47 protein-coding genes are annotated in these 47,600 nt (G+C 62.8%); 19 read left to right on the top strand and 28 right to left on the bottom strand.

Going from position 1 to position 47,600, the window contains the following annotated elements; all coding sequences use genetic code 11:
* Both PLN84_RS06040 and PLN84_RS06035 read right to left on the bottom strand, forming a co-directional pair.
* The coding region (locus PLN84_RS06040) for a DUF255 domain-containing protein (protein ID WP_348531970.1) at nt 1–337 on the bottom strand (337 nt) is incomplete at its 3' end.
* Between the two features lie 199 nt (nt 338–536).
* Nucleotides 537–839 carry an Hsp20/alpha crystallin family protein gene (locus tag PLN84_RS06035; protein ID WP_292384243.1) on the bottom strand — a complete coding sequence of 101 codons (303 nt, stop codon included), beginning with the start codon at nt 837–839 and terminating at the stop codon, nt 537–539.
* A 159-nt stretch (nt 840–998) separates the two neighbouring features.
* Between PLN84_RS06035 and PLN84_RS06030 the strand changes: the two genes are divergently transcribed.
* Nucleotides 999–1,394: a hypothetical protein gene (locus PLN84_RS06030; RefSeq protein ID WP_292384245.1), complete on the top strand. Its 396-nt coding sequence runs from the start codon at nt 999–1,001 to the stop codon at nt 1,392–1,394.
* On the opposite strand, the gene PLN84_RS06025 is transcribed toward PLN84_RS06030, so the two are convergent.
* From PLN84_RS06025 to PLN84_RS05995, 7 genes are all read right to left on the bottom strand, one after another.
* Nucleotides 1,369–1,614 carry a 4Fe-4S binding protein gene (locus tag PLN84_RS06025; RefSeq protein ID WP_292384247.1) on the bottom strand — a complete coding sequence of 82 codons (246 nt, stop codon included), beginning with the start codon at nt 1,612–1,614 and terminating at the stop codon, nt 1,369–1,371. The two genes, PLN84_RS06030 and PLN84_RS06025, sit on opposite strands and share 26 nt — an antisense overlap.
* Nucleotides 1,611–2,138 carry a 2-oxoacid:acceptor oxidoreductase family protein gene (locus tag PLN84_RS06020; protein WP_292384248.1) on the bottom strand — a complete coding sequence of 176 codons (528 nt, stop codon included), beginning with the start codon at nt 2,136–2,138 and terminating at the stop codon, nt 1,611–1,613. The genes PLN84_RS06025 and PLN84_RS06020 overlap by 4 nt, the downstream gene beginning before the upstream one ends.
* Nucleotides 2,131–3,243 (bottom strand): transketolase C-terminal domain-containing protein, encoded by a 1,113-nt coding sequence (locus PLN84_RS06015; protein ID WP_292384250.1) that lies wholly within the window; start codon nt 3,241–3,243, stop codon nt 2,131–2,133. Before PLN84_RS06015 ends, PLN84_RS06020 begins: the two co-directional genes overlap by 8 nt.
* Nucleotides 3,237–4,118 (bottom strand): thiamine pyrophosphate-dependent enzyme, encoded by an 882-nt coding sequence (locus PLN84_RS06010; protein ID WP_292384252.1) that lies wholly within the window; start codon nt 4,116–4,118, stop codon nt 3,237–3,239. The genes PLN84_RS06015 and PLN84_RS06010 overlap by 7 nt, the downstream gene beginning before the upstream one ends.
* A 182-nt stretch (nt 4,119–4,300) precedes the next feature.
* Nucleotides 4,301–5,413: a CapA family protein gene (locus PLN84_RS06005; protein ID WP_292384253.1), complete on the bottom strand. Its 1,113-nt coding sequence runs from the start codon at nt 5,411–5,413 to the stop codon at nt 4,301–4,303.
* Nucleotides 5,392–6,828 carry an AMP-binding protein gene (locus PLN84_RS06000; protein WP_299952493.1) on the bottom strand — a complete coding sequence of 479 codons (1,437 nt, stop codon included), beginning with the start codon at nt 6,826–6,828 and terminating at the stop codon, nt 5,392–5,394. Before PLN84_RS06000 ends, PLN84_RS06005 begins: the two co-directional genes overlap by 22 nt.
* Nucleotides 6,829–6,924: 96 nt before the next feature.
* Nucleotides 6,925–7,116: a hypothetical protein gene (locus tag PLN84_RS05995; RefSeq protein ID WP_292558521.1), complete on the bottom strand. Its 192-nt coding sequence runs from the start codon at nt 7,114–7,116 to the stop codon at nt 6,925–6,927.
* Between the two features lie 183 nt (nt 7,117–7,299).
* Here PLN84_RS05995 and PLN84_RS05990 point away from each other — a divergent pair, with 183 nt between their 5' ends.
* Entirely contained in the window at nt 7,300–8,316 is a 1,017-nt protein-coding gene (locus tag PLN84_RS05990) for a GNAT family N-acetyltransferase (RefSeq protein ID WP_292558522.1), read from the top strand.
* A 306-nt stretch (nt 8,317–8,622) separates the two neighbouring features.
* Nucleotides 8,623–9,651: a GNAT family N-acetyltransferase gene (locus PLN84_RS05985; protein ID WP_292558523.1), complete on the top strand. Its 1,029-nt coding sequence runs from the start codon at nt 8,623–8,625 to the stop codon at nt 9,649–9,651.
* Nucleotides 9,652–9,655: 4 nt separating this feature from the next.
* Here the strand turns inward: PLN84_RS05985 and PLN84_RS05980 are convergent, their stop codons facing one another.
* Entirely contained in the window at nt 9,656–11,044 is a 1,389-nt protein-coding gene (locus tag PLN84_RS05980) for an AMP-binding protein (RefSeq protein WP_348531969.1), read from the bottom strand.
* 16 nt (nt 11,045–11,060) lie between these two features.
* Nucleotides 11,061–12,488, bottom strand: a complete 1,428-nt coding sequence (locus PLN84_RS05975) for an AMP-binding protein (protein ID WP_299952492.1) — start codon at nt 12,486–12,488, stop codon at nt 11,061–11,063.
* A 493-nt stretch (nt 12,489–12,981) separates the two neighbouring features.
* Between PLN84_RS05975 and PLN84_RS05970 the strand changes: the two genes are divergently transcribed.
* Entirely contained in the window at nt 12,982–14,193 is a 1,212-nt protein-coding gene (locus PLN84_RS05970; protein WP_292383760.1) for an archaeosine biosynthesis radical SAM protein RaSEA, read from the top strand.
* A gap of 320 nt (nt 14,194–14,513) precedes the next feature.
* Here PLN84_RS05970 and PLN84_RS05965 read toward each other — a convergent pair whose 3' ends face one another.
* The 8 genes from PLN84_RS05965 to PLN84_RS05930 all read right to left on the bottom strand — a co-directional run bounded on the left by PLN84_RS05965 (nt 14,514) and on the right by PLN84_RS05930 (nt 24,990).
* The gene (locus tag PLN84_RS05965; protein WP_292383762.1) at nt 14,514–16,661 is read right to left on the bottom strand and encodes a bi-domain-containing oxidoreductase; all 2,148 of its coding nucleotides are present in this window, start codon (nt 16,659–16,661) and stop codon (nt 14,514–14,516) included.
* Nucleotides 16,662–16,924: 263 nt separating this feature from the next.
* Nucleotides 16,925–18,175, bottom strand: coding sequence for a prenyltransferase/squalene oxidase repeat-containing protein (locus tag PLN84_RS05960; protein ID WP_292383763.1), 1,251 nt, complete (start codon nt 18,173–18,175; stop codon nt 16,925–16,927).
* The gene (locus PLN84_RS05955; RefSeq protein WP_292383765.1) at nt 18,160–19,368 is read right to left on the bottom strand and encodes a glycosyltransferase family 4 protein; all 1,209 of its coding nucleotides are present in this window, start codon (nt 19,366–19,368) and stop codon (nt 18,160–18,162) included. Before PLN84_RS05955 ends, PLN84_RS05960 begins: the two co-directional genes overlap by 16 nt.
* 61 nt (nt 19,369–19,429) lie before the next feature.
* Nucleotides 19,430–20,803, bottom strand: coding sequence for a nucleotide sugar dehydrogenase (locus PLN84_RS05950; protein WP_292383766.1), 1,374 nt, complete (start codon nt 20,801–20,803; stop codon nt 19,430–19,432).
* Between the two features lie 18 nt (nt 20,804–20,821).
* A complete protein-coding gene (gene wecB / locus PLN84_RS05945; protein WP_292383768.1) occupies nt 20,822–21,901 on the bottom strand; it encodes a UDP-N-acetylglucosamine 2-epimerase (non-hydrolyzing) in 1,080 nt (359 codons plus the stop codon).
* A gap of 37 nt (nt 21,902–21,938) precedes the next feature.
* Nucleotides 21,939–23,027: a glycosyltransferase family 2 protein gene (locus PLN84_RS05940; protein ID WP_292383770.1), complete on the bottom strand. Its 1,089-nt coding sequence runs from the start codon at nt 23,025–23,027 to the stop codon at nt 21,939–21,941.
* Nucleotides 23,028–23,518: 491 nt separating this feature from the next.
* Nucleotides 23,519–24,328 (bottom strand): tRNA pseudouridine(38-40) synthase TruA, encoded by an 810-nt coding sequence (gene truA / locus PLN84_RS05935; RefSeq protein WP_292383772.1) that lies wholly within the window; start codon nt 24,326–24,328, stop codon nt 23,519–23,521.
* A complete protein-coding gene (locus tag PLN84_RS05930) occupies nt 24,328–24,990 on the bottom strand; it encodes a PHP domain-containing protein (protein ID WP_292383774.1) in 663 nt (220 codons plus the stop codon). The genes truA and PLN84_RS05930 overlap by 1 nt, the downstream gene beginning before the upstream one ends.
* A gap of 43 nt (nt 24,991–25,033) precedes the next feature.
* On the opposite strand from PLN84_RS05930, the gene PLN84_RS05925 reads away from it, so the two are divergent.
* The 6 genes from PLN84_RS05925 (at nt 25,034) to PLN84_RS05900 (ending at nt 31,438) form a co-directional block, all read left to right on the top strand.
* Nucleotides 25,034–26,458 (top strand): dihydropteroate synthase-like protein, encoded by a 1,425-nt coding sequence (locus tag PLN84_RS05925; RefSeq protein WP_292383777.1) that lies wholly within the window; start codon nt 25,034–25,036, stop codon nt 26,456–26,458.
* A 250-nt stretch (nt 26,459–26,708) separates the two neighbouring features.
* On the top strand, nt 26,709–28,013 hold the full coding sequence (locus PLN84_RS05920; protein WP_292383779.1) for a fasciclin domain-containing protein: 1,305 nt from the start codon (nt 26,709–26,711) through the stop codon (nt 28,011–28,013).
* Between the two features lie 106 nt (nt 28,014–28,119).
* Nucleotides 28,120–28,491, top strand: a complete 372-nt coding sequence (locus PLN84_RS05915; protein ID WP_292383781.1) for a Mov34/MPN/PAD-1 family protein — start codon at nt 28,120–28,122, stop codon at nt 28,489–28,491.
* Complete coding sequence (locus PLN84_RS05910; protein WP_292383783.1) at nt 28,488–28,931, top strand: FAD synthase; 444 nt, start codon at nt 28,488–28,490, stop codon at nt 28,929–28,931. The genes PLN84_RS05915 and PLN84_RS05910 overlap by 4 nt, the downstream gene beginning before the upstream one ends.
* Nucleotides 28,932–28,975: 44 nt before the next feature.
* Nucleotides 28,976–29,650 carry a small multi-drug export protein gene (locus tag PLN84_RS05905; protein WP_292558527.1) on the top strand — a complete coding sequence of 225 codons (675 nt, stop codon included), beginning with the start codon at nt 28,976–28,978 and terminating at the stop codon, nt 29,648–29,650.
* Between the two features lie 186 nt (nt 29,651–29,836).
* Nucleotides 29,837–31,438 (top strand): PAS domain-containing protein, encoded by a 1,602-nt coding sequence (locus tag PLN84_RS05900; protein WP_292383787.1) that lies wholly within the window; start codon nt 29,837–29,839, stop codon nt 31,436–31,438.
* Nucleotides 31,439–31,449: 11 nt separating this feature from the next.
* Here the strand turns inward: PLN84_RS05900 and PLN84_RS05895 are convergent, their stop codons facing one another.
* Nucleotides 31,450–32,130: a SprT family zinc-dependent metalloprotease gene (locus PLN84_RS05895; RefSeq protein WP_292558529.1), complete on the bottom strand. Its 681-nt coding sequence runs from the start codon at nt 32,128–32,130 to the stop codon at nt 31,450–31,452.
* A 345-nt stretch (nt 32,131–32,475) separates the two neighbouring features.
* On the opposite strand from PLN84_RS05895, the gene PLN84_RS05890 reads away from it, so the two are divergent.
* Both PLN84_RS05890 and PLN84_RS05885 read left to right on the top strand, forming a co-directional pair.
* On the top strand, nt 32,476–33,063 hold the full coding sequence (locus PLN84_RS05890; protein ID WP_292383790.1) for a hypothetical protein: 588 nt from the start codon (nt 32,476–32,478) through the stop codon (nt 33,061–33,063).
* Between the two features lie 180 nt (nt 33,064–33,243).
* The gene (locus PLN84_RS05885) at nt 33,244–33,504 is read left to right on the top strand and encodes a hypothetical protein (RefSeq protein ID WP_292383791.1); all 261 of its coding nucleotides are present in this window, start codon (nt 33,244–33,246) and stop codon (nt 33,502–33,504) included.
* Nucleotides 33,505–33,519: 15 nt separating this feature from the next.
* On the opposite strand, the gene PLN84_RS05880 is transcribed toward PLN84_RS05885, so the two are convergent.
* The gene (locus PLN84_RS05880) at nt 33,520–33,951 is read right to left on the bottom strand and encodes a DUF61 family protein (RefSeq protein WP_292383792.1); all 432 of its coding nucleotides are present in this window, start codon (nt 33,949–33,951) and stop codon (nt 33,520–33,522) included.
* A 168-nt stretch (nt 33,952–34,119) separates the two neighbouring features.
* On the opposite strand from PLN84_RS05880, the gene PLN84_RS05875 reads away from it, so the two are divergent.
* The 3 genes from PLN84_RS05875 to PLN84_RS05865 all read left to right on the top strand — a co-directional run bounded on the left by PLN84_RS05875 (nt 34,120) and on the right by PLN84_RS05865 (nt 37,471).
* A complete protein-coding gene (locus PLN84_RS05875; protein ID WP_292383794.1) occupies nt 34,120–35,154 on the top strand; it encodes a M28 family metallopeptidase in 1,035 nt (344 codons plus the stop codon).
* A 225-nt stretch (nt 35,155–35,379) separates the two neighbouring features.
* Nucleotides 35,380–36,885: a glutamine synthetase family protein gene (locus PLN84_RS05870; RefSeq protein ID WP_292383796.1), complete on the top strand. Its 1,506-nt coding sequence runs from the start codon at nt 35,380–35,382 to the stop codon at nt 36,883–36,885.
* Nucleotides 36,886–37,159: 274 nt separating this feature from the next.
* The gene (locus PLN84_RS05865) at nt 37,160–37,471 is read left to right on the top strand and encodes a hypothetical protein (RefSeq protein WP_292383797.1); all 312 of its coding nucleotides are present in this window, start codon (nt 37,160–37,162) and stop codon (nt 37,469–37,471) included.
* A gap of 27 nt (nt 37,472–37,498) precedes the next feature.
* On the opposite strand, the gene PLN84_RS05860 is transcribed toward PLN84_RS05865, so the two are convergent.
* On the bottom strand, nt 37,499–38,233 hold the full coding sequence (locus PLN84_RS05860) for a flavodoxin family protein (RefSeq protein ID WP_292558531.1): 735 nt from the start codon (nt 38,231–38,233) through the stop codon (nt 37,499–37,501).
* Nucleotides 38,234–38,462: 229 nt separating this feature from the next.
* Here PLN84_RS05860 and PLN84_RS05855 point away from each other — a divergent pair, with 229 nt between their 5' ends.
* Entirely contained in the window at nt 38,463–38,849 is a 387-nt protein-coding gene (locus tag PLN84_RS05855) for a DUF4440 domain-containing protein (RefSeq protein ID WP_292383801.1), read from the top strand.
* 160 nt (nt 38,850–39,009) lie between these two features.
* Here the strand turns inward: PLN84_RS05855 and PLN84_RS05850 are convergent, their stop codons facing one another.
* On the bottom strand, nt 39,010–39,984 hold the full coding sequence (locus PLN84_RS05850; RefSeq protein WP_292383803.1) for a cache domain-containing protein: 975 nt from the start codon (nt 39,982–39,984) through the stop codon (nt 39,010–39,012).
* A 40-nt stretch (nt 39,985–40,024) separates the two neighbouring features.
* A complete protein-coding gene (locus PLN84_RS05845) occupies nt 40,025–40,750 on the bottom strand; it encodes a VTT domain-containing protein (protein ID WP_292383805.1) in 726 nt (241 codons plus the stop codon).
* 198 nt (nt 40,751–40,948) lie between these two features.
* On the opposite strand from PLN84_RS05845, the gene PLN84_RS05840 reads away from it, so the two are divergent.
* The 3 genes from PLN84_RS05840 (at nt 40,949) to PLN84_RS05830 (ending at nt 43,354) form a co-directional block, all read left to right on the top strand.
* Complete coding sequence (locus tag PLN84_RS05840) at nt 40,949–41,521, top strand: MGMT family protein (protein ID WP_292383807.1); 573 nt, start codon at nt 40,949–40,951, stop codon at nt 41,519–41,521.
* A 121-nt stretch (nt 41,522–41,642) separates the two neighbouring features.
* Nucleotides 41,643–42,338: a lactate utilization protein gene (locus PLN84_RS05835; protein ID WP_292383808.1), complete on the top strand. Its 696-nt coding sequence runs from the start codon at nt 41,643–41,645 to the stop codon at nt 42,336–42,338.
* 191 nt (nt 42,339–42,529) lie between these two features.
* Nucleotides 42,530–43,354 carry a mechanosensitive ion channel family protein gene (locus tag PLN84_RS05830; RefSeq protein ID WP_292383810.1) on the top strand — a complete coding sequence of 275 codons (825 nt, stop codon included), beginning with the start codon at nt 42,530–42,532 and terminating at the stop codon, nt 43,352–43,354.
* Here PLN84_RS05830 and PLN84_RS05825 read toward each other — a convergent pair.
* The 4 genes from PLN84_RS05825 to pstA form a co-directional block, all read right to left on the bottom strand.
* Complete coding sequence (locus PLN84_RS05825; protein ID WP_292383812.1) at nt 43,290–44,834, bottom strand: RNB domain-containing ribonuclease; 1,545 nt, start codon at nt 44,832–44,834, stop codon at nt 43,290–43,292. The genes PLN84_RS05830 and PLN84_RS05825 overlap by 65 nt on opposite strands.
* 114 nt (nt 44,835–44,948) lie before the next feature.
* Nucleotides 44,949–45,599, bottom strand: coding sequence for a phosphate signaling complex protein PhoU (phoU, locus tag PLN84_RS05820; RefSeq protein ID WP_292383814.1), 651 nt, complete (start codon nt 45,597–45,599; stop codon nt 44,949–44,951).
* A 9-nt stretch (nt 45,600–45,608) separates the two neighbouring features.
* Nucleotides 45,609–46,370 (bottom strand): phosphate ABC transporter ATP-binding protein PstB, encoded by a 762-nt coding sequence (pstB, locus tag PLN84_RS05815; protein ID WP_292383815.1) that lies wholly within the window; start codon nt 46,368–46,370, stop codon nt 45,609–45,611.
* The coding region (pstA, locus tag PLN84_RS05810) for a phosphate ABC transporter permease PstA (RefSeq protein ID WP_348531968.1) at nt 46,371–47,600 on the bottom strand (1,230 nt) is incomplete at its 5' end.

Below are 47,600 nucleotides of genomic sequence, written 5' to 3'. Positions count from 1 at the left end.
CCATGTAGACCTGGTCGATATCCGGCCGCTCCTCGCGGTCCACCTTGATGCAGACAAAGACGTCGTTTAAGAGTTTTGCGACCTGAGGGTCGCGAAACGACTCCTCTTCCATGACGTGGCACCAGTGGCAGGCCGAGTAGCCGATGGAGAGGAAGATCGGTCTGCCCTCCTCCTGCGCCCGCGAAAAAGCCTCTTCACCCCAGGGATACCAGTCGACGGGATTATGGGCATGCTGGAGCAGGTATGGGCTCTGTTCGTGGATCAGCCGGTTGGGAGGCGACTCCTCCCGCACCGGGGCTTCTGGCGCTTCCGGGTCGTGTCCGCGTGCCGGGTTCATACTCCTGACGTGCGGATGCAGCCTAATAAAGGTGACTCTTCCCGGTAGAAATGACGCTCCGCGCGGGACCGCCGGGACCCCCCTTCGCGGATTCGCGAATCGCACCCTTCGCCCCGTCATCGATTGAGATCGGTAGCGCGGCTTCAGATGGGGCTGGTATGGGGTCAAAAAAAGAAGAGATCTCGGTCACAGGCCCCGCTCACTCCGCGATGGGGATCTCCTTCGTCTCCTCAGCGACCGGCTGGACATAGGGGACGTCCACGGCCAGGAGGCCGTTTCGGAACGTTGCCTTCGCCGCGTTGGGATCGACGGGGCAACCGATCGCATAGGTCCCGACGTAGCGGACGTCGCCGCGGGAGGCGTCGATCGAGAAGCTCGTCTCCTGCATCTTGAAGGTGATATCCTTCTTATCAACGCCGGGGAGTTCGATCTCGATGTGAAGGTTCTCTTCGTTCTCATCCGAGTAAGCACAGACATAGGGTGCGACTCTTAACGCTGCCATCTCATACCCTCCTATTCGGCAACAGAGGAGTGAGTGTGCTATTTAACGTTTAGCATTGTTCGGCCTTCTCGCACCCGCGCTTCCGGGCGGCGGATCCCGGGCTGTGCAGCACGTGGACGGTAGAGGGAGGTTTTATCAGGAGGGCGTCAAGTATCATGCATGAGCGAGCGGTTCATCTTCACCCGGCACCGCACCCGCTGCTACCACTGCGGCGAGGACGCCCCCCAGGTCATAAAAGCGGTCTCCACGCAGGCGCAGGTGATCTGCTCTGCATGTGGCGCGACCCGGATCTTCATCCCCCGGTTTGAGAACAGCAGGGCTTTCGGCATCTGCACGCCCCTCGGCCGGCACGACCTCTGGGAGATCGAGGCCGACGGGCGGTGCAAACATTGCGGGGTGACCGGCCTCCACGACCTCGCGATCGGGTCCGGCCACTTCACGACCCGGTGCCGCAACTGCGGCTACACGCACTTCTACCGGTTCAACCTGGAATATATGGCGAAATGCCCTGTCGACGGAGCCGACGAGGTCAGCGCTCCTCGCGGACCATCGTGATGGCCTGTTTTGGGCACTCGTTTGCGCAGATGCCGCACCCCTTGCAGTAGTCAAGGTCAACGTTGAGCTCCTCGTCGATGACTCCATCCGGGCAGTACTGGGCGCAGAGCCCGCAGGCGTTGCACGCCTCCTTGTCGACTACGGGCCGGAACGTCCGCCAGGACCCTGTCTTTCCCGAAGAGGCCTCTCTTGGCCTGCTGAGCGCAAGTCTCTCTCTCATACCTTCAGCTCCTCGTACGCCGCCTCAGCGGCTTTCACGTTCCTCTCGTCGGAGAACATCTCCTGGATTGCCGCCCGCGCCGAAGGGAGGCTGACGACGCCCATCTTCGCGAGCGCCCCGATCACCGGGGTGTTCAGGATCGGGCTTCCGGCAACGACCAGGTTCGTTGCGAGCGCGATCCCGGTCAGGTCGACGTGACGGCAGATCCCGTTGCACCCGGAGATCGGGTGGGCGCTGTTTAAGAGGACCGTTCCATTCTTCTTCAAGCCCTGCAGGACATCCACCACGTCCATGATGCTCGCATCGAGGACGATCACGAGGTCGGGCTCGTGGATCTGGCTGTAGATCTTGATCGGTTCGTCATCGATCCTGACGAACGAGACGACCGGCGCTCCACGCCGTTCCGCCCCGTAAAACGGACAGGCGGTTGCGTATTTGCCGTCCCTGAACGCCGCGAGGGCGAGGAGCTTTGCGGCGGTGACGCCGCCCTGCCCGCCCCGGGAGTGGATCCGTATCTCATACATGCTCGCTCACCCCAAACCACATCTCTTCACCGGGACGCCGGTCCCGGACAAACCCTGCGATATCGTTGTAGGTGACCTCCTGGCCGCCGAGCCCGGCGATCACGCTGTAGGGCTCGATGCCGGTCTTCGACCGGATCGCGTGGGCCACCACGCCCCCAAAGCCGAAGGAGTAGTCGCGGTCGATGACGACGACCTCCCGGCCGGCAAGGTCGAGGTCCGGGAAGGGGCGGAACCAGCGCAGGCGCATGGACCCGGCCTTGATCCCCTCGTCGCGGAGGAGATCGACGGCCACCTCGGCCTCTTTGCCGAGCGTTCCCATTGCGACGACGACGACATCGGCATCCTCGCACCGGTAGTCCTCCGTGGGACCGTATGAGCGGCCGAACCGCTCCGCGAACTCGCGCTCCACATCGGCGATGACGCCCTTTGCGTCGCGCATCGAGCGCTCGATATCCCAGCGGAACTTGAAGTAGTCGTTTGAGAAGGTCATGGGGCCGTAGACGCAGGGGTTCTCCGTATCGACGGCGTGCGGGAGGTGGTAGGGAGGCAGGAAGTCGCCGATATCGACCGTCTCCAGCGCCTGCGTGATGTGGCTCAAGGAGAACCCGTCCAGGTTGACCATCACCGGGAGGAGGACCCGCTCGTCCTCGGCGATCTTAAACGCCATCAGGGTGGTGTCGTAAGCCTCCTGGACCGTGGCCACGAAGACCTGCAGCCAGCCCGTGTCGCGCTGGGAGAAGGCATCGGTGTGCTCCGCCCAGGTGTTCCAGCCGGGGCCGAGGGCGCGGTTGACGTTCGCCATCACGACCGGGAGACGCGCGCCCGCCGCCCAGTGGACCATCTCGTGCATGTAGAGGAGGCCGTGGGAACTCGTCGCCGTGAAGGTGCGCACGCCCCCGGCGCTCGCCCCGATGCAGGCGGCCATCGCCGAGTGTTCGCTCTCCACGGGGATATACCGGCTCTCAAGGTCGCCGTCGGTGACGTACTCCGCGATCTGCTCCACGATCTCGGTCTGGGGGGTGATCGGGTATGCGGCGACGACGCCCGGCTTTGCGGCTTTCACCGCGGCCGCGACTGCCTTGTTGCCGGTCGCGATCGTCAGCATACGCCGGCCTCCTCGCGGGAAAGACGCTGGATATTCTGTTCCACCTGCTGCCGCATCAGGTCGAGGATCTCAGGGTTCACGTTCTTGAACCGGCCCTGGCCACGGATGTAGTCCTCGAGCGGCGCGGGCTTCTTCATCGCGGTCTTCGACGGGCCGTTGATCGTGAGTTTCCCGAACTCGCGCTCGTAGAGGATCCAGGTCCCGGTCTTCACAGCCAGTTTCCCTATCTCGACCGTCTTCTCCGTGGGGTAGCGCCACCCCGGCGGGCACGGCGCGAGGATGTGGATGAACTTGGGCCCCTCGATCGAGAGCGCCTTCTTCACCTTCTTGTAAAGGTCGAGGGGGTAGGCGCTGCAGGCGGTCGCCATGTAGGGCGGGTTGTGCGCCTCGACGATCCGGTCGAGGTCCTTCTTCGCCGTGGGCTTGCCGCCGGGCGTCGTGGTGGTGCGCGCGCCGAGCGGTGTCGCGCCCGACCGCTGCATGCCGGTGTTGCCGTACGCCTCGTTGTCGTAGCAGATGTACAGGAAGTTGGTCCCACGCTCAAAAGCCCCGGAAAGCGACTGGATCCCGATATCGACCGTTCCGCCGTCGCCTGCGTAGACGATGACATTGGTCTTCTTCCCACGGGTGGAAAGAGCGTTGCTCATGCCGGAGGCGCAGGCAGCGGCTGCGGCAAATGCTATGTTATAGACAGGCACGCCCATCGCCGTGCCGGGGTACGCCCCCTGGATAACGCTGGTGCAACAGGCAGGCACGACCAGAACGGTATCGGGGCCGGCCGCTTTCAGCACATAGCGCAGACAGAGGGAAGAGCTGCATCCCGCACACGCGGACGTGCACTTATAGAGATACTCCTCCTTTGGAATCGCGGACAAATGTTTACACTCCTCTCCTCACTAATCTGTCACCATTTGTAATGAGAGTTTTGCGGTATCAACTTCCTGCATCCAGAGGAATTCTGGCAGAACGGGCGGTGACACGATGTCGAAACGCGATATGCGCAAAAAATGAGGTGGGTCAGGGGCCCGGAACGTCCGCCGACCCCCCGCACCCCGTCTCAGTTCCCGGTTCCGCTCCCGGGCATGCGCCTCTGTGGCGCCGAGTCCGGCCGAAGCGCCCTGCGGGCCAGGCCGGCGAAGCACTTGAAGCAGAACGGGGTGAAGAACCAGACCATCATCTCGAGGATGGTAAGAGGGCCGTTGTGGCGTATCCGGTAGCGGTAACTCTCAATGTTCATCCTCATGTAGACCGGCGCGACCTCCTCGAACCACCGCCTCTCGGTGATCTCGCCCTCGGCGACCTCCCGCGAGATCTCGGCGAGGAAATTCTTGATATTCTCGCCTTCGAATCCCGTGGCGATGTGGGGGATGAAATTGTCGTCGACGAGGAGCGGGGTCACGCGGCACTCCCCGACGACGCCGTTCTTCTCGAGGTCGACCGCGAGGACGATCGCCTCTCGCGAGAGGTTGTGAGGCCAGCGGTGCTCGAACTGGAGCATCCCGAGCGAGTAGGCGATGAGCCCCCCGTGGTATCGCTCGATCGCCTGCATGGTATGGGGGTGGTGGCCGAGGATCAGGGTGGCCCCCGCGTCGATGAGCCGGTGCGCAAGGTCGACCTGGTCGGGCGACGGGTAGTATACCATCTCCGCCCCCCAGTGCAGCGAGACGGCGATGTGGTCGCACCGGCCCGCGAGCGAGGCGATATCCCCGATGATCTCCTCCTCGACGAGCCGGTTGATCGAGACTTCGCGGGAGAGAACGAGTTTGCCGATCGTGTAGCCGGCAAACCCGACCCGGATGCCGTTCCGCTCAAGGATGACCGGTTCCTGCCGGCTCTCCGTCGCCGAGCCCCCGAGCGGGAGGATGCCCCGGCTCTCGAGGGAGTCGAGGGTGTTCCTGAACCCCTCGGCGCCGCGGTCGCCGGAGTGGTTGTTTGCAACGCTCAGGACGTCAAACCCGGCATCCACGAGGTACCGGGCCGCATCGGGCGATATGGAGATGACGTGATGCTTCTCTGCCGGCTCCCCCGTCTCCGAGAGAGTCGTCTCCAGGTTCCCGAAGAGGATGTCCTTATCTCCGAGGAGATGCCGGACCTCCGCAAACGGGTCCCGGTTGCCCTCTGTCCGCAGCCAGATGTCGCCGGCTGCTATCAACCTGATTCCGTTCTCCATTCTTTCTCATCCTCTGATATGCCCCACCGGTCCAGCGGTAGATCCTGTATCAGGAACTGATACTTCCCAAGCCGGGTGCGGGGGATCTTCGCGACGAAGCGGATGGTCACATCCACGTCGCCCTCAAACTTCTCTCCGAGTTCCCGAAGGATCCACGCCGTGTCCTCTTCAGTATACCTGGGTCTTTTTACGATCCGCAGCAGGACCTCCCCTTCTCGCTTCTGGTAGAACTGGAACTGCGCGACGTTGTCAAAGACACCGGAGTGCATGTTCACCGCGGTCATCGGTATGAGCCGGCGGTCCTTCGTCACGATGAACTCCTGGAGCCTTCCCTCCACCTTCTCGAGCAGTGGGTAGGCGCGGCCGCAGGAGCACGGCGCGTTCCCGAGGACGGCGGCGTCCATGGTCCGGTAGCGGATGAGCGGGCAGACGAAGTTCGTGAGGTTCGTCGTGACCACTTCGCCCGTCTCGCCCGGTCCCTCGACGGGCCGGCCGTCCCGCCCGATCAGTTCCACGATCCCGTACTCGGGGAAGACATGGTATCGGGTGCTCTCCTCGCACTCTCCGGCGAGCACCGTCTGCTCGGAGTTCCCGTACCAGGAGAAGACCCGGCACCCGAACGCCTCGCGGATGAGGTCTCGCTGCCAGGGGTAAAGGTTCTCGGACCCGCAGAGGACCGCCTTTACCGTGGGGAACGGCTCGATATCGTGCTCTTCCATGTAACGGGCCAGGATCGCGGCGATCGACGGGTACGCCTGGATGAACCGGGGTTTGAACCGCCGGATCCGGTCGATGTAGGCTGGCATGGTCTCCTCGGTCATGTGGTGAGAGGACATGATCAGCCACCGGCCCAGGAGGGCTCGCTTCCAGTAGGTCCCGGTCTTCTGGGATCCGACGACGTAGCCCCGGAGGACGACGCACCGGTCGGTGAACCGGTAGCCGACGCGGTCCCACTGGGTCTTCATGAACGCCCATTCCCGGGCGCGTGAGGCACCCCGCTCGTAGTAAAACCCGACCGGGATGCCGGTGGAGCCGCCGGTGGTGACGTACTCGAAGGCCGACTCGGGGTAGTTCCTGGCCTTCAGGTCAGGGAGGTTCTTCTGCAGGTCGTCCCGGGTCAGGAAGGGGAGGCGGTTGAGGTCCCCCGGAGTCTGGACGTCACCCGGGACAAGGCCCTGGTCCCGGAAGACCCGGCGGTAGTAGGGGACGTTCTCGTAGGCATGATCGAGCAGGCGCGAGAGCGCCTGCATCTGGTAGGCCGCGAGTTCTTCCCGGCTCCACCGTTGAGACCGCTGGAGGAGGGAGTAGGTTTTTTGATAGGCAGAGTAAGCGGGGAGGATGTGAAGCGCTCTCATCGTCACAGAATTGTCAAGCCGGAGAGCCTTCAATCTCTGATAACTCATCCGCACACTCATCGACACTGCTGATATTGGTGCTCCGCATTAAACGTTTTGCTCCGGATGATACGGAGCGATACCGGCGGCGCGGCAGGACGGCAGATGTGTGCGCCTTCAGAAGAAATTCTCAGAATACGGTATGGAGACCAGATCTCGGCCGGATGCACGATGAAAGTGCTTCAAGAACTCAGGGAAGAGACTTTTTTCCGGGATGAACACCCAGATGTCGCCGTACACACCTGAGCCATTGCCCTCCCACGAACGAAACGAAACGTCGTCCATGGCGAGAAGGCGGAGTGCAACCATGCCCCTACCTCACGTGTCGCTATATATAATGGTTCCTGTCAGGAATGACCCGGGCGGGATGGTCACGCCCGGTCCCGGGGCTTCATGCTGCAGGATCCACCGGGCCTGGAGAAAGGTATATAGACCGGAGAGATGATTAGAGGTCGCCGAATACCAAACAGGGCGACGAGGAGATGGTGATAGATGACCGTGAACAGAATTGACGACAGAGATACCTGGGACACCTTCGTCGACGAGAGTCCGTCTGGGCTCCTCTTTCATAAGTGGGACTACCTCAACCTGACTGCAAAGCATACGGAGAGCACACTCATCCCCTGTGCGATCTCCAAGGGGGATGAACTGATATGCGTATTCCCACTCTTCTGCAAACGAATGCACGGCATTAACGCCGTCTTCTCCCCTCCCCCGCTCACCACGATCCCCCACCTCGGGTGTGTGATGAGCCGGAACTTCGAGGGGCTCAAACAGAGCAAGAAGGAGTCCCTCCTCGGGATGGTCGCGGAGGAGATCCAGGACGAGATTCGGAGTTTCTCACCGAACTTCCTCTCGATAACGTTTGTCCCGGAGTTCAACGATGTACGCCACTACCTCTGGAACCGGTGCGACGCACGGGTCCGGTATACCTACACCATCAACCTGGAGAGATCGCTTGAAGAGCTCTGGAACAACCTCCACACCAAACTCCGGAACAAACTGAAGAAGGCGGCCGGAGCCGGTCTCCGACTGGAGAAGACGACCGATGTCGCCACCTTCCATCGGCTCATCTCCGAGCGTTTCCGTGACCCGTCGCTCGATATCCCACCCATCAGGCGGGACTACCTCGAAGACCTCATGCGTGCCTACCCCGAACGGATCGGGATCTACTTTCTCTACGATGCAGAGGATGAGGTGACAGCTGTGGTGGCAGCCCAGGAGTACAAACGGTTCTTGCTCTGGATAGGGACGCCGAAGGTCCAGACGGCCCATGCGGCAAACGAGTACCTCCAGTGGCTCCTGATCCAGCGTGCAAAGAGCGAAGGCTACCGGGTCTTCGAGAACATGGGGGCGAACAACCCGGATCTGGTCTTCTTCAAGTCGAAGTTCAACCCGGACCTCAAGATGTACTTCGAGATCGAGGAGAAAGATACCCTCGGGTCGGTCTCTGTATGGGCGTACCTCACCTTCGTCAAGCGGCTGATGATCACTGCCGGCAGGGTCTAGGCCTCGCTGCCGGACTCCCCTCCTCTTCTCGATACCGGCCGCGACCCGACAGTGTCGAAACGAAGCGGGCAGGGTCGTGTGGTGGGCCTACGGCAGCATCGTCAACAGGTCCGAGATCGAGAGGTGACCCGACCACCACGCCGGGCGATCGTGGGGTGTCCTCCCGGGCCCGGGCCGCTCCCGAACCCCCACAGAACGGTGCAGGCCTCTGTGGCCGGAGGTTGGTGCGGGATATGTATATATATCAGTTCCGGCTATCCTGTAGCGGACGCGATCTGGCAAACCAATCGACCGGAAGTCAGGCCTATGGTGCTCAAACTCGTGAACGATCGAGAGATCTGGGATTCGTTTGTTGATGCAAGTCCTTACGGACTGCTTTTTCACAAATGGGACTACCTGACGATCACCGCGCAGCACACGGGGTACCGGCTCCTTCCGTACGGGGTCTACAAGGGGGAGGAGCTTGTCTGTCTCGCTCCGCTCTACTTCAAGAGCACGCACGGGGTAAAGATGCTCTTCTCGCCGCCGCCCATGCAGGCGGTCATCCCCTACCAGGGTCTCGTCCTGGCAAAGGAGTTTGATGCGCTGAAACTGGGCAAGAAAGAAGTGGTCATGGACCTCGTTGCGACCGACCTCTCCGCGGAGATCGATGCAATCTCACCGCACTACTTCTCCCTGGTCCTGGTTCCCGGTTTCACCGACGTCAGGCAGTTCCTCTGGCGGGGGTATGCTCCAAAGGTCCACTACACCTACACGATCGACCTCTCGCGGTCTACCGAGGGTATCTGGGGTGACTTCCACTACAAACTCCGCAACAAGATCCGGAGGGCGGAGAAGGCCGGAATGGACCTCGTGCGGAGCACCGATATATCGATACTGTATACGTCGCTTGCGGAGCGGTTCAGTCAGCCGGACATGAACATCCCGATGGTCAGCAAGCGCTACTTTGAGGACCTCTTCCGGGCATACCCGGACCATCTCGCGACTTACTATCTCTACGACCACGAAGGCACACTCACGGGGGCTGTCGCCACTCAGGAGTACCGCCGGTTCCTGCTCTGGATGGGAACGCCGCGGATCGAAGGCATTTCGGCAAACGAGTACCTCCAGTGGCTCCTGGTCCAGCGTGCACGGGCCCGGGGTTACCAGATCTTCGAGAACATCGGAGCGAACACGCCGGAACTGAACTTCTTCAAGGCGAAGTTCTGTTCGGATCTCGGCATGTATATGGAGGTCTGCCAGAAAGATATGGTTGGAACCCTGGCGGAATGGGCTTACAGTTCCGTCATCAACAAACCCTGGCTGAAACGCCGGGTCATCTCCCACATCGACTGATCCACTAGAGGTCCCCGATCGATATCGGGAGTTCCTGAATCAGGTAGCGGAACTTGCCGCCCCTGGTGCGGGGGATCTCGTCGACGAAGCGGACGTGGACGTTCACTTCGTCGCCGAGTTGCCACTGGAGTTCCCGGGTCAGCTGCCGGGTATCCTCCTCGGTGTAGGTCGGCTTTCTGACGACCTTGATGATGAGTTCGCCCACCTCTTCCTGATACATCTGGAACTGCCTGATATTCTCGAACGCTCCCGATTCATAGTTGATGGGCGTGACGGAGATCAGGTGCCCGCCCCGGGTCACGATGAACTCCTGGAGTCGCCCCTCCACCTTCTCAAGCAGGGGATAGGCACGGCCGCAGGTGCAGGGCCCCTCGGCTGATATGGCAACGTCCATGGTCCGGTAGCGGATGAGCGGGCAGACGAAGTTCGTGAGGTTCGTCGCGATCACCTCTCCCATCGCGCCCGGTCCCTCGACGGGCCGGCCGTCCCGCCCGATCAGTTCCACGATCCCGTACTCGGGGAAGACATGGTATCGGGTGCTCTCCTCGCACTCTCCGGCGAGCACCGTCTGCTCGGAGTTCCCGTACCAGGAGAAGACCCGGCACCCGAACGCCTCGCGGATGAGGTCTCGCTGCCAGGGGTAAAGGTTCTCGGACCCGCAGAGGACCGCCTTTACCGTGGGGAACGGCTCGATATCGTGCTCTTCCATGTAACGGGCCAGGATCGCGGCGATCGACGGGTACGCCTGGATGAACCGGGGTTTGAACCGCCGGATCCGGTCGATGTAGGCTGGCATGGTCTCCTCGGTCATGTGGTGAGAGGACATGATCAGCCACCGGCCCAGGAGGGCTCGCTTCCAGTAGGTCCCGGTCTTCTGGGATCCGACGACGTAGCCCCGGAGGACGACGCACCGGTCGGTGAACCGGTAGCCGACGCGGTCCCACTGGGTCTTCATGAACGCCCATTCCCGGGCGCGCGAGACGCCCTGCTCGTAGTAGAACCCCATGGGGATGCCGGTGGAACCGGATGTACGCACGTACTCGAAGGCCGACTCGGGGTAGTTCCTGGCCTTCAGGTCGGGAAGGTTGGCCTGGACGATCTCCTTGGTCAGGAAGGGAAGGAGTTCGAGGTCCCCGAGAGTCCGGACGTCACCCGGGACGAGGCCCCGGTCCCGGAAGACCCGGCGGTAGTAGGGGACGTTCTCGTAGGCATGGTCGAGCAGGCGCGAGAGCGCCTGCATCTGGTAGGCCGCGAGTTCCTCCCGGCTCCACCGTTGAGACCGCTGGAGGAGCGCGTACATCTCCCGATAGGTGCGGTAGGACGGCACCAGGCTGAGCGCCTTCACGGTGAGGGGATTTGCATGCGATGCCCACTTCAACAGACCGGCCTTCATCTGCACATCTCCCGGATCAGGCGGACACATCGGAGGATACGTGTTCAACCGTTACCACCTCCCTCTCGCTGAAATGTACCGGCAGGTTCTGGACGAAGTAGCGGTACTTGCCGCGGGCGGTGAGCGGGATGTCATCGACATACCGGAGAACGATGATAACGTCATCGCCGCAGCTCCGGCTAACTTCCCGGTAGAGATGCTCCGCGTCCCGCTCGCTGAATGTGCGTTTTCTCACGATGTTCAGGACGACCTCCCCGGGTTTCTCCTGGTAGAACTGGAACTGTTTAACGTTATCGAACGCCTTGGTATCAATATTCATAGTGATCCCGGAGAGGAGATCTCCTTTGCCCGTCACGATGAAGTCCTGAACCCGGCCTTCCACGCGCTCGAAGAGGGGGTAGTTTCGCCCGCAGGTGCAGGGCCCCTCGGCTGATATGGCAAGGTCCATGGTCCGGTAGCGGATGAGCGGGCAGACGAAGTTCGTGAGGTTCGTCGCGATCACCTCTCCCATCGCGCCCGGTCCCTCGACGGGCCGGCCGTCCCGCCCGATCAGTTCCACGATCCCGTACTCGGGGAAGACATGGTATCGGGTGCTCTCCTCGCACTCTCCGGCGAGCACCGTCTGCTCGGAGTTCCCGTACCAGGAGAAGACCCGGCACCCGAACGCCTCGCGGATGAGGTCTCGCTGCCAGGGGTAAAGGTTCTCGGACCCGCAGAGGACCGCCTTTACCGTGGGGAACGGCTCGATATCGTGCTCTTCCATGTAACGGGCCAGGATCGCGGCGATCGACGGGTACGCCTGGATGAACCGGGGTTTGAACCGCCGGATCCGGTCGATGTAGGCTGGCATGGTCTCCTCGGTCATGTGGTGAGAGGACATGATCAGCCACCGGCCCAGGAGGGCTCGCTTCCAGTAGGTCCCGGTCTTCTGGGATCCGACGACGTAGCCCCGGAGGACGACGCACCGGTCGGTGAACCGGTAGCCGACGCGGTCCCACTGGGTCTTCATGAACGCCCATTCCCGGGCGCGTGAGGCACCCCGCTCGTAGTAAAACCCGACCGGGATGCCGGTGGAGCCGCCGGTGGTGACGTACTCGAAGGCCGACTCGGGGTAGTTCCTGGCCTTCAGGTCAGGGAGGTTCTTCTGCAGGTCGTCCCGGGTCAGGAAGGGGAGGCGGTTGAGGTCCCCCGGAGTCTGGACGTCACCCGGGACAAGGCCCTGGTCCCGGAAGACCCGGCGGTAGTAGGGGACGTTCTCGTAGGCATGATCGAGCAGGCGCGAGAGCGCCTGCATCTGGTAGGCCGCGAGTTCTTCCCGGCTCCACCGTTGAGACTGCTGGAGGAGGGAGTAGGTCTTTTGGTAGACGTTGTAGGAAGGGAGGATCCCGATGGCTTTTGCCGTGAACGATTCGCGGCCGTAGACCTTCTCTCCCTGGCGTATCATGGTGTTTTCTCCTCTTCTTATGAACTCTTCTATCATACGTACCGGTGTGACATCGTCATTCTGCTCCTGTGCTTTTCCCGGCCTTTCGCCGACGAGACAACCAGGATATCCGGTCTCGTCTCGCACCGGCCGCTTTCCGGTAAACCGGCCGGGGCCGGTGCCTCCGGCCGTGAACGCCCCCCGTTCATCGGGAGAGTATACCCCCAAATCCTGTATATATAAATTGGCATGCTGGCATGAGTTCCCTGTGCGATCAGCGTCGCATAAACGCACAGATAGCCCTCCGGAAAGATCCGGTGATGGTTCAGATCTCTCTTCTTTCGGCAGGGGGTTTAATCTCCTGGATTTCCAGGCACAGAATGCCGTTTGGCAAAGCCAAACCTATGGCGGACGTATTTGGATAAACTATAAATATGCAAACGCCTATCAGGGGTATGTCTTGGTAAGATAAGGCGACAGCCACCCGGGCCGTGCACCTTCGCGTATGTGGTGCATGCCGGAGGCAGGGGGGATTATTATTCTAGATAAGGCCGTACCTGATAGCGGTAGCAATGCGGAGATCTTCACAAGTCTCCCAACGGAAAATGATGTTCTGGGTGAGATACGGGCACTGGCCGGCGGGCTGCGCAGGCAGAATGGCGGTGCCCCTGAAGACCTCGATTTCACTGTTCCTATCGGCTGGGAGGAGCGGGTAGGCTACCTTGACGGTCAGCCCACCAGGCGGCTGATCATCTTCCTCCGTTCCACGGGCTGCGAGTGGGTCGAGAAGACCGGGGGATGCACCATGTGCGGGTTTTATTGTGCGACGTCCCGGGGCAGGGAGGTCTCGGCTGCGGAGTACGTCGCACAGTTCGAGCACGTCATGAACACCGTCGATCTGGGGGATTATCCGATCGTCTCGATCTACAACGACGGGAACATCTTTAACGAGCGCGAGATGCCGGTTGCCGCTATCGAGAAGATCTGCTCGTACATCAACGGTTACCCGAACATCAAGAAGGTGGTCGTCGAGTCAAGGATCGATTACTCGCCGGATGAGCACGTGCAGAAGATGAAGAAGGCCCTGAATGGGCGGCAGCTCGAGGTGGCGTTCGGGTTTGAGTCCGCGGACACCCAGGTGATGAACCTCTGCATCAACAAGGGGTTCTCGGCAAGCAATTTCGATCACTTCCATTCGAGGATGCGGGGCATGGGCGTGCTGACAAAGCCGCTCCTGCTCGTGAAACCACCCTTCCTCACCGAGGCGGAGGGGATCAACGATATCCTGCGGACCATAGCGTACTGCATATCCCGCGGGATAGACTACGTCGACCTCGAAGTGATGACGGTCGAGAAGAACACCGTCGTGCATGAACTCTGGAAGAACAACCTCTACCGCCCGCCGTGGCTCTGGAGCCTCGTCGACCTCCTGCAGCGGTGCCAGGAGCAGTTCGGCGATCATGCTCACATCTACGTCAGCCCCTGGAACTACTCGGTCGAGTCCCTCGATTGGGCCCGGAACTGCGGGAAGTGCGATGCCGAAGTCACCAGGGCGATCGAGCGCTACAACTGCCGCTTCGACGTGGGGGAGTTCGAGGGACTGGACTGCTCGTGCCGCGGCGAGGGGTGGAGGGAGGCCGTTCTGGTAGAAGACTCCCGCACGATCCCGGAGAGGATCCGCGAGCAGCTTGCATACATCCGACAGGCAAGAGTATCCGCGGTATAAGCGGATCCTGCCGCCCATACCTTGTGAACCCGGTGGGGGCCGGATGGGCGCGATGCCCGGTCGGTTCCCGTATACTTTTCTTCACGTACGTCACCGTGCGCCGTTCTCTTCTCAGGCTGTCGGAAGCCATTGCCTTCTGGTCAGGATCATCTCCAGCGCGGCACACCTTCACGGATGAAGCGCAGGTGCTTCCCGTGAAGGACGTGAAGATGAGTGTCTGCAACCACCAGTCTTCGCGCACTTCGCATGAGTATGAAGTGCATGGGTAGTTGCCGGACCCCGGTCAACCAGAGATGTTCCGAACTAAAATAGAGAGAGTGTTAAAGCCCGACCTTCCCGAGGTCGATCTCCCGGGGCGTCCCGGTATCGATCGACTCCCAGGCCGCAAACGTCGCAAGCGTTGTTGCGACGTTGCCGACGAAGTCCGGCTCTTCGCCCTTCACGAACGCCAGGAGTTCCTCGGCAAACCCTTTCTCCTGGGCGAGCCACCGCCTCTCCCGTGATACCTTCCCGTCCCGCCGGAGTTCGAGGTCGCGGAAGTCGGTGATCCTCCCGACCGCGTTGCCGCAGAAGACCTCGACCATCTCCTTTGAGTAGGAGCGGTCACCGAGCGTCGTGTAGGTGACGGTGCCGAGCGACCCGTCGTCGAAGGTCAGGGTGGCCTGGAAGTTGTCGTACTTCTGAAGGGTCCCGGTCGGCTCGATGGCCCGGGCGTAGACCTGGACCGGCCGTGCCCCGGTGATATACTGCATGAAGTCGATGAAGTGGCAGCACTCTGAGATCAGCATGCCCCCACCCTGTTCGCCGTCGTGCACCCAGTGCTCGGGAGGGATCTGCCCGGCGTTGACGCGGTAGTGCAGGATTGCCGGTGTGGTCCGGTTCCCGAAGAAATCCTTCATCCGCAGCGCAAGCGGCGAGTGGCGCCGGTTGAACCCGACCTGCACCCGGTGCCCGGACTCGTTCCATGCCGTGACAAGCCTCCGGAGACTCTCGATCTCGGTCGCAAGCGGCTTCTCCACGAAGACGTCCTTTCCGGCGTGCATCGCCTCGATCGCCATCGGGGCGTGGAGATCGTTCCTCGTCGCGATCATCACCGCGTCGATATTGGGGTCCTCAAGGACCTTACGGTAGTCGGTGGTGCAGTAGGCAAACCCGTACTTCTTCGCGACCGTCTGGGCCGAGAGCCCCGTCGCGGTCGCGAGCCCCGCGAGGTTCACGGGGAGACGCGGGAGGTTCGGGTAGAGGGCGGAGAGGGCGTGGACCCCGGCACCGATGCACCCGAGCGTCCGCGCCCCGGTCGGAACCGCCCGCCGCCGTGCGGGAGGCTCCGGGAGGCGGGTGACGGTGCCGGCTGCGCCCGCACCGTTCGGGCTGTACTGCAGGAGAACCCCGATGAACCGCTCCTTTCCCGTGTTGATGAGGTTGTAAGCCTCCGGTGCGGCATCGAGGGGGAAGGTGTGGGTGATCAGGCGGTCGAGATCGATCCTTTTTTGCTGCACCAGTTCCAGGAACGCCTCCATGTTCCGCCGCTCCGTCCACCGAACATATATCGGGTAATCGACCCCCTTCTCCTCGTAGTTCCGGTCGTACCGCCCGGGGCCGTAGGACCGCGAGACGACGACCTCCGCCTCCTTCTCGTAGAAGACGTCCCGGGGCACGTCCATCCCTACGTTCCCGACGACCACGACCCGCCCCTGGCTCCTGACCAGGCGGCCGGCGGCCTCGATGGGAGCGCTCGACCGGGTGGCCGCGGTGATGATGACCGCATCCGCCCCGAACGGGGAGAAGGCCTTCATCCTCTCGGTGAGTCCGTCGTAGTTCGAGACGATGTCGGCGCCGAGGCTTGCCGCGAGCGCGAGTTTCTCCCGGTCGATATCGATCCCGATGACCCGGCACCCTGCGGCCTTGAGGACCTGCACCGAGAGGAGGCCGATCAGCCCGAGCCCGATCACCGCGACGCTCTCGCCCACCGTGACCCTGGCGTTGCGGACACCGTGCATCGCGATCGACCCGACGGTCGTGAAGGCCGCCTCCTTGAAACTGACGCCGTCGGGGATCTTGACGCAGAGGTTCTTCGGGACCGAGACGTACTCGGCATGCACCGCATGCCCGGCCCCGCCGCAGGCGACGCGGTCGCCGACCTCAAAGTCGTCGGCCCCGGTCGAGACCACGGTCCCGGCACAGCTGTAGCCGAGCGGCTCCGGCCTCGTGAGACGACCCATCGCCTGCTGGTACGCCGGCAGGGGGCCGTCCGTGCCGATCTTCTGGAGGACTTTCTTCACGTCGTCGGGACGCGCTTTTGCCTTGCCGACGAGCGACTGTTGTGCGAGGCCGATCAGCGACGATTCCGTGCCGGCGCTGATGAGGGAGTAGGCGTTCTGGACGACAACCCCCCTTGTTACGGTGGGAACGGGGACGTTCTCCACCCGGATGGACCCTGACTGAAGGTCGAGCAGTACCTGTTTCATCTCCAATGGGCAAGGAGGCCCCACTCTAAAGGGTGGGGAGGAATTGCCCCTCCATAATGTTTTTGTGTTCTGAAGTCGATATCCTGGTTACTAGCACACTGACGCCGACTCCTGGAGAGGAGTTTACACACACTACTTGCGGATGATGTGCGCTGACGGGGGACGTCAAGTAGCCGGTGATTCCGTGGTTCCACGGATAATCGGTTGTGGCCGTGTCAACCGGCCGGTGCGAATAAGGCTGGTTAAAGCAAACTTCGTGCGAATTAAATTGCATCGTTGCAGTCTCCGTGATTCCCGGTGCAAGCCCCCTCCGTTAGGGGGGTAGTTGACCTGTGGTTCCCCCATATCCCTGACTGAGTGAGGCAGTCGAGCATCTCTGACGTCATGAAGAGATCGGGAAAGTTTTTCGACGGCTCTACGGTCGACGGCCGGATCCCGAGCAGCCGGCAGAAAACCTCAAACGACCCTGTCTCCGCGGTCTCTGCGTACCGCCTGCGGGCGATCTGCCGGTACATGCCGTAACCGAACCGGAACGCCCGGTGCTTGAGCGGGTAACCCCCGAGTGCCGCCGTCTTTGCCGTCGTGGCGACGGCCGGGATGAGACCGATCCAGGGTCCCGGCTCCCACCGGGGAGCGAGCCCCCGCACGATCTCATCGAGCCGGTCGAGCGAGCGTTCGGCGTGCTCCCGGTAGCGGTCGTCTGTCCGGGATGCGTAGACGAATGAGGCATGGGCAAACGCGTACGCCCCGGAGAGGTAGTAGGCGAAGGAAAGCCCGCTCCCCGACCAGTCGAACCGCCCATCGGGGCGCTGAGCTGCCGCGAGCCACCGGACTCCCTCCGCGATGCTCCGCTCGATCTTCTCATCGCAGAGCACCTCGTTTATCTTTGCGAGGTAGTAGATCGTCACCCCCTGGTAATGCGCACAGGGAAGGTCGAAGACGTACGGGTAGGTCCCCTTATCGGCGGCATAGGGATAGACGCCCTCTCTCTGGTGGCGGACGACGTTCTCCGCCGCCCGCAGGGCGGCTGCACGCGCCTCCTCGTCGTCATACCGGTCTGCATACCGGGCAAGGAACGCCCCGCAGGAGGCGTCGACGTTCAGATGGTCGGCGGTATACCCCGAGGACTTCAGAAAGTACCCCGGGCGTTTCTCGGCGGCGACGACGAAGTCCCGGGCTTTCCGGAGCACCCCCTCGTGCGGATACCGGTCCGCCGCCTCCAGGAGAGCGTCGCCGACAAAGGCGGCGACCAGAGCCGAAGGCTCGTTATAGTTGACGTGGATCTCGTTGTAGGACCCGTCCGGGTTCTGACAGGCCGCGACGTAGTTCAGGATCGGGCCCACGAGCGGGTCGCCGCCCTGCCGGAGCATCGCCTTCACGACCTCGGCGTGGACGCGGTTCCGGACGACCGGAAAGACCGGGTCGCGGAGGTATGCGGTCTCACCTTCGACGACGGCGAGTTCCCTGACCTCCTCGGTTACCCGGGTAAGGAACGACGTCAGGTGCCCGTCCATGCCATCCTCTCGATGTACTGCTTCAGTTTCAGGGCGACTGCTCGCCGATCGTAGTGCTCCGCGACGTACTCCCGGCCCCGGCGGCCCATCTCCTCCATCCTTCCCGGGTCGTCCAGGAGGGCGGTGAGTGCCGCAGCGATCGCCTCCGGCGTGTTCTCGGCGATGACCCCGCCACCCGAATCGTTTGCGAGATGGGCGATCTCACCGCTTCCACAGCCGATGAAGGGTATCCCGCATGCCATGTACTCGTAGGCTTTGGTGGGGGCGGCGTACTCGAGGTTCTTGAGCTGCTTTAAGGGCGCCACCCCGATCAGGGATTCGGAGAGGAGCCGCGGGATCTCTTCACGCGGGAGGATGCCCGTAAAGATGACCGAGCCGGTCAGGCTCTCCGCTTTCACCAGCCGTTCAAGGTTCTCCCTCGTGTCACCATCGCCGACGATGAGGAGTTTCAGGTTGTAATTGCCGTTCATCGACTTGACGGCAAGGGCCACCTTATCGAGGTCCTGGGCGTGCCCGACGTTGCCGGCGTAGATGATCTGCCGTTTCTTTCCGCCGTTTGCGGGACGAAACACGTCGGTGTTGACGCCGTTGGGCATCAACGCCATGGGAGCCGTGACCCGATAACGCGACGAGATCCGTCGCCCGAGTTCTTCGGTCGTGACGCCGACGAGGTCGGCCCGCGAGAGGCAGATCTGCTCGAACCGCCGGCTCGCCCTCTCGTAGAGGCTTCCCTCCCGGAGGAAACCAAGACTTATCGATGCGTCGATCCAGAGGTCGCGGATATCGAGGATCCACGCTACCCCTGCTGTCCGTTTCAGGACGTATCCCGGGATCCCGGTGAAGAGGGGCGGTGCCGACGTGATGATCGCATCGAACCGGTTTCGGGCGAAGAGGAGCCAGAGTGCGGCATGGACCGGGAAGGTGAGGTAGTAGGCCATCCTGCTTGCAAACCCGGGGTCCCCCGAGCCCGGCTGCCAGGTCCAGAGGCGCACGACCCGGACCCCGTCGACCTCCCGCACGTCCGACCGCTTCCAGGTGCGGGGAAACGAGCCGGTGGGAAACGTGGGGTGCGGCGCAAGCACGGTGACGCCGATACCCAGGTTCGCGAGATGCACGGCGGTGTCATAGATGCGTGATGCGTTACCTGATTTTTCCGGTGGAAAGTGTTGTGATACGATACATACCTGTTTCATGAAGCTCCTCGCAGTGTCTGAACGCGGCCGCCGAAGATCGATTGCAATTTCCTCGCCGGGGTTAGATGTAGCCCTCCCGTCCGTTTGGTGAGAGCAGCGAGATCGACGGTGGCGACGGAGGTGCAATCGATCGCGTGGCATCTGCAGAATACAGGCCTGCCGGGGGCATGACCTCGCCCAGCGGCACCGGCTGAAGCAACGACCCGTCACCAAGCACCCTGACGGAAAAGCCCTGGCCGACCCATTTCTCGTGATCCAGAATGTTCCGGGCGTCTATGACATGTTTCGTTCTCATCCGGAGCCCTGCCGGATCGATCGCGCGGAAACAGTCGTGATCGGTGAGGACGACGAGACAGTCGCTCCCGGCCGCCGCATCCGCCGCATCTATGAGTAGGTGCGGGAACTCTCCCACGTACGGGTCGTAGCACCTGACGGCATACCCTTCGTTCTCGGCGAGCTGGATGAACTTGAATGCCGGACTCTCCCGGGTATCGCCGATGTTGCCCTTGTAGGCAACACCGAAGATGCAGATCGTCGGGTTTCTGATGCCGGCAAGCAGGCTGCGGGCGATGTGCAGCACATAGTTCGGCATGGAATCGTTGACCTCCCGGGCTGTTGCGACCATCCTGCACCGGGTCGAGTTCTCGGTCAGGAACCAGGGGTCGATGGCGATGCAGTGTCCGCCGACACCCGGGCCGGGCTTGAGGATGGAGACCCGGGGATGCTTGTTTGCGAGGGTAATGGCCTCCCAGACGTTGATCCCGCACTCCTCCGCAAGCTGGGCGAACTCGTTCGCGAGCGCGATGTTCACGTCGCGGCAGGTGTTCTCCATCAACTTGACGAACTCCGCCGTCCGCGTGTCGGTCTGGTAGATCTGCCCGCGGACGAAGGTCTGGTAGACGGCGGTCGCCCGGTCGATGGAGTCCCGGTCGTACCCGCCGATGACGCGGCTGTTACCCGTCATCTCCTGCAGGGTTCGCCCGGGGATTGCCCGCTCGGGGCAGTGGGCGTACAGGAACTCTCCGGCTGCAACGCCGCTCTTCTCAAGCCTGGGGATGACGACCCGCTCGCTTGTTCCGGGCGGGACGGTCGATTCGAGGACGACCAGGTTCTTCTCAGCGAGATGAGGGGCGATCATCTCGGCCGCTTTCTTGACGTATGAGAGGTCGGAGACCTTCGTTGCGGGATCCAGGGGTGTCGGCACGGCTATCAGGAAGACGTCCGCGGCTTCCGGTTCGGTCCTGGCACGGAATCGAACTTTTGCCTCATGGTACAGGCTTTCAATCCCCGGTTCGTTGAACGGGAGGTTCCCGTGGTTCAGACAATCCACCACGCTCTGCTTCACGTCGACGCCCACGACGTTCGCCCCATGAGCGGCGAAGAGCAGCGCAGTCGGTAATCCTATGTATCCTAATCCCAGTACACAGATCTTCATATTACGTTCCCCGTTAGGTTATTGGGGCCGTGCAGCTGCACAGACCATGACAATCATCTTTCCGGCGATGCCGTCGCCATAGGGATTCTCCCAGCCACGTGGAGACATGGCTGCGGAACGGACCCCTTCAAGGATCTTTCCCGATTCGGTACCGACCAGAACGTTTGATCCGACAGCGAGCGTCTCGGGCCGCTCTGTGTCGTAGCGCATCGTAGCGCAGGGTACCCCGAGAACACAGGTCTCCTCCTGGACGCCCCCCGAATCGGTCAGCACGAGTTTGGCCTGAGATTCAAGCTGCAGGAACTCCAGGAACCCGAAGGGTTTGGTGAGGTTTAATCCGTCGACCCCGATACCCAGCTCCTTGATCCTCTTCTCGGTCCTCGGGTGGACCGGAAAGACGACCGGCAGGGAGAATTCCTTCTGCACCCCTGCAAGCCCTTTCAAGATCTCCTTGAGCCTTGTGCGGTTGTCCACGTTCTCCTGACGATGGGCGGTGACGAGAAAGTACTCCCGGGGCTTGAGATCGAGATCCTTTAAGACGTTGACCTTTCTTCTCGATATGTCGAGGTTCTGGTACACCGCATCGACGATGGTGTTGCCGGTCACGCAGATCCTCCGGTCGGCAATCCCTTCCGCGAGGAGATTCTTCCGGCTGTTCTCCGTCGGGGCAAAGAGGTAATCCGAGATATGATCGGTGAGCACCCGGTTGATCTCCTCGGGCATCCGGCGGTTGAAACTCCGGAGGCCCGCTTCGATGTGCCCTACCCGCACCTGGAGTTTCGATGCCGCGAGGGCCCCGGCCATGACGGTGTTCGTGTCCCCCTGCACCAGGACGATCTCGGGCGGCTCTTTTGCCAGAACCTCCTCGACGCCAGTCATGATCTTCGCTGTCTGACCGGCATGGGTCCCGGAGCCCACATCGAGGATGTAGTCCGGGTCCGGCAGGTCGAGTTCCTCAAAAAAGACCCGGTCCATCTCGTAAGAGTGGTGCTGTCCGGTATGGAGGATAAAAAAGTCAAGCCCCCTTGCTTCACACTCCCTGATGACGGGAGACATCTTGATGATCTCTGGCCGTGTGCCGAGTATTACTCCGATCATTCTGCACCTCTCCTCTGTACTCCGCCCCTCACCCTGCTCACTCCCGCACCCTTGCAATGAGAGCGAGCGCCAGGCCAAGCACGAGTGCGACGCCGCCCGGAATCAGGAGAAGCGATGCGAGCATACCATGCTCGATCTGGGCAAAGCCGGTTTCGTTGAATCCCCGGAAGAACTGGAGCAGGAGAAAGACGCCGACGAGCATCGCGGCAAGCCCGGGCAGGCCGATGTGCAGGAGGGGTCGTCTCTCTACCACAAGCCAGAATATCGATCCGAGCACTTCTATTCCATGGGAAACGGGATTTTTCGTGGATGTGTCAAGATCGTCGTATTTGCAGTTGATCGGCGTCTCCCCGACACGCAGGTGCTTCTCCTGCGCGATCCGGAGCATCTCGGACTCGGTCGAAAAATCATCCTTGCGCAGCAGATCGAGCATCGATTCCATCGTCTTCCTGTTCAGGGCCCGAAATCCGCACTGTGAGTCGGTGATTGCACTGCCGTTGCTGGAGGCGATATCGAGCACCGCCCGTCCGAACCTCCGGTAAGTGGGCATCTGGTCGAAGCTCCGAAACCCGATGACGAGATCGGCGGTATCGGTGAGGATCGGCTCGGCCAGGAGCGGTATCTCCCCGGCATTGTGTTGACCGTCTCCGTCCATGAAGACCAGGCAGTCGTAGTTGTGATCGACGGCGTACCGGAGAGCACTCTTGATCCCTCGTCCTTTCCCCATCCGGGCCCCGTGCGAGATGACGGTCGCTCCGGCATCCCGGGCAACCTTCACGGTGTTATCCGTGCATCCGTCATCTACTACCAGAACCTCGTCGGCATGCTGCCGGGCCATCAGGACGACCGAACCGATGGCGACTTCTTCGTTGAAACAGGGGATCGCTGCAAGTGTTCTCATCCTGCTCGACCGACGGGACGGGGCATCGGCGGCATCGGCGATCTCGCCCGCCACCAGCCGGTGTCCAGGGACCGCCGGCGTCCTCAGCGGACTGATCTGCTCCTGGACCTCACAGCGGAAGGCCGGGATCTCTGTCGAGCTCTCCTGCCCGATACTCCGGGTTATATGGCGTTCTATCCACCTCTCTCTCTCGATATCTGTGTGCTGCGGCAATGGCACAGCCATTTCTTCGGCGAACCACCCTTCCAGATGAACGGATGGCCTCGCCCGAATCGGATCCTTGTCGTACATCCACTTTCCCCTCTTGACGTACTGAAGCGGGACTGTGCTGGCATATATTAATAGGTTATTATTAAGCAAAAATGCTTAATAAATCGAAATATAAAGCTGTTTTAATTAATAATGGTGCCCCTAAAATAGCGTCTCTCTAGTTAAGTATTCCGGCCCGGGAAGAAACGTCGAGAATTGAACTGTAGTCCGGGACGGAGCATCGGCACGCCATGATTCCCGGGGGATCCGGTCCTATTGGGTGCCGCTATCCGCAGCATTTAAATATAACCTGCCGGGATGACGGGCAGAAACATCGATTTTGCCTGCCGCACCTCTATTGGAAGATCCATCGCCTGCGACCTGATCCTTTCAAAGTAGCGATACCGGGAAGGGTCCGTTACTCAACCATCCGTGCATCTCATGTGCCTCGTTCGTAACCCTTATATTCAGGATGTATCCGGCGCCGGACCTTCGGGTGTAAGGCGTGCGGAGACCTCTGCCATAAGGGTGTGGTGGCGGTGGCGGTCGGCAAGGTACCGGCGACTCTTCTCGCCGATCGGGAGTGGCGTAAAGGAGATCGCATAGCCGATATCCCAGAGTACCAGCCCTTCGGGTGGCGCCGCAGGCCCCCTCCGTCCCGCGGGTTCCACGAGGAGCCGGGCGATCTCACCGGGACCGGCCTCGTCCCGCCCCACCCGTTCGAGCGCACTCGCCATGCACCGGACCATATTCCAGAGGAAACTCTCCCCTGTCACCTCGAAGACGACGAACGGCCTGTCGTCAAAGACCCGTGCCCTGATGATCCTCCGCTCCGGGTTCCGGTCGCTTGCGCGGGCGAACGCCGAGAAGTCGTGCAGCCCGACGAACTCCTGTGCCGCGTCATGCATGGCGGCGGTGTCGCCGGGAGCGGGGAAGAAGTAGTAGCGGTAGGTCCTCGATGCGGCGCTGTACCGCGGGTGGAACCCGTCCGGCACCCCGGCCCACCCCGTGCACCATATGTCGGCCGGGAGCACCTGGTTCAACGCCGCAACCGCCCGCTCCGGTTTATCGGTCTGAAACGAGCAGACCTGGTTTTTGGCATGCACCCCGCGATCGGTCCGGCCGGCGGTGACGAACTTCGCCTCCCGCCAGCCGTCGAAGAGTTCGAGGCGTCTGCACGCCTCGATGAACTCGCCCTCCACGGTGCGAAGCCCCGGTTGCACCTGCGAGCCGAAGAAGCGGTCCCCGAAGTAGGAGAAACGGAACGCCAGGTTCATCAGTATACCGTTCGCCGTATCCTGCGGAGAGCCCCCTTGATGGACTGGCGGGTGTAGGTGTGCAGCGGCGTCATCTTCCCTCCCGCCATCGTCCGTCCTTCCCGGATCGCGGAGAGGATGGAGGCCGCGTTCGGTTCGGCCGCGACGTAGGTGACCCCGAACCCGACATACCGGGCATTGTGGGCGTCGCTCCCGGCAACGCCGGGTTTCCCGAATGTTCGTGCAATGACCGCGGCCTTCCGGTTTGCCGACCCGGTGATGTAGCGGCTGTTGAAGACCTCCACCGCATCCACTGCTTCGATGCCGGCAGCGAGTCTCCTCCCGACGCCGTGGCGCCAGCGGTGGTAGGGGTGGGGGAGGATCAGGAGGGCACCCCGGGCACGGGCGAGAGCGACGGTTTCGTGGAAGTCAAGCCCTGCCGGCAGGGGCTCCGTGACCCCGAGAGCGAGCAGGTGGCCCTGTCTCGTCGATATCTCGGTGCCCGGGATCACGGTCACGGTGGTTTCGCACTGCAGGGCGTAGCGGGCGCCTTCCACCGTGTCGTGATCGGTGATCGCGACGGCATCGAGGCCGACTGTCTCCGCTCGCCGGAGGATTTCTTCCACACTGCTCTCTCCGTCCCTGGAGTACCTGGTATGGACATGCAGATCGCACCGCAGCATGAGATCAGATTATTTGGCACCCGCTGAATAATAAGTGAAGTGTATGCGCATTCTTCTCCCGACCGGATCGGCAACGGCCGCGATAGTGAAGGCGGCGGCTGAGCGCTTTTGCGGCCGCTACAAGATAGACGTGGCGGTCACCGGCGATATCGCGTCGTTCCTTGCGCCCGGCACCCTCAGGGGGCTGCTTCTCGCCGGGAACTACGATATGGCGATCGTTTCAGGGATGTGCACCGCATCCTTTGCCGACGTCGAGCGCGAGACCGGGGTTCCGATCTACCGCGGTCCGCGGCATGCGGCCGACCTCCCGCTGGTCCTCCGTGTGCTCGACCGCGCCCCGCTCTCGAAGACCGTTCCGGCCGATGAATTCCTTGCAGAGACACGGCGTGAAGAGGCCTGCCGGCAGGTGGCGCTCCGGGAGACGGAGGCGGACGCCGACTTCATCATCCGGGGTACCAGGATAGGGGGGGGTTCCAGGATGAAGGTGCTTGCGGAGATCATGGACGCGCACAAGCGCGACGATCTCCTCGCCGACGTCCGGCGGTTCTTTGCCGACGGGGCCGATATCGTGGACCTGGGGTTCGGGTTCGATACGACCGAGGACGACGTCGTGCGGTGCTTTGCGGCCCTCGCAGAGGTCGAAGGTCCCCTGGCGGTCGATACGCAGGACCCGCTCCTCATCGCGGCGGCCCTCTCCCGCGCCGACCTGGTGCTCTCCCTGCACGAGGGGAACATCCCGGCCGTCGGGGAGGCGGTTGCGGAGGCCGGGGCGGCCGCGGTCGTGGTGCCGCGCGAGCGGACACTGCAAGAGAACCTTGCGGCGGCGAGAGAGGCCGGGATCCGCCGCCTGATCGCCGACCCCCTCCTTCAGCCGGTGGGTTCCGGGTTGACGGGATCGCTTGCCGGGTTTCAGGGCGCTCCTCGCCCGCTCTTCTTCGGGGCGGGCAACGTCGTGGAGTTGCTCGACGCCGACTCTCCCGGGGCGAATGCGCTGCTCGCGGGGATAGCGCATGAGGTCGGGGCCGCCGTCGTCTTCACAAGCGAGCACAGCGACAAGACCCGGGGCTCGGTGGCGGAGATGCGGCGGGCAACTGAGATGATGGTGCTCGCGACCGACCGCCCCTACCCCAAGGACCTGGGGCTCGATCTCCTGGTCCTGAAGGAGAAACGACGGCGGCGTGAGCCGTCGCTGGAGTACGAGAGTATCGTGGACGCCGCCACCGCCCCGGACGAGATCGTCTACGACCCCCTCGGGTGCATCCGCATCGGCATCGAGGGGGACTGCATCGTCGCGGTCCACCGGGGCCGGGCCGTGCGGGGGAGACACTGGGAAGATGTCTTTGACACGCTCCTTCAGGAGGGGAGTCTCTCACGGCTCGACCACGCCGCCTATCTCGGAAAGGAACTCTTCAAGGCGGAACTCGCTCTGCGGCTGGGACGGAGTTTTGAGCAGGACGGGCCGTTCTGAGCAGTCTGCCGGCGTTTTTTGTTCATGATGTGGGGTGGAATCCGGTCGAGGGCCCTGGCCCCTCAAAATTATAAGAACAGTTATATAATTTATCGGTTATCTCCCCGTCCATGGCAGCGGTGAGCGGTGCCGAACCGGTCGGAAGATACCGCACGTAGCGCGGGTTGCCGGCGACAGAGGGTACGCTGCGCCGGGATCTCCCAGGAGACCCGCTCTCACCCTGTCAGGGTTCAAAACGTGGTGAAACTGCATGAGAAGGAATCCAATTACACTCGGGCTCGTAGCGGCCCTGGCCATCGGCCTCGTTGCCCTGCCGGTTCTCGCGGCGACTGCCGATGTTGAGATACGGGACGGGTTGTATCACCCCGCATCACTCACGATCGAGAGCAATACTACGGTAACCTGGATGAATTATGACCTGGTAAGCCATTCCGTCACCAGCACGGGAGGGGTCTTCGACTCAGGGCCGATAGAGCAGAACGAGACCTTCGACTATACCTTCGCCGATACGGGGACTTACCCCTACGGTTGCGTGATCAACGCCTCGACGCAGCGGACGCCGATGGAGGGTGTCGTCATCGTCGTCCCCGAGGGGATGGCGGTCGCCCCGGACGAGAACGTGACCCCCGGGGAAGAGCCGGCGAGCATGACGCTGGCCGAGCTGGTCGGTCAGAACGAGAACCTGACCGTATTTACGGAGGCTATCGAGAAGGCCGGACTTGCGCAGGCGGTGCTCTCTGAGGGCGGGCCGTATACGGTCTTTGCTCCGGACGATGCCGCTTTTGAGGCGCTCGGCAACCAGACTCTTACGACAATCTTCAACGATACGGAGATGCTTGACGCCCTGCTGATGCATCACGTGGTGGAGGGGAACTATACCGTAGAAGACCTGATGGCGGCAGCAAACACCACCGGGAACATGACGACTCTCGATACGCTTGCCGGGAACACGATCAACGTCACTGCGGTCGACGGCAACCTCACCATAGAGAACGCTACAATCGTCACTGCTGACGTTGCCGCCGAGAACGGCATCGTCAACGTCATCGACAGGGTCCTCGTCCCGGAGGGTCTCATCCCGGCAGAGAACGTGACCCCGACACCGGCGGATAACGTGACGCCGCCCACTGAAGCGAACGTCACCATCGTCGAACCCATGGAGGGCGCCAGCGTCGCTGCCGGGAACGTTACGGTGAGCGTGAACGTCACGAACTTCACGCTGGTGGAGCCGACCGGGCAGCCGAACGCGCCGGGCGAGGGGCACCTGCACTACTACCTGGACGCCCCTGTGCCGACGAACGAGAGTGAGCCCGCCATCCCGGAGACCGGCGGCTACGTCGTCTCCGCGAACCTCTCCCACACCTGGGAGAACGTGACGGCGGGCGAGCACAACCTCTCGGTCCAGGTGGTCAACAACGACCACACGCCGCTCATTCCGCTCGTCTTCGAGACGGTGAACGTCACCGTCGACGGGAACGTGACGCCCGTAGAGACCGTGACCCCGATCGGGAACATCACCCCGGTGGCCCCGCCGGAAGGAAGAGTCATCCCCTGAGCACCCCCTCTTTTTCCTTCCTGACTCCCGGCGGGCCGGTGCTTGCGGCCGGCACGCATGCCGGACGCGAGGGCTTATGTCCCCTTCTCCCCAACTATTCAGGAGAATGGTCATACGTGGGATCAGCAGGGATCTACTTGCGATGCTCCTCGAACTTGGCAAGGAACACTATCCGGATGAGTTCGTTGCCGTGTTGCGGGAACAGGACGGCATCATCCGGGACCTCGACCTGGTGCCCGGGACTATCGTCGGGGAGGAGAGCGCCTCGTTCTTCGTCGATATGCTCCCGCTGGATACCCACCAGGCCGGCAGCGCCCATAGTCACCCGAACGGCGTCCTCTCGCCGTCGTCGGCGGATCTCAGGTTCTTCCCCACGGTGGGCCGGTACCACATCATTGTCGGGTATCCCTACACGATGAGGGACTGGCGGTGCTACCGGGCGGACGGCCGCGCGACACACCTCGAGGTGGTCGAGTGATCCGCGTGGTCGCAACGGGGACATTTGATATCCTCCACCCCGGGCACCTCTACTACCTTGAAGAGTCGCGGAGACTCGGCGACGAACTCGTCGTGATCGTGGCGCGGGATGCAAACGTAAAGCATAAGCCGCAGCCGATCCTCCCGGAGGAGCAGCGGCTCCGGATGGTCCGGGCGTTACGGCCGGTCGACCATGCGCTCCTCGGTGACCTCCATGATATGTTTCGGCCGATCGAGGAGTTCCGGCCCGATATCATCACGCTCGGGTTTAACCAGCATTTCGATGAGGAGAGCCTCCGGCAGAGGCTCCGTGACCGCGGACTCGACGCGGATGTCGTCCGGATACCCGGATATCCCGGCCCGCTTGCCAGTTCATCGAAGATAGTCGAGTGTATCTTGAAGACCCGCTCTCTTTCCCGCCCCACCGGCGAGAGGGAGTGATGACCCGGGAAGCGCGGGCACCCTCCCGCAGGTGACGGCGGTTCATGCGGCAGACCGATGGATGGGGCGACGCCGACGACCGAACGAACTGGCTGAAGATCTCGGTCCCGTTCCTGCTCTGCGGAGCCTTTCTTGCCGTTGTACGGCTCCTCCTTCCGGCGGAGCAGTGGCTCCTGCTCTTCGGGATGATGGTCGCCTACGTCGTCCCGCCGCTCGGCCGGGAGACGATCATCCCGGTCGGCATCCTTCTCGGGCTTCCCTGGTGGCTGGTCGCGTTCTCCCTGGCGTTCCTGGACTTCGCCGGCGGGCTCTTTATGGCCTGGAACTTTCCGCTGGTCCTGCGCATCCCTTATGCCGGGCCCTGGATTCGCCGGTTCATGGAGGCGGGCAGGACGTTTCTGGACCGGCGGCCGTGGCTTGAGCGGCTCTATTTCCTCGGTCTCATCGCCTTCGTGAGCTTCCCGTTCGACGGGTCGGGGAGCCTCGTCGGCTCTATCGTCGGGAGAATGCTCGGTATGACGAAGACCGAGGTCCTCTCCTGCATCACCATCGGCGGGATCATCGGCAGTTTTGCCATCGCTCTCGGTATCGACTACGTCGTGAACCTCGTCCCGGCAGGGGCCGGGCTCTGGGTCTCGCTCGCCGTCTTCCTCCTGATCGGAGCCGCGCTCCTGGTGACCTACCGGAGTTACCGGAACAGGCACGAGGCGAAAGCCTGATCCCGCAGAGGATCCCCACTATCCTGTATCCGGGATGGCACCCGGGACGAATGGTCCCCGACGCGCCGGGGTCGAAGCCGGCACAAACAGAAACTATATATGCGGCCCGGGGGATTGATCATCCGGGTCAGGACCCAGAAGGCGGCAGGAGACGGCTCGGCTCTACAGCCCGGGGACGATACGAGTATGGTTCCATACACGGCGAACCGTTCGCTGAACGGAGAACTTTCAGGGCAGCACGATGACGATCTGGATTGTCGGGAGAGAGCGAACGCTGTCGGCAGCCCGGAGATTCCTGCCACGGTGCTGCGGCAGGTGGTCGAGACATCGTTAGCCGGAACCTGCATCGCCGATCGAGAGGGGCGTATCGTCTTTGCCAACGCTTCGTTGCTTGCCATGTGGGGTTACGACCTGCAGGACGTGATCGGACAGCCGGTAGACTTCCTCTGGCTTGCCGGGGGCGAGGGGCCGGACTGTATCGGCTGTGCTCTCTCCGCCGGGCAGTGGAGCGGGACAGTTACCGCCCGGCGAAGAGACTCGTCACTCTTTGGCGCCCGGCTCTCGGTCAACACCGTCCCCGGCCCCCGTGCCGCCGATCTCTGGCTCCTCGTCTCCTGCATGGACGTCACCGCGCAACGAAAGGCAGAGGATGCCCCCGGTCACCCCCGCAGCCTCGCGCGGACCGTCGCTTCGATGCCGGCACGTTTTGTGGATCCTGCGGGGCTCGATCCGGCCATCGACACCTCGCTTGAGGACCTCGGCCGTGCGTGCGGGGCATGCAGGGCCTCTTTCTCCCTCTTCAACGACGCCAGGACGCTCGTCGGTACAACGCACGAGTGGTGCCGGCCGGAGCGGGAGTCCCGGCGGGGGGAGTTCCAGACCCTCTTTGCGCGCGACCTCCCCTGGTGGGTCGTCCGGATCCTCGAGGGCGAGACCGTTCTTGTGGACGGAACGTCCCGGGAAGGACGGCCGCGCAGGGAGGAGCGCGAGTTCCTGAAGCGGCACGGTGTTGCCGCGACGCTGCTGATCCCGCTCCACCTGCAACGGGCGGTCGTCGGGTTTGTCGGGTTCGACCGGAGCACCGGCGGGCCCGGGTTCGCAGACGAGGATGTCGCACTCCTCTCCGCTGCCGTCCAGATCATCGCGAGCGCGCTCGATCGGAAGCAGTCCGAGTACGTCTTCCGGGAGTCAGAAGACCTCTATCAGGTCGTCCTCGACGCCATCACCGATACCGTCACCGTCGTCGATACCGATCTCACCCTCCTCCTCGCAAACGACGCCTTCGTCGCCTGGTGCGAAGAACTCGGCCTCGCGACGGATGTCGTAGGGAAGAACCTGTTTGTCGCGCTGCCGTTCCTCCCGCCCGCCGCGAGGCAGCAGTACGAACGGGTCATACGAACCGGACGGCCGCTGACATCGGAGCGGGCCCTCAGATTCGACGACCGGATCGTGGTCATCCGGGAGATGCTGATCCCCATCTTCGAGCAGGGCAATGTCGGGCGGATCATCACCGTTTCCCGGGATATCACCGCTCAGAGGGAGGTTGAAGACTTGAAGTCGAAGGCCTACAGCCAGGTCGAGCGGAACATGGAGCAGTTCGCCCTCCTCGCCGACCATATCCGGAACCCGCTCCAGGCGATCATGGGGCGGGCCGAGTTGATCGACGATGCCGCGACGACGGAGAAGATCCGGCAGCAGGTGCAACGAATCAACGGTATCATCGATCAGCTCGACGAGCGGTGGGCGGAGTCGAGAAAACTCTCCATGTTCTGGCGGAAGTACTCTTGATATCGTCTCCCTCAAGTCGCATCGCGGATCGAACCCCAGACCCGGTTTCGTTCGAGAATGACCCAGTAACGCCGCAGTTCGGCCTCCGCCTCCCGGTATCCCGGGTAACGGCCGCCGACGAGATGCCAGAACCTTTTTGAGTGGTTCGGCTCAAGGAGGTGGGCTGCCTCATGGACGACGACATACTCCCGCAAGGAGCCGGGGAGGGCTATGACCCGCAGGTTGATGTTGATGTTGCCGAGCGTCGAGCAACTCCCCCACCGGGTTCGCTGCAACTTCACCGCGATCTTCGGCCTCCACCCTGCCGGGTCCGTGCAAGTCTTCAGGTGGTCTGCAACCTCCTCCCTCAGCATCCGGGTAAGGCTTCTCCGGAGAGCGGTGCCGGGCGGGCAGGTGATCGTACCGCGCGTATCGTCGACCACAAACCGGGTCCCCGGTATCAGGTGGTAGAACCTCCCGTGCAGGAGGAGCATCTCCTCCCTCCCGCACCCTTCGGCGGCCAGCCGGTCGAACTCCTCGCGCCGCTCCTCGATCCAGGCCGTGTTGCGTTGCAGGAACCCCGCGACGTCGAATGACGGGGGGGCAACCACCCGCAGGGTCCCGTCAGGCCGCACCTGGAGGCGGGCCGACCGCACCGCCTTCCGGACGACGGTCGTGCCGGCCGGGACTCTCCCCGTCCCTCCCCGGTCCATGTACCAGTAATCGGACGGCAGCGAGAAAAACCCCGCGATCCGGCACGCTCCTATATCTGATGGCGACAAACGTATGTTGACACTCTCCCACGGCTCAAGCCGGGAGATTCTTGCTTCATCGATCGGGACTTGCACCGCCAGAATTAGGGGTGTAGTGGTCCTGATCTCCACAAGCGTAGATTCGGGTGTGCCCCACCCAACACAGAGAACAATGGTGTCCACTATGACAAAAAGATACCCCGCGCGGGGTGAAAATGGAACTTACCAGGGGTGCAATTCATCCCACGGCTCAAGCCGGGGGCTTTCTTGCACCCCTTGGACCCCGAAGTTGTAAGGGGCAGCATCATGAGCGAGAAGGAACTCAAGATCGGCGATATTGCGCACCTCACCGGGCTCTCCGAACGAGATGTCCGGATACTCATCCAGACCTACGACAGCCTCTTCACCTACCGGACCATCGGCCCGGTCAGGCTCTTCCCGCAGAAGACGGTCGGGATTGTCCGGGAACTCGTGGAACTCTCCGGGAAGGGTCTCACTCCCGAAGAAGTCACCACGGAGGTCAAATCCGGCAGGAGGCCCGCTGCGCCGGAGGAGCCCGCAGTTGCGGTCGACCGGGTCGGCGTCCCCCTCCCGCCCGAGGTGGTGCTCGACCTCCGGGTGATGCAGGAGACGCTGGCCCGCCAGGAACGCCGCATAGCACAGATGACGGCTGAACTCGAACGGATAGAGGAGCAGCGGAGAGAGGAGACCGACCGGTGGCGGGAGACCATTGACTGCCTGCAGGAACGGCTCGATAACCAGCAGAGGAAGCTCGCGATCGTCGCGGAGTGGGTGGACTACTTCGACCGGCAGATGGATGAGGTCTCCCGTCCGGTGCTTGACCGGGTCCGGCGAGCCTTCGGGACGAAACAGGACCCGGGCCGCTCGGGTTGACGGCCGGGGTGCGGCCGCCCGCGGCACCCGGGCTGCCCTGCAGCCGTCTGCATGCGATCCGGGACGCCGGGCGCACGGTCACCCGCTGTTGCATCTATTGTATATTTGTATTACAATATATTACACAATAGTATATTATTAGCAAAATTTATATGTGATCCCCGCGACCGTGTCGGCGAGGTGATCGAGATCCAGCAGCAGAAGATGGCCATAGTATTGACCGTTGTCATTCAGGCCCTGGTCATTGGCGGGTTGATAGCCTGCATCGTCGTCGGAACACAGGATCCGCTGTCTTCGGCTTCGCCGGCAGGTGAGATCCGGCACATGGAGTATGGGTCGTGGAGCACTTCGCCTGCCGCGTACCCCATCGTCGGCCACCCACCAGTGGTCCGGCAGATGGACATCGCGGCTGATCGCGGGGAGGATATCTCCCCTTTTTGATGTACGACCGCCCCTCTATCCCATCACGATCTGCACGGCCGTCGGGTACCTGTTCTTGATGGCGTATACGAGGGGTTTTGCCATCCAGAGCCTCCCACCCTGCATCCTCCGGAGAGGACTGATCTCCTGCAGGCACTGGAGGGCCTGCACCGCAGTCTCATCCGCGAGGAAAAAACTGTCCGGGACCCTGGAGCCGAAATAAAAGAGGATCGGAAGCCGGAGCCGCCTCTGCAGCCTCCCCGGGAGGGCCTGCTCCAGCCGGAGGAGGACGTCTTGATCGAAGTCGTACCGGGTCCCGCCCTTCGTGACGGCCGAGGGGTGCTCCTCTGAGAGGAGCAGGGAGAGGCGCTTTCGCTCCGCAACGACGCCGTCGTTGATCTTGCCGATCTCAAGCCGCATCCACCGTAAGAGGGTCGACCCGTCGCCTGCTGATGGTCGGTCGGGCATGGTGCGCTCCCCGTGGGTTTCCTCACCCCTGGTCGGGTCCGGAGATCAGTCTCCGGCATGCAATATATACCTGGCCCCGGACCTGCCGGAGCCCACCCCCCCTCCCGCCGCCCCCGGAAAAGTATATCAGTCTCTACTCCAGATGCGGCGCCTTCTATGTGATTATTCATGAAACATGATTCAGCGTGCCGCAGGGACACCCAACAGCATACCCGCCGCCCCCGGAAGACGCTCATCTCCGTCCTGCTGCTCGTCGGCACGGCGCTCCTCGTCGCCGCCGCGGCAGGTGCTACCGGAGAGCAGAACCCCGCCATCGCCGCAATGCTCACGGAAGTCAACGAATCCGACCTTCAGGAGACGACATATGACCTGCAGGAGATCTCGACCCGGGTCTTCGGCACCCCGGGGAACCGGGAGGCAGGCGAGTACCTCGCCGCGAGACTTGACGGCATCCCCGGTATCGAGGTGGAGTTCCAGGGGGGTGATCTCAGGAACGTCATCGCCACGCTCCCCGGGAAGAATACTACCTCCGATGAGGTTGTCGTGGTGGGGGCGCACTACGACAGCAGGTCGTCGGACCCCGCCCGTGCACCCGGGGCTACCGACAACGGGTGCGGCGTTGCGATCGTCCTGGAACTCGCGGAGGTGATGAGCAGGCACTCGTTTGACCGAACGGTGCAGTTCGCGTTCTGGAACGCCGAAGAGAACGGGCGGTACGGCAGCACCGACTATGCCGGGAACACGGCGGACGCATCAGTCCCGGTCGTACTCTACCTCAACTACGACTCGGCCTGCTACGACCCCCTGAACCGTTCCGTCCTCGACATCATGTGCGACGAGAACTCCTCGGATATCGCGGCACTCATGACGGACTACAATACCCTCTACGCGACGAACTTCACCCTGACGGTGAACAATAACACCTGCGCCTCGGACCATCTGCCCTTCCAGGACCGGGGCTATCCGGCTGTGATGACCCACTGCGAGGGGCACGGTTCGGCCCATACCCCGGACGACACCGTCGACCACGTCTCGTTTCAGTATGCCGTGAGGAACGCCCGGCTCGGCCTCTCGGTGCTTGCGGAGATGGCCGGTATCGGGGACGATGCAGAAAGCCCCACCCTCCCGAGGACGCCGGTCGCCGATGACCCACCGCCGATATCCTGGAACCGTTCCGGGAGGGTTGACCGGGCAGATCGATGACCGGAGATTCCGGTCAGGTCGAGAAACAGCGCCGTTATCCGTCGCGCAGGGGGAGATGAATAGATTCTCATGGCCCATCCGTCATCCCGCCGGGCAACCGGAGCCTATCGTCCCGCCTGGAGCGGGCGAACGCCTTTCCTGCGGCCCGGGGTCCGGTCCCCCTCTCCGGTCGGATGCGGAGCGGAGAGCACGCTTTTATACGGTCGAAGCCAACGTTAGGAAAATATGAGAGATTCCGAGATCCTGATGAACCCCAACGATCTGGTTCGTTATCTCAAGAAAGATCCGGCGGAGTTTACCAGGGAAGATATCATCCGTTTTTGTGCGGAAAACGGCATTCAGATGGTCAACTTCCGGTACGCCGCCGAAGATGGCAAGCTCAAGACCCTCAACTTCGTCATCTCCTCAATGGAGCACCTCGATACCATCCTCTCGGACGGCGAGCGTGTCGACGGCAGCAACCTCTTCTCGTTCATCGAGGCAGGAAGCAGCGACCTTTACGTAATTCCCCGGTACCGTACGGCGTTCGTAAACCCCTTTACCGAGGTGCCGACACTGGAACTCCTCTGCTCGTTCTACGACAACGACGGGAAGCCGCTGGAGAGTTCTCCCGAATACGTGCTCCGGAAAGCAGACCAGGAATTCACCCGTCGGACCGGGTGCACCTTCAAGACCCTCGGCGAACTTGAGTATTACGTCATCAGCCCCAAAGAGGACCTCTATCCCGGCCGCGACCAGAAGGGCTATCACTCGGCCGAACCCTTCGTCAAGTTCGCAGACCTGCGTGACGAAGCAATGCGCCTCGTCGCCCGCGCCGGCGGCAGGATCAAGTACGGCCACTCCGAGGTCGGGTGCTTCTTTGCCGGAGACGCCTACTACGAGCAGCACGAGATCGAGTTCCTCCCGATGCCTGTGGAGCAGGCGGTCGAGCAGGTGATCGTCGCCAAGTGGGTCCTGCGGATGCTCGGCTACCAGTACGGCGTCGAGATCAGCTTCGCCCCGAAGATCACCGTCGGCAAGGCCGGGAGCGGGATGCACTTCCACATGCTCGTCGAGAAGGACGGCCGGAACCTGCTGGTCGAAGGCGGCGGATTAAGCCCGCTTGCCCGGAAGATGATCGCCGGCATCCTTGATGCTTCCGACGCCCTGACGGCGTTCGGGAACACCATCCCGACCTCCTACCTCCGGCTCGTCCCCCACCAGGAGGCGCCGACGACGATCTGCTGGGGCGACCGCAACCGTTCGGTCGTGGTCCGCGTCCCCCTCGGCTGGGTCGGTGCCGGGAACATGACCCGTGACGCCAACCCCTGCGAAGATTCCTGCGCGGAAGAGCGCCCCTCCAAGCAGACGTTCGAGTACCGGGTCGCCGACGGGTCGGCCAATCCCTACCTGATCGTCGCCGGTCTCGTCGTGGCGGCGCTCCGCGGAATCGAGATGCCCGCCGCGCTCGAGATGGCCGAGCAGCTCTACGTCAGCGGCAACATCTTCCGGCCTGAGTTCAGGGAACGGCTTGCCACATTCAGGCAGCTCCCCGCCTCGTGCGTCGAGTCCGCTGAAGCCCTCGAGGCAAAGCGGGCGATCTTTGAAGCGGACGGGATCTTCCCGACGGGGATGATCGAGAGCCGGATCGCCTCGCTGAAGGCGTTCGATGACCGGGGGCTGAGCGAGAGGCTCTACGGCAACAACGAAGCGATACGGGAACTGGTCGAAGAGTACCTCCATATTGCGTGAGAGCGGGTTTTCCCGGCTCTCACGGCAGAACATTTTTCCGATCGGCTTTTTGCTGTCTCTATACCGGCAGATAGCCCCGGCGCCGATGCCGACCGCCCCGCTCCCGGGCAGGGTGCATGCCGGGGGTAAGTTATTATTAGAGGGTGCTCCAGAGGGGGTGGCTCTCCGGGGTGAGGCGGGGACCCCGGCGGTCGAGGATACGGCCTCTGCATTGCTGTCGAGGCCGTCCGGAACCCTGGCCCCTGCCGCACTCCGGATGATGGAGGTATGTGGAATGAAAGGCGGAGCAGAAGAGAGCATGGGAGAGGAATCGGGACCGGTCAAGTTCACCTGCTACCGGGTGACGCCGGGCGAGGGCGAGGGTACCCCTGAGGAGGGTATGAACACCTACAGCGTCGTGGTGTTGCTGCCCGACGGGGACGTCAAACACCAGGTCGTCTGGGCAGGGGCCCCCGAGGATATCGGCGACGCGATCCGGGTCCCCGCCGGTTCACGGGTGATCATGACCGAGATGAAGAGCCCCATGGTCTGGGACAGCGAGGCCATGGAGGAAGAGGCGGTCGCGGAGGCCGCACCGACCCCCTGAACCCTTTTTCTCCCGCCCCGGCTGGGGCTATGTCCTCCGGTTCGCCGCGATGCCTTCTTCCATGTAGGCGTTCACGTTTGAAAGGAAGATATCGACGTAGTCCGGCGCCGGGATCAGGGGCTCTTCGAGGCGTTGGCCGGTCTCTGGAGAGATCCGCCCGTTAATCACGACCTCTGCACCGGCCATCCCGAGCAGGCCCCGGTAGGCATCGATGAGCGGCCGTAGTTCTTCTTCCTGGAGCAGGCTCCCCATCCCCCGGTAGATCTCCCCGACGAACTCCGTGTGGTAGTTCCTCGCCATTCTCCGGGTGAGGAGGCGCAGGACCTGGAAATGGCTCTGTTCGGGGAACCCGCAGTTTGCGATCATGACGAATTTCGGGGCCGGTCTTGCTCCCCGGACGTGGCGGACCTCGCCTACCTCGTCCCTCTCGAAGTGGGGGTCGCCGGCCGGCAGGAGACGGTCGATGAAGTTCTTCGTGAGCACCGAGACGTTGTCGTTATGGAGCGGCGTGGCGAAGACCGCCACGTCGGCGGAGAGGTACTTCTCCAGCAGTTCCTCCATCCCGTCGGCCTGGATGCAGGTCCCGGGGGTCTTTGACCAGCAGGAGAAGCAGCCCAGGCAGTACCCGAGTCTCTTTTCGGCGAGGAATATATTCTCGACCTCTGCTCCCGCACCCTGTGCCCCGGCGAGGAATGCCTCGACCATGACGTGCGTGTTGCTTTGCTCCGCACGGGGGCTTCCGTTAAAGGCAACTATCTTCATCGGACCCCCCTCTGCGATAAGGCCCTTAAAGGTATTTCTGGCGGGTAGCGGCAGGGGGGATAATGATGGCGGCCGGCTTCGCGGGTTCCTGTCCCGGAGGGCCCCGCTGGACGCCCGCCGGGGTTTCCCGACCCCTCTTTCCAGGAGGGCGTGCAGCCCCCGGATACCATTAAATACACCGGCGGTCCCTGTGGGCCCGGTTGTGAACGACGTTCCAGGGGGATGGAATATGGTTGATGACGAAGCAAGGAAGGCAATCGATGCGAATAACAGGAGATTCTCCGAGGGGTTCCGGAAGGGCGACGCCTCGATAACGGCATCCATCTATGCCGGGGACGCCGTGGTCTTCCCCCCGGATGCCCCCGTGGTCGAGGGGAAGGGTGCGATCGAGGAGTTCTGGAGGACCGTCATGGCCTCGGGTGTGCAGGAGGCGGAGTTAACCACGATCGAACTCTCCAGAAGCGGCGATTATGCACACGAGCGGGGAACGGGCATCCTCAGGGTCCGCCCCCCGGGCGGGACGCCTGCCGAGCAGAAGATCAAGTTCGTCGTCATGTGGAAACGCACGGCGGACGGCTGGAAGAATATGTGGGATATCTGGAATGCCTCCCCCTGATCCGGGGAACAGCACGATATCCTGCCCGCGACCGGCTCCCCTCGCTACCGGGGACGGTTGAGGCGGTAGAGGGACCGGTCCCCGGCGTAACCCTTGCCGATACGAGAGGTGCGGTCCCCCGGGCGCGGGAACGGTGTGACTCACGGAAAAAGGGTATTCTTCAGGGGGCCGGGGAGGGGAGGGCTGCATCCGTCCCGGTTACCTCGAAGAGATAGACGCCCGACCCGACCCACCAGTCTTCATCGACCGGGAGGACGTAGCCGATCTTCAGTTCTTCACGGTTCTCCTTATCGGGGTTCGGCCAGACGAAGACGATGAATCCCCCGCCGTCGCGTGCGGTATCCCTGAGCGCCCGGATGTTCTTCATCCCGAAGGGGTCCTGCCGCTCTATCAGGCTGCTCCCGACCGCGGCCTGGAGGTAGGGATGGGCGAGGAGTGTCCCGTTGTAGTCGTAGGCGTAGAGGTAGTGGCCCGCCGGGTCGACGAGGCTCCCGGTCTGGTTCGAGATCTCGGCAAACGCCGTCGCCTTTTCGTGGTTGCGGCCGTAGGCGGCGCCGCGCTCGACGAGGTCGACCATCGCCGATACAGCCTCCGGGTACCGTTCCCGGCCGGTTCCGGCGGTTTCGGAGAGGTAAACACCCGACCCGATCCACCATCCCTCCCCGGCGGGGGCGACGTAGCCGAGCTTCGGGAGATACGCCTCCCCTGCCGATTCATTGACGGTTCCGTTCTCCGGTGCCGGGTAGAGGTAGGCGATGAACCCTCCGCCGTCTGCCGCCCTAGCGGCACCGATACGGATCACCGGCAGACCCCGGAGATCGGTCCAGTTGCCCCGGTCGGTCCCGACCGCTTCGCTCCCGTAGGGGTGCGCAAGGAGCGTCCCATTGTAGTCGCAGGCATACACGTAGAAGTCTCCCAGTGAGAACCGGCCGGAAGCGTTCCCGAACTCGGCGAGCGCGGCATCCTTACCGGCGGTCTCCGCGTAGGCTGCGGCTTCCCGGACGAAGGCTGCAAGGTCCTCGGTGGTCGTGTTCTCCTCCGCGACCTCCCGGACGCCCGGGCTGCTGCACCCGGTCACGAGGACTGCGAGGAGCGCGAGAAGGCAGACCGTGCCGACGAGATGGTATCTTTTCATACCCTTTCGTGCGGCGGGCCCCCTCAAAAAGACGTCGGTATTATCTTCTTCGTTGAAACGGTGCGTTCTCCATCTGCCCATGGACTGCCGGCGGTCTGAACGCCCTGAAAGGGGAAAATCCTCTCAGGAGGGTGTCAGAGCCGCTTGGCAAGATCATGGAGCCCACGCCGACCATCGAGACTGCGATGATTGCAAACACGACGAGGCTGAAGTTCTCGGAGATGAAGGGAACGTTCCCGAAGAGAAACCCTGCGAAGATAAAACTCGATACCCACAGCACTCCTCCGGCTGCGTTGAACTGGATGAACCTGGAGTAGTCCATCTTTCCTGTACCCGCAAGGAACGGTGCCAGGGTCCTGACGAACGGGGCGAACCTGGCTATGACGATGGTCCTCCCGCCGTATCTCTTGAAGTACGACTCGGTCTTTGCGATATGGTGCTCTTTGATGAACGGGATCCCCCGTGAGAGGAACCGGGAGCCGAACGATCGCCCGATCCAGTAGTTCACGGTGTCTCCCGCGATCGCCGCGACGATCAGGAGGACGAGGACGGAGAGAATGTTGAGGCCCCCCTGTGCGGCGATTGCGCCTACAAGGAAGAGGAGCGAGTCGCCCGGCAGGTAGGGGGTGACGACGACCCCCGTCTCGAGGAAGATGATGAGGAAGAGGAAGAAGTACACGAATGTCCCGTACTCCTCTATAACAAGCGGCAGGAAATCATCGAAGTGTATGATGAGATCGACGATCGACCCCAGTTGTTCGAACATCTGCTATCAGTCTATACGCGGACCTAAATCCTTTGCTGTGCCGGTACCGATGCTCTCCCTGAGGCCGCCCCACGGTCACGGGAGGGTCCAAACAGGCCGATTCCCGCGCCCGCTCCACCGCGCTCATCGGTTCCGGGTCTCCGGCCCTCATCCCGACCTCTCCTCAGAGATTAATACGGACAGCGGTTCACTCTGGTTATGGATCCTCCTCCCGACACGGCGGTGCCGATGGTCACCGGGATCACGACGGCGTTCGGTCAGGTCCGCCTCGTATGGGTCTCGTCCGCATCCGGATCGAAGATTCGGCAGATTTTCCTCCCCGGCGACCCGCACGCCGGCGCGGTAGTGGACGAGGGCGTCACGCCCGTCGGGGAGCCCCGCGACGAAGCCGTCCGGGCGCTGATCGCCGCGATACAGTCGTTCCTCCGCGGTCACGACGTGCGGTTCGAGATCGATCTCCTCGACCTTGACCGCTGTCCGCCCTTCCAGCGGCGGGTCCTCCTCACCGAGTACGGCATTCCCCGGGGGCATGTCAGCACCTACGGGCGTATTGCCCGGCATATCGGGAATCCCGGCGCTTCGCGGGCGGTCGGCAGCGCGCTCGCCCGGAACCCGTTCCCCCTCGTCATCCCCTGCCACCGTGCCCTGCGATCGGACGGGCGGCTGGGCGGGTTCCAGGCAGGCCTCGACATGAAACGGAGGCTGCTTGAGATGGAGGGGGTCAGGTTCCGTGAGGACGGCCGGGTGCTCATGGAGAAGACGTGGTATTGACGCGGCCGCAGAGTTCACGAGCCTTCCGGGTGGTTCTCTGCAACGCCCTGGATAACCGTCCTGCGCGACCCGACCCAGAGGTATATGTGGGATGACGTCCCCCCGTCCCCACGGTGATCCGATGGCAGATAGTACAGGTCAGCAGATGACAAAACCCACGGAGTACAGTGCGGCGAACCTGATGAAGGATGCCGGGGTGGATGTGGAACGGTGGAACCGGATGCCGGACGACGCAACGATCCAGAAGACGGTTGCAGCTATCGAGGCACGGAACGTCAGGGTGATCCCTGTGGATACCGCGGAGGAGGCGCTCGGGGCTCTCGTCAACCTGCTCCCCGAAGGGGCTGAGGTCATGAACGGCTACTCGACGACCCTGGTCGAGATGGGGTTTGACCGGGTGCTCAAGGAGAACCCGAAAGGGTGGCGGGACTACCACGCGATCATCACGGCCGAGAACGATACGGAGAAGCGGCACGAGCTCCGCAGGAAGAGCGTGACTGCCGACTACTTCCTCTCCGGGGTGCAGGCGATTGCCGAGTCCGGCGAGATCGTCGGGTGCGACAAAACCGGGAGCCGGATGGGGGCGTGGCCTCACGCGGCGGCCCATCTCATCCTCGTCTCGGGGACAAACAAGATCATGCCGACCGTCGACGAGGGGCTCCGGCGGTGCCGGGAGTACTGCCTGCCGCTGGAGAACCAGCGTGCGCAGCGCACCTACGGCGTCGGGAGTTATATCGGCAGGCACGTGATCCTCGACAGGGAAGATGCTCCGGGGAGGACTACCCTCATCCTGATCCGCCAGCCGCTCGGCTACTAGAACGGGGGTTCCTGCCCACCGGGCGTGATCACGGTGGCCCCGCCCTTTCCCGGAGGATGGGGGGTCCGCCCAAGGTCGTGTCCGGCCCGCCCCGGCAGGCCGGGCATTCGCACCATCGCCGTGACGCACTTCCCCTGCTCCGCTATCGGGCGTGCCCCATTTATCTGTTATTCCGCCCCACGTTTCTATGCATGGATATCATAGGCACACTCAATACCACCACCATTCCACTCGCCGACATCACGCTCGAAAACGTCGTTTTCGCCGTGATCGTCGCCGTGACCGGGTGGATCGCGGTGAAAGTGCTCATCGCTTCTTTCAAGAAGGCACTCTCCCGCGCGTCGCACCTGCCCGCCCTGGTCGCCGAGTTCCTCGTCCGGTTCTTCTCGATCCTGCTCTACGTGATCCTTGTCCTCGTCGTCCTCTCAGCGGTCGGGATTGATATCTCGTCCGTGGTGCTCGGCCTCTCGGCGGTGATCGGGCTCATCCTCGGCTTCGGTCTCCAGGACACCATCACCAACCTCGCTGCCGGGGTCTGGGTGGCGGCCCTCCGCCCCATCGATAAGGGTGAGTTCGTCGAGGTCAACGGCATCTCCGGAACGGTCTCCGCGGTCGGCATTATGGCGACCGAGCTCCTGAAGCCCGACAACACCTACATCACCATCCCCAACTCCCTCGTCTGGGGGAGCCCGGTGATCAACTCCACCCGCATGGAGACCCGCCGTGTCGAGGTCGGGGTCGGGGTCGCCTACGGCAGCGACCTCAACCTCGCCATCCGGGTCGCGACCGACCTGATGAAGGCCCACGAGGCGGTGCTGCCTTCGCCGCAACCTGTGGTCGTCGTCACGGAACTGGCCGATTCGTCGGTGAACCTCGCACTCCGGGCATGGACGAAGACGCCCGACTTCTGGGACGTAAAGGGCGACCTGACCCGCGACGTCGTCAGGGCGTTCAGGGACGCCGGGATCGAGATCCCGGTTCCCCGGATGGCTGTTCAGCTGGACCCGGTCCAGTAACCCTCTTTTCTTCTCCGGTATGCTCGAAGTCGATGAAGCCCCGGTAGGGGTCCGTCGCCATCAGGCGGACCCGGACCCTCTGGCCGACCCTGAGCCCCTCCTCGCCGAGAACGACCTTTCCCTCGGCCGGCGGGTCGATCAGCCGGACATACGTCCCTTTCTCCGAGGCGCCGGTGACGAACGCCGCAAACGATTCCCCGATCCGGTCGCGGAGAAGGACCGCGGCCGCCGCCTTCCGGACGAAGCGCTCGACCTTCTGCGAGGCCTTCTCGCGGTCGGTGAGGTGGAGGGCGAGGTCGTCGAGTTCTTCGGGGGTGTAGGGAGGATACCTCGCGTCGTTGATGACTGATTTCACCAGCCGCTGGATGATTAAGTCGACGTAGCGCCGGTTCGGGGCGGTGCCGTGGGTGTAGTCGGTTACGGCGAGGGCGAAGTGGCCGACCGGGGTCTCGCCCGGCCGGAAGGCTACATACTCACCCGCCCCCATCAGCTTCACGATCGTGAGGGAGAGGTCGGGGAAACGGTCGGGGTCGGCCGCCTTCTGCCGGATGAGGAACCGGGTGAGCGCCTCCGCGTTCGGTTCTGCGGGGAGGGTCTCGCCGTGCTCCGCGGCCTCCCTCACGATCCCCGGCCAGTTCTTCGGGGTGCGGACGATCCGGTGGATCATGGGTAGACCGGCGGCCGCGAGGAACGCCGTCAGGCTGCCGTTCGCCGCGACCATGAACTCCTCGATGAGGCACCGGGCGAGGTTCTGCTCCTGGACGACGAGTTCCAGGACCCGGCCGCCGGCCACGACCGGTTCGGCCTCGATCGTCTCGAGGGCGAGCGCCCCCTGCTCCGTCCGCCGCTTCTTCATCCGCGTCGCGGCCTCGTGCTGGAGAAGGACCTGCTCTGCGAACCCCGGCGTCTCTGCGACCGTCCGGGGGGCGGGTCCGGCTCCCGCGAGCCAGTCGCCGACCTCCTCGTAGACGAGCTTCGCGTGGTTCGCGACGATTGCCCGGTAGACCCCGCCGGGTTTCGTGCTCCCGTCGGGGAGGACGGTATACTCGATGACGACCGCCATGTGGTCCCGGCCGGGCAGGAGCGATGAGAGGCCCGCCGAGAGGCGGTCGGGGAGCATGGGGAACGTCACGACGCCGGTGTAGACCGATGTCCCGTTATGGGCGGCGTGCCGGTCCGTCCACGACCCCTTCGGGACGAGCGCATCGACGTCGGCGATCGCGACCCGGACCCGGATCGCCCCGTTCTTTCCCCGCTCGCAGACCTCTATCTGGTCGAGGTCCTGTGAATCGTGGTTGTCGATCGACGACCAGAGGAGCGAGCGGAGGTCGCGGGGATCGCCGGGGGGGTCTGCAAACGTGTCTTCGGGGAGAGCCCCGACTTCCCGGACGACGGGCCTGGGGAACGCCGGGAAAAACCCGTACTGCTCCATCGCCATCCACGCGATGGCATCGAGGTCGACGTATGGCTGGTCCTGCATATGGGTGAAAGATTCGTTTGCGGGTATAAAACGGCTTGTAAAGGTGCGATCCACTCGCCCATCCCGATCGCCTTTGAGAGGTTCGATATCGTGAGGCTCGAAACGGGCATCCGCTCACCGGATCTCGAGCCGGTCGCCCGTCACCATGTAGTGCACCTTCTCCGCGATCTTGCAGGCGTGGTCCCCGCAGCGTTCGAGGTACCGGGCGATCATGACGTAGTTCGTGCACTGCGCGATCTTCTTTGGGTCCTCCATCATGTAGGTGAGGCACTCGCGGAATACGGAGTACCTGAGGGCGTCGACGGCGACCTCCCTGTCCCTGATATCGCTTATCGCTGTGAGATCTTCGTGTTCGAAGGCGATCAGCGTATCTGCGATCATCCCCTCGACGAGATCTCCCATATGGGGGATGCTGACGAGGTTTCCCACGTGCGGCGCCCTGGCAAGATCGGGTACAACGATGGCGATGTCTTTCCCGTAGCGCCCGATGCGGTAGAGGTTCGTGATCACCTTCATCGAGGCTGCGATCATCCGCAGGTCTTTTGCCATCGGCTGATGGAGGGCGATGAGCCTCAGGCATTTCTGCTCGATATCGTGGTCGTAATCTGCTATCCTCTTCTTGTCCCGGTCGATCGATCCGACGACCACCGCATCCCGGGTCTTCAGCGCTTCCAGCGACTGGTGCAACATCCCCTGCGCGAGGTGGCCCATCGCGAGGACATCCCCTTTTAAGGATGCAAGTTCAGTGTGATATCTCTCTACCATTGGATCTCCCTACCCGAACCGTCCGGTGATGTAGTTCTCCGTCAGTTCTTCACCGGGATCTTCGAAGATCTTCGTGGTTTTATCAAACTCCACCAGCTTCCCCAGGTACATGAACCCGGTATAGTCGCTGGCCCGTGCCGCCTGCTGCATGTTGTGCGTGACGATGACGACCGTATACTGCTGGGCAAGCCGGATGATGAGGTCCTCGATCTTTGCCGTGGCGATGGGGTCGAGGGCGGAGCAGGGTTCGTCCATCAGGATCACCTCCGGTCCGACTGCAAGACATCGTGCAATGCAGAGCCTCTGCTGCTGCCCGCCCGAGAGGGCGAGCGCGGGTTCGTGGAGGCGGTCCTTCACCTCGTCCCAGAGCGCGGCGCCCTTCAGGCTCTCCTCGGCGATACGGTCGAGCGCCTTCTTCTCGCTCACCCCGTGAATGCGGGGGCCATAGACGACGTTCTCGTAGATGCTCTTCTGGAACGGGTTGGGTTTCTGGAAGACCATGCCGATCTTCTCGCGGATCGTGTAGACATCCGCACGAGGATCGTGAATATTGTTCCCGTCAAACAGGATCTCTCCGGTTACCCTCGACGAGTCGATGAGGTCGTTCATCCGGTTACAGCACCGGAGCAGGGTTGATTTCCCGCATCCCGAAGGCCCGATGAGTGCCGTGACCCTGTTTCTCGGGACGCGAACCGAGATCTCCACGAGGGCGTGTTTCTGCCCGTACCAGAGGTTGAGATCCTTTGTCTCAAGGATTGTAGATTCGTCCATTTACATCACCGTTGTCCGATGGTATCGCCGCCGAACGAGGATCGCGACGAGGTAGATCGAGAGGACCATGAGGAGGAGCACGAGGGCGGTCCCGAACTTCTGCGTGGATGCCCCCGGGACGCTCGTCGTGAGGATGAAGAGATGGTAGGGGAGCGCCATCACCGGCTCCGTAAGCGACGAGGGCAGGAACTTGCTGCTGCAGACCGTTGCGGTGAACATGATGGGGGCCGTCTCGCCTGCGGCACGCCCGATGGAGAGGATCGCTCCGGTGAGGATCCCGGGGATTGCCGGGGGGAGGACCACCCGCCGGATCGTCTGCCACTTCGTTGCTCCGAGAGCATAGCTCCCTTCCCGGAGGGAGTGCGGGATCGACCGGAGGGACTCTTCGGTCGTCCGTATGATCGTCGGGAGGATCATCAATCCGAGGGTGATTTGCCCGGCGATCATCGAGACCCCGAGGTTCAGGAAGAGGACGAGGAACGCGAAGCCGAAGAGCCCGAAGACGATCGACGGCGTTCCGTTCAGCAGGTCCACCGCTGCACGGATGCCCCGCGTCAGCGGGGTCTCCGCCGTATACTCGATGAGGTAAACGGCCGTCGCGATCCCGAGGGGAAGAGCAACTGCGAGTGCTCCTCCCACGAGACAGAGTGTCCCGGCAATCGCGGGAAAGATCCCTCCCGCTCTCCCGAGGTCTTTCGGGGACCCGGTCAGGAACTCCCAGGTGAGCGCGCCGGCCCCGTTGACGACGATCTCAACGAGGATCACGCCGAGGACCACGAGCACGATCGCGACCGAGAGCGATACCAGAAAGAACGCACACCGCTGTGCGGTCTTCGGATGGAAGATCCTCGTTTGGGGCCGGCGTGTGAGTGGGGTGGTGCGTGAGAGGGCCGCTGTAAACGCTCGATACAGGCTACTGCGCCGGAGTGCGCCCTTCATCCCTCTGACCGATGTCTCCGGGGTTCTGCACGGCGCGGCCCATGTCACGCCCTGTGTTCCCTGTATGCGGCTGACGACGACCCGTGCCGCGCTGTTGACGGCGAGCGTAATGAGGAGCAGGACCACCGCGACGCCGAAGAGCGCGTGGTAGTGCAGGCTCCCGAACGCGACTTCGCCCATCTCGATACCCAACGTCCCGGTCAGCGTCCGCACGGGGGAGAAGACGTCGAAGATCGGGTCCGGGATGACGGCGGCGTTCCCCGTGACCATGAGCACCGCCATCGTCTCGCC

Source organism: Methanoculleus sp., assembly GCF_035363275.1.
Classification (GTDB): domain Archaea; phylum Halobacteriota; class Methanomicrobia; order Methanomicrobiales; family Methanoculleaceae; genus Methanoculleus.
This window is presented reverse-complemented; position numbering and strand designations above follow the sequence as displayed.

What these genes read in the sequence shown, in the direction of transcription:
- PLN84_RS06035 (WP_292384243.1), bottom strand. Translation starts at nt 839, where the DNA reads ATGGCAGCGTTAAGAGTCGCACCCTATGTCTGTGCTTACTCGGATGAG.
- PLN84_RS06030 (WP_292384245.1), top strand. Translation starts at nt 999, where the DNA reads ATGAGCGAGCGGTTCATCTTCACCCGGCACCGCACCCGCTGCTACCAC.
- PLN84_RS06025 (WP_292384247.1), bottom strand. Translation starts at nt 1,614, where the DNA reads ATGAGAGAGAGACTTGCGCTCAGCAGGCCAAGAGAGGCCTCTTCGGGA.
- PLN84_RS06020 (WP_292384248.1), bottom strand. Translation starts at nt 2,138, where the DNA reads ATGTATGAGATACGGATCCACTCCCGGGGCGGGCAGGGCGGCGTCACC.
- PLN84_RS06015 (WP_292384250.1), bottom strand. Translation starts at nt 3,243, where the DNA reads ATGCTGACGATCGCGACCGGCAACAAGGCAGTCGCGGCCGCGGTGAAA.
- PLN84_RS06005 (WP_292384253.1), bottom strand. Translation starts at nt 5,413, where the DNA reads ATGGAGAACGGAATCAGGTTGATAGCAGCCGGCGACATCTGGCTGCGG.
- PLN84_RS06000 (WP_299952493.1), bottom strand. Translation starts at nt 6,828, where the DNA reads ATGAGTGTGCGGATGAGTTATCAGAGATTGAAGGCTCTCCGGCTTGAC.
- PLN84_RS05995 (WP_292558521.1), bottom strand. Translation starts at nt 7,116, where the DNA reads ATGGTTGCACTCCGCCTTCTCGCCATGGACGACGTTTCGTTTCGTTCG.
- PLN84_RS05990 (WP_292558522.1), top strand. Translation starts at nt 7,300, where the DNA reads ATGACCGTGAACAGAATTGACGACAGAGATACCTGGGACACCTTCGTC.
- PLN84_RS05985 (WP_292558523.1), top strand. Translation starts at nt 8,623, where the DNA reads ATGGTGCTCAAACTCGTGAACGATCGAGAGATCTGGGATTCGTTTGTT.
- PLN84_RS05980 (WP_348531969.1), bottom strand. Translation starts at nt 11,044, where the DNA reads ATGAAGGCCGGTCTGTTGAAGTGGGCATCGCATGCAAATCCCCTCACC.
- PLN84_RS05975 (WP_299952492.1), bottom strand. Translation starts at nt 12,488, where the DNA reads ATGATACGCCAGGGAGAGAAGGTCTACGGCCGCGAATCGTTCACGGCA.
- PLN84_RS05970 (WP_292383760.1), top strand. Translation starts at nt 12,982, where the DNA reads ATGCCGGAGGCAGGGGGGATTATTATTCTAGATAAGGCCGTACCTGAT.
- PLN84_RS05965 (WP_292383762.1), bottom strand. Translation starts at nt 16,661, where the DNA reads ATGAAACAGGTACTGCTCGACCTTCAGTCAGGGTCCATCCGGGTGGAG.
- PLN84_RS05960 (WP_292383763.1), bottom strand. Translation starts at nt 18,175, where the DNA reads ATGGACGGGCACCTGACGTCGTTCCTTACCCGGGTAACCGAGGAGGTC.
- PLN84_RS05955 (WP_292383765.1), bottom strand. Translation starts at nt 19,368, where the DNA reads ATGAAACAGGTATGTATCGTATCACAACACTTTCCACCGGAAAAATCA.
- PLN84_RS05950 (WP_292383766.1), bottom strand. Translation starts at nt 20,803, where the DNA reads ATGAAGATCTGTGTACTGGGATTAGGATACATAGGATTACCGACTGCG.
- wecB (WP_292383768.1), bottom strand. Translation starts at nt 21,901, where the DNA reads ATGATCGGAGTAATACTCGGCACACGGCCAGAGATCATCAAGATGTCT.
- PLN84_RS05940 (WP_292383770.1), bottom strand. Translation starts at nt 23,027, where the DNA reads ATGGCTGTGCCATTGCCGCAGCACACAGATATCGAGAGAGAGAGGTGG.
- truA (WP_292383772.1), bottom strand. Translation starts at nt 24,328, where the DNA reads ATGAACCTGGCGTTCCGTTTCTCCTACTTCGGGGACCGCTTCTTCGGC.
- PLN84_RS05930 (WP_292383774.1), bottom strand. Translation starts at nt 24,990, where the DNA reads ATGCTGCGGTGCGATCTGCATGTCCATACCAGGTACTCCAGGGACGGA.
- PLN84_RS05925 (WP_292383777.1), top strand. Translation starts at nt 25,034, where the DNA reads ATGCGCATTCTTCTCCCGACCGGATCGGCAACGGCCGCGATAGTGAAG.
- PLN84_RS05920 (WP_292383779.1), top strand. Translation starts at nt 26,709, where the DNA reads ATGAGAAGGAATCCAATTACACTCGGGCTCGTAGCGGCCCTGGCCATC.
- PLN84_RS05915 (WP_292383781.1), top strand. Translation starts at nt 28,120, where the DNA reads ATGGTCATACGTGGGATCAGCAGGGATCTACTTGCGATGCTCCTCGAA.
- PLN84_RS05905 (WP_292558527.1), top strand. Translation starts at nt 28,976, where the DNA reads ATGCGGCAGACCGATGGATGGGGCGACGCCGACGACCGAACGAACTGG.
- PLN84_RS05900 (WP_292383787.1), top strand. Translation starts at nt 29,837, where the DNA reads ATGGTTCCATACACGGCGAACCGTTCGCTGAACGGAGAACTTTCAGGG.
- PLN84_RS05895 (WP_292558529.1), bottom strand. Translation starts at nt 32,130, where the DNA reads ATGGACCGGGGAGGGACGGGGAGAGTCCCGGCCGGCACGACCGTCGTC.
- PLN84_RS05890 (WP_292383790.1), top strand. Translation starts at nt 32,476, where the DNA reads ATGAGCGAGAAGGAACTCAAGATCGGCGATATTGCGCACCTCACCGGG.
- PLN84_RS05880 (WP_292383792.1), bottom strand. Translation starts at nt 33,951, where the DNA reads ATGCCCGACCGACCATCAGCAGGCGACGGGTCGACCCTCTTACGGTGG.
- PLN84_RS05875 (WP_292383794.1), top strand. Translation starts at nt 34,120, where the DNA reads ATGAAACATGATTCAGCGTGCCGCAGGGACACCCAACAGCATACCCGC.
- PLN84_RS05870 (WP_292383796.1), top strand. Translation starts at nt 35,380, where the DNA reads ATGAGAGATTCCGAGATCCTGATGAACCCCAACGATCTGGTTCGTTAT.
- PLN84_RS05865 (WP_292383797.1), top strand. Translation starts at nt 37,160, where the DNA reads ATGAAAGGCGGAGCAGAAGAGAGCATGGGAGAGGAATCGGGACCGGTC.
- PLN84_RS05860 (WP_292558531.1), bottom strand. Translation starts at nt 38,233, where the DNA reads ATGAAGATAGTTGCCTTTAACGGAAGCCCCCGTGCGGAGCAAAGCAAC.
- PLN84_RS05855 (WP_292383801.1), top strand. Translation starts at nt 38,463, where the DNA reads ATGGTTGATGACGAAGCAAGGAAGGCAATCGATGCGAATAACAGGAGA.
- PLN84_RS05850 (WP_292383803.1), bottom strand. Translation starts at nt 39,984, where the DNA reads ATGAAAAGATACCATCTCGTCGGCACGGTCTGCCTTCTCGCGCTCCTC.
- PLN84_RS05845 (WP_292383805.1), bottom strand. Translation starts at nt 40,750, where the DNA reads ATGTTCGAACAACTGGGGTCGATCGTCGATCTCATCATACACTTCGAT.
- PLN84_RS05840 (WP_292383807.1), top strand. Translation starts at nt 40,949, where the DNA reads ATGGATCCTCCTCCCGACACGGCGGTGCCGATGGTCACCGGGATCACG.
- PLN84_RS05835 (WP_292383808.1), top strand. Translation starts at nt 41,643, where the DNA reads ATGGCAGATAGTACAGGTCAGCAGATGACAAAACCCACGGAGTACAGT.
- PLN84_RS05830 (WP_292383810.1), top strand. Translation starts at nt 42,530, where the DNA reads ATGGATATCATAGGCACACTCAATACCACCACCATTCCACTCGCCGAC.
- PLN84_RS05825 (WP_292383812.1), bottom strand. Translation starts at nt 44,834, where the DNA reads ATGCAGGACCAGCCATACGTCGACCTCGATGCCATCGCGTGGATGGCG.
- phoU (WP_292383814.1), bottom strand. Translation starts at nt 45,599, where the DNA reads ATGGTAGAGAGATATCACACTGAACTTGCATCCTTAAAAGGGGATGTC.
- pstB (WP_292383815.1), bottom strand. Translation starts at nt 46,370, where the DNA reads ATGGACGAATCTACAATCCTTGAGACAAAGGATCTCAACCTCTGGTAC.